Annotated in this window: 42 protein-coding genes and 2 pseudogenes (2 of these 44 cut by a window edge); 24 read left to right on the top strand and 20 right to left on the bottom strand. The window is 73.6% G+C overall.

Annotation, left to right across the window (positions count from 1 at the left end; genetic code table 11):
• Positions 1 to 1,495, bottom strand: the beginning of a protein-coding gene (locus ACGF13_RS36025) for a polymorphic toxin-type HINT domain-containing protein (protein ID WP_392883465.1). It extends 6,251 nt beyond the left edge of the window; the window shows 1,495 of its 7,746 coding nt (coding positions 1-1,495); its start codon is at positions 1,493 to 1,495; the stop codon falls past the left edge of the window.
• A gap of 448 nt (positions 1,496 to 1,943) precedes the next feature.
• Here ACGF13_RS36025 and ACGF13_RS36030 point away from each other — a divergent pair, with 448 nt between their 5' ends.
• Together ACGF13_RS36030 and ACGF13_RS36035 are read left to right on the top strand one after the other, a co-directional pair.
• Positions 1,944 to 6,284, top strand: coding sequence for a hypothetical protein (locus ACGF13_RS36030; protein WP_392883466.1), 4,341 nt, complete (start codon positions 1,944 to 1,946; stop codon positions 6,282 to 6,284).
• 424 nt (positions 6,285 to 6,708) lie between these two features.
• Positions 6,709 to 7,083 (top strand): hypothetical protein, encoded by a 375-nt coding sequence (locus ACGF13_RS36035; RefSeq protein WP_392883467.1) that lies wholly within the window; start codon positions 6,709 to 6,711, stop codon positions 7,081 to 7,083.
• Positions 7,084 to 7,344: 261 nt separating this feature from the next.
• Here the strand turns inward: ACGF13_RS36035 and ACGF13_RS36040 are convergent, their stop codons facing one another.
• Both ACGF13_RS36040 and ACGF13_RS36045 read right to left on the bottom strand, forming a co-directional pair.
• A complete protein-coding gene (locus ACGF13_RS36040) occupies positions 7,345 to 8,736 on the bottom strand; it encodes a hypothetical protein (RefSeq protein WP_392883468.1) in 1,392 nt (463 codons plus the stop codon).
• 565 nt (positions 8,737 to 9,301) lie between these two features.
• Positions 9,302 to 9,421 (bottom strand): annotated as a pseudogene (locus ACGF13_RS36045) (AAA family ATPase); the annotation flags it as partial.
• 357 nt (positions 9,422 to 9,778) lie between these two features.
• Between ACGF13_RS36045 and ACGF13_RS36050 the strand changes: the two are divergent.
• On the top strand, positions 9,779 to 10,045 hold the full coding sequence (locus ACGF13_RS36050) for a hypothetical protein (protein WP_392883470.1): 267 nt from the start codon (positions 9,779 to 9,781) through the stop codon (positions 10,043 to 10,045).
• 18 nt (positions 10,046 to 10,063) lie between these two features.
• Here the strand turns inward: ACGF13_RS36050 and ACGF13_RS36055 are convergent, their stop codons facing one another.
• Positions 10,064 to 11,662 carry an ISL3 family transposase gene (locus ACGF13_RS36055; RefSeq protein WP_392883471.1) on the bottom strand — a complete coding sequence of 533 codons (1,599 nt, stop codon included), beginning with the start codon at positions 11,660 to 11,662 and terminating at the stop codon, positions 10,064 to 10,066.
• A 261-nt stretch (positions 11,663 to 11,923) separates the two neighbouring features.
• Here ACGF13_RS36055 and ACGF13_RS36060 point away from each other — a divergent pair, with 261 nt between their 5' ends.
• Positions 11,924 to 12,355: a DUF6228 family protein gene (locus tag ACGF13_RS36060; RefSeq protein ID WP_392883472.1), complete on the top strand. Its 432-nt coding sequence runs from the start codon at positions 11,924 to 11,926 to the stop codon at positions 12,353 to 12,355.
• A gap of 33 nt (positions 12,356 to 12,388) precedes the next feature.
• On the opposite strand, the pseudogene ACGF13_RS36065 reads toward ACGF13_RS36060, so the two are convergent.
• The 4 genes and pseudogenes from ACGF13_RS36065 to ACGF13_RS36080 all read right to left on the bottom strand — a co-directional run.
• Positions 12,389 to 12,469, bottom strand: a pseudogene (locus ACGF13_RS36065) (ATPase); the annotation flags it as partial.
• Between the two features lie 394 nt (positions 12,470 to 12,863).
• Complete coding sequence (locus ACGF13_RS36070) at positions 12,864 to 14,099, bottom strand: styrene monooxygenase/indole monooxygenase family protein (RefSeq protein WP_392883473.1); 1,236 nt, start codon at positions 14,097 to 14,099, stop codon at positions 12,864 to 12,866.
• Between the two features lie 213 nt (positions 14,100 to 14,312).
• A complete protein-coding gene (locus ACGF13_RS36075) occupies positions 14,313 to 15,065 on the bottom strand; it encodes a thioesterase II family protein (RefSeq protein ID WP_392883474.1) in 753 nt (250 codons plus the stop codon).
• Positions 15,066 to 15,204: 139 nt separating this feature from the next.
• A complete protein-coding gene (locus tag ACGF13_RS36080) occupies positions 15,205 to 15,825 on the bottom strand; it encodes an AAA family ATPase (protein ID WP_392883475.1) in 621 nt (206 codons plus the stop codon).
• Between the two features lie 182 nt (positions 15,826 to 16,007).
• On the opposite strand from ACGF13_RS36080, the gene ACGF13_RS36085 reads away from it, so the two are divergent.
• Together ACGF13_RS36085 and ACGF13_RS36090 are read left to right on the top strand one after the other, a co-directional pair.
• The gene (locus tag ACGF13_RS36085; protein WP_392883476.1) at positions 16,008 to 17,558 is read left to right on the top strand and encodes an AMP-binding protein; all 1,551 of its coding nucleotides are present in this window, start codon (positions 16,008 to 16,010) and stop codon (positions 17,556 to 17,558) included.
• 166 nt (positions 17,559 to 17,724) lie between these two features.
• Entirely contained in the window at positions 17,725 to 17,907 is a 183-nt protein-coding gene (locus ACGF13_RS36090) for a hypothetical protein (protein ID WP_392883477.1), read from the top strand.
• A gap of 96 nt (positions 17,908 to 18,003) precedes the next feature.
• On the opposite strand, the gene ACGF13_RS36095 is transcribed toward ACGF13_RS36090, so the two are convergent.
• From ACGF13_RS36095 to ACGF13_RS36105, 3 genes are all read right to left on the bottom strand, one after another.
• Positions 18,004 to 18,990 (bottom strand): ABC transporter ATP-binding protein, encoded by a 987-nt coding sequence (locus ACGF13_RS36095; protein WP_392883479.1) that lies wholly within the window; start codon positions 18,988 to 18,990, stop codon positions 18,004 to 18,006.
• A gap of 184 nt (positions 18,991 to 19,174) precedes the next feature.
• Complete coding sequence (locus ACGF13_RS36100) at positions 19,175 to 22,015, bottom strand: hypothetical protein (protein WP_392883480.1); 2,841 nt, start codon at positions 22,013 to 22,015, stop codon at positions 19,175 to 19,177.
• On the bottom strand, positions 22,012 to 25,320 hold the full coding sequence (locus ACGF13_RS36105) for an FtsX-like permease family protein (protein ID WP_392883482.1): 3,309 nt from the start codon (positions 25,318 to 25,320) through the stop codon (positions 22,012 to 22,014). Before ACGF13_RS36105 ends, ACGF13_RS36100 begins: the two co-directional genes overlap by 4 nt.
• Positions 25,321 to 25,736: 416 nt before the next feature.
• Between ACGF13_RS36105 and ACGF13_RS36110 the strand changes: the two genes are divergently transcribed.
• Positions 25,737 to 26,468, top strand: coding sequence for an ABC transporter ATP-binding protein (locus ACGF13_RS36110; RefSeq protein ID WP_392883484.1), 732 nt, complete (start codon positions 25,737 to 25,739; stop codon positions 26,466 to 26,468).
• A 366-nt stretch (positions 26,469 to 26,834) separates the two neighbouring features.
• Here ACGF13_RS36110 and ACGF13_RS36115 read toward each other — a convergent pair whose 3' ends face one another.
• Positions 26,835 to 28,454, bottom strand: a complete 1,620-nt coding sequence (locus tag ACGF13_RS36115; RefSeq protein WP_392883485.1) for an alpha/beta hydrolase — start codon at positions 28,452 to 28,454, stop codon at positions 26,835 to 26,837.
• 320 nt (positions 28,455 to 28,774) lie between these two features.
• Positions 28,775 to 29,380, bottom strand: coding sequence for a TetR/AcrR family transcriptional regulator (locus ACGF13_RS36120; protein WP_392883486.1), 606 nt, complete (start codon positions 29,378 to 29,380; stop codon positions 28,775 to 28,777).
• Positions 29,381 to 29,562: 182 nt separating this feature from the next.
• On the opposite strand from ACGF13_RS36120, the gene ACGF13_RS36125 reads away from it, so the two are divergent.
• From ACGF13_RS36125 to ACGF13_RS36165, 9 genes are all read left to right on the top strand, one after another.
• On the top strand, positions 29,563 to 30,798 hold the full coding sequence (locus tag ACGF13_RS36125) for an FAD-dependent monooxygenase (protein ID WP_392883487.1): 1,236 nt from the start codon (positions 29,563 to 29,565) through the stop codon (positions 30,796 to 30,798).
• A gap of 57 nt (positions 30,799 to 30,855) precedes the next feature.
• Positions 30,856 to 31,377: a MarR family winged helix-turn-helix transcriptional regulator gene (locus ACGF13_RS36130; protein WP_392883489.1), complete on the top strand. Its 522-nt coding sequence runs from the start codon at positions 30,856 to 30,858 to the stop codon at positions 31,375 to 31,377.
• Between the two features lie 160 nt (positions 31,378 to 31,537).
• Positions 31,538 to 32,026 carry a hypothetical protein gene (locus ACGF13_RS36135; RefSeq protein WP_392883490.1) on the top strand — a complete coding sequence of 163 codons (489 nt, stop codon included), beginning with the start codon at positions 31,538 to 31,540 and terminating at the stop codon, positions 32,024 to 32,026.
• Positions 32,023 to 32,889, top strand: a complete 867-nt coding sequence (locus ACGF13_RS36140; RefSeq protein ID WP_392883492.1) for an NmrA family NAD(P)-binding protein — start codon at positions 32,023 to 32,025, stop codon at positions 32,887 to 32,889. The genes ACGF13_RS36135 and ACGF13_RS36140 overlap by 4 nt, the downstream gene beginning before the upstream one ends.
• Before the next feature lie 391 nt (positions 32,890 to 33,280).
• Positions 33,281 to 37,345 carry a Pls/PosA family non-ribosomal peptide synthetase gene (locus ACGF13_RS36145; protein ID WP_392883494.1) on the top strand — a complete coding sequence of 1,355 codons (4,065 nt, stop codon included), beginning with the start codon at positions 33,281 to 33,283 and terminating at the stop codon, positions 37,343 to 37,345.
• Between the two features lie 47 nt (positions 37,346 to 37,392).
• Positions 37,393 to 38,718 (top strand): M1 family metallopeptidase, encoded by a 1,326-nt coding sequence (locus tag ACGF13_RS36150; protein WP_392883495.1) that lies wholly within the window; start codon positions 37,393 to 37,395, stop codon positions 38,716 to 38,718.
• 171 nt (positions 38,719 to 38,889) lie between these two features.
• Positions 38,890 to 40,269 (top strand): serine hydrolase domain-containing protein, encoded by a 1,380-nt coding sequence (locus ACGF13_RS36155; protein ID WP_392883496.1) that lies wholly within the window; start codon positions 38,890 to 38,892, stop codon positions 40,267 to 40,269.
• 371 nt (positions 40,270 to 40,640) lie between these two features.
• Positions 40,641 to 41,474, top strand: coding sequence for a GNAT family N-acetyltransferase (locus ACGF13_RS36160; RefSeq protein ID WP_392883497.1), 834 nt, complete (start codon positions 40,641 to 40,643; stop codon positions 41,472 to 41,474).
• Positions 41,471 to 42,367 (top strand): lysophospholipid acyltransferase family protein, encoded by an 897-nt coding sequence (locus tag ACGF13_RS36165; RefSeq protein ID WP_392883499.1) that lies wholly within the window; start codon positions 41,471 to 41,473, stop codon positions 42,365 to 42,367. Before ACGF13_RS36160 ends, ACGF13_RS36165 begins: the two co-directional genes overlap by 4 nt.
• A gap of 130 nt (positions 42,368 to 42,497) precedes the next feature.
• On the opposite strand, the gene ACGF13_RS36170 is transcribed toward ACGF13_RS36165, so the two are convergent.
• Entirely contained in the window at positions 42,498 to 44,060 is a 1,563-nt protein-coding gene (locus ACGF13_RS36170) for an MFS transporter (protein ID WP_392883500.1), read from the bottom strand.
• Between the two features lie 137 nt (positions 44,061 to 44,197).
• Between ACGF13_RS36170 and ACGF13_RS36175 the strand changes: the two genes are divergently transcribed.
• The 3 genes from ACGF13_RS36175 (at position 44,198) to ACGF13_RS36185 (ending at position 47,032) form a co-directional block, all read left to right on the top strand.
• Positions 44,198 to 44,896, top strand: coding sequence for a TetR/AcrR family transcriptional regulator (locus tag ACGF13_RS36175; protein ID WP_392883502.1), 699 nt, complete (start codon positions 44,198 to 44,200; stop codon positions 44,894 to 44,896).
• Between the two features lie 56 nt (positions 44,897 to 44,952).
• Positions 44,953 to 45,915 carry a prolyl aminopeptidase gene (gene pip, locus ACGF13_RS36180; RefSeq protein WP_392883503.1) on the top strand — a complete coding sequence of 321 codons (963 nt, stop codon included), beginning with the start codon at positions 44,953 to 44,955 and terminating at the stop codon, positions 45,913 to 45,915.
• A 118-nt stretch (positions 45,916 to 46,033) separates the two neighbouring features.
• A complete protein-coding gene (locus ACGF13_RS36185) occupies positions 46,034 to 47,032 on the top strand; it encodes a YdcF family protein (protein ID WP_392883504.1) in 999 nt (332 codons plus the stop codon).
• A gap of 157 nt (positions 47,033 to 47,189) precedes the next feature.
• Here ACGF13_RS36185 and ACGF13_RS36190 read toward each other — a convergent pair whose 3' ends face one another.
• Positions 47,190 to 47,558, bottom strand: a complete 369-nt coding sequence (locus ACGF13_RS36190) for a PaaI family thioesterase (protein ID WP_392883505.1) — start codon at positions 47,556 to 47,558, stop codon at positions 47,190 to 47,192.
• A 191-nt stretch (positions 47,559 to 47,749) separates the two neighbouring features.
• Here ACGF13_RS36190 and ACGF13_RS36195 point away from each other — a divergent pair, with 191 nt between their 5' ends.
• A complete protein-coding gene (locus tag ACGF13_RS36195; RefSeq protein ID WP_392883506.1) occupies positions 47,750 to 49,240 on the top strand; it encodes a PHB depolymerase family esterase in 1,491 nt (496 codons plus the stop codon).
• A 68-nt stretch (positions 49,241 to 49,308) separates the two neighbouring features.
• On the opposite strand, the gene mca is transcribed toward ACGF13_RS36195, so the two are convergent.
• Both mca and ACGF13_RS36205 read right to left on the bottom strand, forming a co-directional pair.
• On the bottom strand, positions 49,309 to 50,229 hold the full coding sequence (gene mca, locus ACGF13_RS36200) for a mycothiol conjugate amidase Mca (protein WP_392883507.1): 921 nt from the start codon (positions 50,227 to 50,229) through the stop codon (positions 49,309 to 49,311).
• 59 nt (positions 50,230 to 50,288) lie between these two features.
• The gene (locus ACGF13_RS36205) at positions 50,289 to 51,734 is read right to left on the bottom strand and encodes an MDR family MFS transporter (RefSeq protein WP_392883509.1); all 1,446 of its coding nucleotides are present in this window, start codon (positions 51,732 to 51,734) and stop codon (positions 50,289 to 50,291) included.
• A gap of 159 nt (positions 51,735 to 51,893) precedes the next feature.
• Here ACGF13_RS36205 and ACGF13_RS36210 point away from each other — a divergent pair, with 159 nt between their 5' ends.
• Positions 51,894 to 52,541, top strand: a complete 648-nt coding sequence (locus ACGF13_RS36210; protein WP_392883511.1) for a TetR/AcrR family transcriptional regulator — start codon at positions 51,894 to 51,896, stop codon at positions 52,539 to 52,541.
• A 154-nt stretch (positions 52,542 to 52,695) separates the two neighbouring features.
• Complete coding sequence (locus ACGF13_RS36215; RefSeq protein ID WP_392883513.1) at positions 52,696 to 53,376, top strand: DUF6445 family protein; 681 nt, start codon at positions 52,696 to 52,698, stop codon at positions 53,374 to 53,376.
• A gap of 54 nt (positions 53,377 to 53,430) precedes the next feature.
• On the opposite strand, the gene ACGF13_RS36220 is transcribed toward ACGF13_RS36215, so the two are convergent.
• The gene (locus ACGF13_RS36220) at positions 53,431 to 54,048 is read right to left on the bottom strand and encodes an endonuclease (RefSeq protein ID WP_392883515.1); all 618 of its coding nucleotides are present in this window, start codon (positions 54,046 to 54,048) and stop codon (positions 53,431 to 53,433) included.
• A gap of 93 nt (positions 54,049 to 54,141) precedes the next feature.
• On the opposite strand from ACGF13_RS36220, the gene murQ reads away from it, so the two are divergent.
• Complete coding sequence (gene murQ, locus ACGF13_RS36225) at positions 54,142 to 55,062, top strand: N-acetylmuramic acid 6-phosphate etherase (protein WP_392883516.1); 921 nt, start codon at positions 54,142 to 54,144, stop codon at positions 55,060 to 55,062.
• A 116-nt stretch (positions 55,063 to 55,178) separates the two neighbouring features.
• Here murQ and ACGF13_RS36230 read toward each other — a convergent pair whose 3' ends face one another.
• The gene (locus tag ACGF13_RS36230) at positions 55,179 to 55,691 is read right to left on the bottom strand and encodes an isochorismatase family protein (protein WP_392883517.1); all 513 of its coding nucleotides are present in this window, start codon (positions 55,689 to 55,691) and stop codon (positions 55,179 to 55,181) included.
• Positions 55,692 to 55,716: 25 nt separating this feature from the next.
• On the bottom strand, positions 55,717 to 56,349 hold the full coding sequence (locus ACGF13_RS36235) for a TetR/AcrR family transcriptional regulator C-terminal domain-containing protein (protein ID WP_392883518.1): 633 nt from the start codon (positions 56,347 to 56,349) through the stop codon (positions 55,717 to 55,719).
• A gap of 125 nt (positions 56,350 to 56,474) precedes the next feature.
• Here ACGF13_RS36235 and ACGF13_RS36240 point away from each other — a divergent pair, with 125 nt between their 5' ends.
• Positions 56,475 to 57,671, top strand: partial view of an MFS transporter gene (locus tag ACGF13_RS36240; RefSeq protein ID WP_392883520.1) — the 5' portion only. The gene runs 135 nt beyond the window's last position; 1,197 of the gene's 1,332 nt are visible here — the first part of the coding sequence; the start codon lies at positions 56,475 to 56,477; its stop codon lies off the right edge, out of view.

The raw sequence follows: 57,671 nt of genomic DNA on the forward strand, positions 1-57,671 counted from the left end.
CGGCCTTGGGAGTTCCCGTGGCGGCACTGATGTTCTTGGCGTAGGCGTTCTTCTCCTGGTCGTAGAAGTACGCGATCGCGTTGCCGTGCGGGTCGACGGTGTAGTCCAGCTGCCAACGCCACGCGCGGTCACGCGAGGAGTCCTTGAACGCAGGGGCATAGCCGGGTTCGCCGGGCTGGTTGCCGAACACGGGCACGGTCAGGGCCGAACCGGTCTCGGGCTTGCCGGTACTCCAGCCGGGCAGGCGGTTCTTACCGAAGAAGTACTGGGTGCCGTCGGTCGTGGTGACCTTCCAGTACTCGTTGTCGGTGTCGCCGTTGGCGGTGTCCGACGCCGTGCCGTTGAGCTTCTCCACGCGCGAGCCGTCGTCGTTGGACAGCTTCCACGTGCCCGTGGCGTCGTCACGCACCAGCGCGGAGCTACTGCCGTTGAGCGAGACCGTCGCGTTGTCGGACTTCCAGCACAGGTCACCACCCGTGGCCGGAGCGTTGCTGCCCGAACCCTTGTCACCCGCGCAAGCGGTGTAGCTGCGCTCGATGAAGCCGGGGTTGTAGTCCCAGCCGTCACCGATCCAGGAGGACTGGTTGTTGGTGGACGCGGTGCGCCCGTCGATGGCCGACGACGAGTAGCCGAGGGCGACCTTGGGGGCCAGGTCGCCGGGAACCGGAGGAACCTGGATCGGGTAGGACCAGTTGAAGGAACCGGTGTTGCCGCTCACCGACCACGTACCGGACGCGGCCAGCGAGGTCGCCTTGTAGTTGCCCTCCGGCCCCGACGCCCCGGCCGTGGCGGCCAGCACCGTGGCACCGGCGAGCGACGTGCTCGCCGCCTGGGCGAACGACGTCTTGACGGCGCCGTCGGAGGAAGCCTGGCCGGCAGGTGCGGTCACCGCGACGTCCGCCGTCAGTGTCCCGGCCTTGGTGTCGTTCGAAGCGACCAGTGGCGTGGCCGTGCGGCACTGCGGCTGGTCCGGCGTGGTCAGCGCGCACGCGGGCAGCTGGACGAAGGTCAGCCGGGAGCCCCAGTCGGCCCCGAACGACTCACGGAAGGCCTTGTAGTCCAGCTGGACCCGGGCCTTGTCCGGCGTGGCGCTGCCCGCCACCGGCTCGAGGTTGACCAGGACGCCGTCGAGACCCACGGTGGCCGCGGCCGCCCGGTCCGACAGGCCTACCCGGACCTTCGACTGCCCGCCCGTCGCCGGATCCTTCCCGACGGAGGTGACGGTCACCGGCAAGCCGGGCGCCTTCGCCTGCGGGGCCGACTTCTGCGTCGAGGCCGCCGGAAGGTCGAGCTCGGCCTTCCCCGGCTTGGGCCAGGCCGCGGCCGGCGGCGCGGTCGGGGGCTGGGCCGCCTTCGGGTCACGGCGTTCCGGCTCCACCTTGGAGAGCGGGACGGACTCGGTGTGCTGGACGGGCGGCAGTTTGAACTCGTCGCCGGCCGCTACCGCGACGGCCGGAATCTGTAGGGCGGCGGCTATCAGAGCCGTCACGGCCATGGGCGCGACTTTACGGAGCACAGGGCGTGTCATTGCCTCGGACCGGCGCGTTCGCGGTCCAGGCGAGGCGCCCGTGTCGGATGGATACATCCGTTTCTTTCCTCTTGGTCGTGTTGTGCGGGTGCGATCACACCCGGCGGGACGCTACCAAGAGCCGCCGACGGGACATCCCTGATTGTTCGCCAACCACCCTGCCTACAGGGCCATTTATCTCTCTTTTATAACTCCTTCACATCGAGGATGGCAGCCCTCTGGGCCGACACCACCTCACAAAGAGGTGATTTTTCCGCTTTTCTCCCACCATCAGGCCGAGCCTTCGCGCGCTGTGATCACAATGTGGCATCCGATTCCTCCTCCCATCCGGAACAAAGGCCTCCGCATCCGACCGGACCGTCACTGGCGGCTTGCATGATGGGGACGCCTGCGAACCGCACAGAAAGTGAAGGGGATGCACCGTCACAACGCCTACCGAATAGGGCGAACCACCCGGAGAACGACAACGGCGCTGCTCGCGGCCGCCGCCGTGAGCATCGCCGTACTGGGCCACGTCCCCGTCTATGCCGACACGGGAAGTCCCTCCGCTCCTCCTCAGTCCGACACCCCCGAACGGTCCGCTGTTCTGAAGGCCCGCCAAAGCGGCAAGCCCGTCGAGATCACCGAACGACAGGACGAGACGACCGACCTCGTCGCCAACCCCGACGGCAGCTTCACCCAGCGCCGACACGCGCGGCCGGTCCGTGCCAAGGTCGGCGGGCAGTGGCAGCCGGCCGATGCCACTCTGGAACGCCGTAGCGACGGGACGATCGCTCCGAAGGCCTCCGTCTTCCCGATGACGTTCTCCGCCGGCGGCGGCACTGCGCTGGCCACCATGCAGAAGGACGGCAAGTCCCTCGCTCTCACCTGGCCGACTTCGCTGCCGCAACCCGAGTTGAGCGGCAGCACGGCCCTGTACCGCGACGTACTGCCCGGGGTGGACCTGAAGATCCTCGCCGAGGCCGACGGGTTCTCCCACCAGCTGATCGTCAGGACCCGCCAGGCCGCCGAGGATCCACGCCTGGCCCAGGTCACCTACGGCCTCAAGACCGCGGGCATCACCCTCAGCACGGGTCAGAACGGCCGGATCGCCGCGACCGACGGCTCCGGCGGCACGGTCTTCACGGCGCAGGCCCCGCGGATGTGGGACTCCCACGCCCCAGCCACCACTGCCCAGCAGCCCGCTGCGACCGCTCCCTCACCGTTGGCCAAGAACGCGCCGGCGGCCGCCGCGCAGTCCGCCGACAGCACCCCGCCACCGACCCCAGCCGCGCCCGGTCCCACCGAGCACGCGCCGAAGACGATGGCCACCGAGATCACCTCGGACACGCTGCGGCTGACCCCGGACGCTGACCTGCTGCACGGCGCGGACACCGTCTTCCCGGTCGTCATCGACCCGACGTTCACCGACGGCTGGCGCAACCGCTGGGCGGTCGTCTACTCCGCCACGCCCAACGCCGCCTACCCGGACGGGAACGGCTGGAACTCCGACAATCCCGCGGACGAGCCCCGCGTCGGCTACAACGGCAGCGGCAACACCCGCTCCTACTTCGAGATGAACACCCGCGGCCTGGCCGGCGCCACCATCATGTCGGCGACCTTCCACGTCGAGGAGACCCACTCATGGGGCTGTGACCCGGCCGCGGCGGGCAACACCGAACTCTGGGCGACCGGCCCCATCAACAGCACCACGCCGACCTGGAACAGCCAGGCCTCCTGGATCTGGCAACTGGACGCCAAGTCCTTCGCCCACGGCAACCCCACCTACTGCCCCGGGGTCCAGGGCGTGGACTTCAGCACCGAGAACCTGCGCGCCGTCGTCCAGGGCGCCGCCGACCGGGGCGACGACAGCGTCGCCCTCGGCCTGCGCACCCCGGACAACTACCTCGGCAACAAGAACAGCTACAAGCGGTTCAAGAACAACCCCTGGCTCGAAGTCACCTACAACCGGCCCCCGGTCCTGCACGACTACGCGGCCTGGGAGAGCCAGTGGACGCCGGGCAGCAGCAGCAACGTCAACGTGCCCTGCATCAGCGATCCTGCGGCCTGGCCCACCGTCGGGCGCAACGACGTCGTCCTGACCGCCAGGATCTCCGACCCGGACAGCGACGTCGCCCTGAGCGCCAAGTTCGAGGCCTGGGACCACGACACCGGGCAGTTCTTCCCGCCGGTCTGGGCTGGCGCCCCCAACGGTTCCTGGGCCGTCACGAGACTCACCGCCGACAGCCTGCGTGACGGCGGCCACTACAAGTGGCACGTCCAGGCCGAGGACGGCATCGCCGGCTCGGGCTTCGGCCGTGACTGCGGCTTCAACGTCGACCGCACGCCTCCCTCCAAGCCGACCGTCACCTCCGCCGACGGCCACAGCATCGACACCGAGGACGTACCCGCCCGCACCCCGCGCACGGTCAAGTTCGCCTCCAGCGACCAGTTCGGCCTGAAGGGGTTCTGCTACTCCCTCAACAAGCCCCTGCCCGTGGTCAACCAGGGCTGCGGCGGCACCTGGGTGGACGCCGGCCCGGACGGGACCGCGACCGTCACGATCACGCCCACCATGTGGCCGACCAACCGGCTCACCGTCCAGGCCATGGACAAGGCCGGCAACCTCTCCCCCTACGACGGTTCGGACGGCGGCCCCAACTCCAGCACCAGACTGATCACGACCGCATTCCCCAACTTCGTCCACGACACCACCGATCCGGCACTCGTCCGCGACCGTCCCGGCGACCTGACCGGTGACGGCCACGCCGACCTGGTGGCGGCCACCAGCACGGGCGAACTCGTCCTCTACGCGGGCCACGGCGACGGCACCTTCGACCAGCCCCGGACCACTGCCACCCCGGGCTGGTCCGGCGCCCTGATCACCCACCGGGGCAACTTCACCAACCAGAACCCCGGCCAGACCGAGGACGGCTACGAGGACTTCCTCGTCAAGCAGGGCACCAGGCTCTACCTCTACCCCGGCAACGGCTTGGGCGCCCCCGACGAGTTCCGGCGCACCGAACTGGCCCACCCCAGCGGCGGCGACTGGTCCGCCACCAACCAGATCCTCGCGGTCGGCGACCTCGACAACCGTCCCGGAAACGACCTGGTCACCAAGGACGGCGACGCCCTCGTCCTCTACAGCGGTACAGCCACAGGGCCCCTCGCCGGCGAACCCGACAGCAACAGGCTGAAGCCCGGTACAGTCGTCTCCGCCTCCGGCTGGAGCGACTACGACGTCCTCGCCCCCGGCGACGTCAACGGCGACGGAATCCCCGACCTGCTAGCCCGACGCAACACCACCGACCCGAACGACGCCGAGTACGGGCGCGTCCGCCTCGTCCTCGGCGCCCGCAACGCCGACGGTCGTGGCTACCAGGCCGCCGCCCCCGCCACCGGCACCGTCTACGCCACCGGCCTCGACCCCCAGCACCGGCCCCTGATCACCACGCCCGGCAACCTGCACGGCAGCGTCGCCGACAGCGGCAGGGGCTACCCCTTGTTCACCCCGACTCCGGGCCAGACCATCGGCGACGTCCTCGCCACCACGCCCGCCGACTCCGCCACCCCGGTGACGTACTACACCGCCGACGGAGCCGCCCAGACCATCACCTGCCCCACCGGCTGCCTGCTGATGTACCCCGGCACGCCCACCGGGCTCGGACAACCGCGCCTGGCCGCCCAGGGCAACCTGCACACCGTCACCGCACTCGACGGCGGACAGAGCCTGCGCAGCCCCGCCACCACCATGACGCGCGCCGCCAACGGCACGCTCGTCGCGGTCAAGGTCACCGCCGACGGCAACCTGTGGGCGACCAACCAGACCGGCACCACGGGCGGCTTCCGCAGCTGGTACCAGCTCAGCGGCCAGGGCGTCCACACCGGCGACCCGGCACCGATCCTGTCGCCGGCCGCCGGCGGCACCGTCCACGTCTTCGCCCGCACCCGCGCCGGCGGGATCGTCGACTACGCCCAGGCCGGCCCCGACGCGTCCTTCAGCCCCGCTGCGGCGGTCGGCGGCTCCGCGCCGGTCTTCGCCCGGGACCCCGCCGTCACCCTCAGCGCCAACGGCGGCATGATCGTCACCGCCGTCGACACCGGCGGCGACCTGTGGGCGACCAACCAGACCGCGCCCGGCTCCGCCTTCGGCGCCTGGTTCAAGGTCAGCGCCAGCGGCGGCCTCACCGGCCGCGCCGCAGCCGTGACGTCCCCCGCGGGAGGCGGGACCGTCAACCTGTTCGCCCGCACCACCAACGGCCACATCGGCTTCTTCGGCCAGGGCGGCCCCGCCAGCGGATTCAGCCCGGGCGCCTACCTCGGCGCCACCTCGCCCGCCTTCGCCGGGGACCCGAGCGTCACCACCGCGTCCAACGGCACCATGGTCGTGGCCGCCATCGACGTCAACGGCGACGTCTGGGCCATCGACCAGGCCGCACCCGGAACACCGTTCCGCGAGTGGTACAAGATCAGCCTCACCGGCGGTACCGGCGGTGCCACCAGCATCGTCCTGTCCCCCGGAGCGGGCGGCACCGTCAACATCGTCGCCCGCACCACCAACGGCCACATCGCCCTGTTCGGCCAGGGTAATCCGACCAGCGGATTCAGCACCGGCGCCTACCTCGGCAACCCGAACATGATCTTCGCCGGAGACCCGCGCGTCACACTCCTCGACAACGGCGCCATGATCGTCACCACCACCGACACCGCAGGCACCACCTGGGCCATCGACCAGGGCTCACCGGGAGAATCCTTCCGCTCCTGGTACCAGGTGTAATCACAAGGACAGGAAGATCAACAGGTCGGCCGGTCTGGCGGAACACGCCAGGCCGGCCGACCTGTCAATTGTCGATGCCACCGGGGACATCGAAGCAGGCATGACACATCGGCACCGCACGCGCCCGCTGTCCGCGAGGCGGACCTCCGCTTCACAGCAGCACTTGGACGGCTGCTGCCGACCGCACACTCTGCTCAGTGCATGCAACGGCACTCCCGAACCGACGTGGTGGGGAACGAATATGAATAGAGAGTATGAGGGCCCGGCCCGAGCTGACGGCGTCGGCCGGCCGGCACCGCAACCAGGCGGCAGCATGCGCCAGCCGGCTCGCCGGCGCGGCGGGTCCTTCGGGCGGCTGGCAGTGGTCCTCGGGTGTCTTGCCCTCGCGTGTACGTCCTGCGCCGGTGCCGGCGGCGATGCAGCCGTGATCAAGCAGGCCGAGCTGGTCGGGGACTGGAGCAACACGGCCGGCGCCACGATGCACGTCTCGGATGACCACAGCCTGACCGCGAGTGGGATCGATCACGCGGTGCCCGACTACAAGTGCTCGACAAGCATGACGGCCGGTAAGTGGCAGTTCTGGGTGCAGGATGGTTCGCCACACAGCTTCACGGCTTCGGCGTCGGCGACCGAGGGCGAGTCGTTCGACGTGGCGGCGAACACCGGCGAGAGGCGATGCGACCTCAAGGCCCGGGTCCAGCATGACGATCGGGGCTTCAACGTCTGTCTCGTCCTGGACCTCGATCAGACCTGCACCGCTGAGGAACTCCTCCGCAAGGAGTCCACGAAGACCCAGTGAGCGGTGCCTGGAGGTATCAGACTGGAAGGCCTCGCCGCGGTGGCCGCTCGCGTCAGCAGGCATGGCCACGCGATGTCGGCGAAGACCGCCGCTGAGGCCTTCGCAGCGCCCAACGGGTCGTGTGGCACCGTCAGCCGAATCCTCGGAGGCGTTCCCACAGGGGGCGGTCAGCGACAGTGCAGGCGCCGTCCTCGCCGAGCTCGGTTTGAGCCGGGCGAGGACGGCGGGTCCGCATGGAGGTGGTCGTCGGGGCCGGTTGGCCTACCAGTGTTCGTGGCGGTCGCAGCGCATGTCGTGTTTGTCGTGCTTGTGGTGCTTGATCGCGGTGGGATCGGTGGCGGTGTGGATGGTGGTGTCGCCGCCCCCGGTGACGGTCGCGGTGTTGGTGACCTCGTCGTCGGCCTTGCAGGAGACATCGACCTGCAGCGTGATGGGCGGGTAGCTGCTCCCGGCGGGCAGGGCGTCACTGCGGGTGCAGGTGAGGGTGTCGCGGTCGCAGGTCCAGCCCGGGCCGCTGATGCTGTCGGCCCTGAGCCCTGCGGGGAGGGTGTCGGTGACGGTGACGGTGGTGCCGTCGGTTGCCCCGGGTCCGGCGTTGCCGACGGTGATGGTGTACTCGCCGTCCCGGCCTTGGACGAACTTCCCGGTGTGGGTCTTGGTGATGGTCAAGGACGGGGCCACCGTGCAGGAGATGATCACCTGACCGTTCTGGTTCGCCGTCCCGATCGTCGAGGCCGCATAGGCCGTCCCGGCGCCCGTCGGAGTGGCGAAGCTGCTGCCTCCGCCACCACCGCCACCACCCGCTCGGCCGAGACCGCTGCTGCCGGGGGTGGCGGAGCCGCCTCCGCCGCCGCCGAAGTATCCTCCGCCTCCACCTCCCCCGGCTCCGGCGGCTACGCAGTTGCCGCCGGTGTTGTTGCCGCCGGCGCCGCCGGTGCCGACCGTGGTGCCGGTGAAGCCGCTTCCTGGGCTGCCTGCGGCGGGCGTGCAGCCTCCGGTCGGGGTGGCCGCCGCTCCGCCGGCGCCGCCCGTCGTGGTGCTGGTGCTGCCGCCTCCCCCGCCGGATCCCGGCGAACCACCGCTGTCGGACGCTCCGGTCGTGCCGGCGGTGGCGTCCGGTGTGCCGCCGGTGCCCCCGTCTCCCCCCGCGACCGTGCCGGCGAAGGGGGCCCCGCCGTCGGCACCGCCGCCGCCGGCGACGACGAGGAGGTCGGTGCCGGTGCTGACGCTGGACGCCCCGCCTCCTCCGGAACCTCTCCGGAACTGACCCGTGGGTTGGCTTGAGGTGCCGCCCGCGCCGCCGCCGTTGTATCCGCCGGTGCCGGTTCCGTTGCAGCCGGCGGTGCCGGTGCCGCCGACATTGATGGTGTAGATCGTCGAGGCGCCGGTCGCCGGCAGTGTGGTGACGACGCGTGCCCCCGTCCCCCCGCTCCCGGTGAAGCCGCAGGCGGTGCCGGTGTTGTCGGCACCGCCTGCTCCGTACGCGGTGATGGTGACGACCGCGTTCGCGGGGACGGTGAGGGTCTGCGGGGTCCCGGTGAAGCCGAAGGTGAACGACGGGTCAGCCCCTCGTGCCTGCACCGGGACGGTGGCCGGAGTGGCCCCCACCTGTGCGGCGATCGCGGGGGTTGGTCCGGCGCCGGACAGAGCCATGCACAGTCCCGCTACCACCCCCGCCCGCCGTCACTGCTCACGAGCGCCGACGCCCCTGCGGGCTTGGCCTCGTCTCACCTCCACTTCAGAGGGCGGTTGTTGTGGGGCGTGATGTCTGATCACGACGTGTCCTGACTTCCTGGCTTGGATGAAGCCCGTTTCCGCCGTGCGGCAGCGCGGCAGGTCATAGCCGATCAATCACTTATTGTCATTTCATTTGTGCGATAAGTGATGAAGTGTGGGGCCGTATGGCTGCAGGGTCCGACCTGGTGGCGCGTCATCCAGGCCTCGGCCTGAGCTGGGCTCGGGCTCCCTCGAATGGCGGACGCCGGTCAGGGTGGCAGCTTGATGCTGGGCCTTGGTGGGAGCCGGCCAAGGAACGTGCAAAAGGGGCCATGACGCCCCCGGAGCTGAAGAGCGGTTACGTCGGGGCCGGGTCTGCTCGGGTTCGGCGTGCGCATCCACGGCCGGCGCAGCCTACTGGAGCATCTTGGGCCGACGGCCCGTCGCCTGGGCGGGGGCTGGCGGGTCGTCGACCCGGAGTCCGTGGCGGTCGGCCGGCCTTGGCGGGCGCTTCGGTCCGCGCTCTGCTGCCGGCGAGGCGGTAGGAGCCGGTGCCGGTCTCGATGACGGCGCCATTGAAGGTCGGGCGGTCGACGACGGCCGCACGAAGCCGGGGGTCGGTGCGGTCCTCCTGGACATGCCTCACCCACCACCAGGCAGTAGCCGGGAAGCGGCGAGTGGAACGGCCGCACAGCGCTCCGCGTGGGGCCCTACGGTCCCGGCCATGACGACTGACGCCACCGCGTCGTGGCGCGGAAATGCTCCCCGCGGCACCCGCAGGGTCAGCGGACTGCGCCGCCTCGACCGCTCCTCGACTTCGGGCGCCTGCGCCCGCAGGAGCGCACCGATGTTGGACCAGAACCTGAGAACGAACGGGTTCTGGTCCAACTTCTGTGGCGCGGTAACGGTGAGTATTGTCGGCCGTATGTGATTGGGTTCGCGGAGAGTTCTGAAGCCATCACCTTCGGGGGGATCGTCCATGTCGCAGTACCCGTCGCTGACCCGTGCCCTGGCGGAGGCGCTCGTGGACCTCGCCTGGTTCGTCGAGAGCGCGGACGATGAGCACATGGATCAGGACGATGCAGTGAAGGCACTGGAGGGTGTCGCCGCGATGGTGGATCGCCTGTCGAACTCCCAGCGTGCAGAGTTCCAGCAGGTGATCGAGGCAATGACCGAGGCCGAGATCGATCCCAGGCGCCGTGAGTTCCTGGAAGCGTTCCCGGACGGCTTCGGACTCGTGGAGTAGTTGCCAACCGGCTCAGGCTCAGAACGCGAGGAGAACTCGCTTCCTCAAGAGCGCAAAGCCGGCGCGTCCATACATCTGTCGCTTCAGCATCTTGATCCGGTTGACGTGGCCCTCGACGACGCCCGAACTCCAGGGCAGGGTCAGCCCGGCGGTGACCGCGGCAAGGTCTCGTTCCAGGCCGTTGACGAAGGCGTGGAGACTCGGCAGGTCGTCGGCGCGGACCGCTTCGATCCACTGCGGGAGCCGGTCGCCTTGGAGCTCGGTGATCATCCTCCCAAACGCGCGGACGTGACTGGTGAGCGCGTCCAGTTCAGGGCAGTGCGCGAGCACTGACTTCAGCTTGAGTCGATCGTTCTCCGGCAGGGTGTCGGGGTGGGTCAGTATCCACCCGGCAACGGTCCGCGGCGACGGTGGCCGGGCTGCTGGTGCGGTCGGGGTCGTGCGGAACGGACGGAGGTAGGCGCGCACGGCTCCGTAGCCGCCGCGGTAGCCGTGCGTCTTGATCTCTTCCCAGAGGGTCCAGGCGTTCGTGCAGCCATCGGCCCACCGCTCGTTCAGGTACGGCTTGAAGTCGTCGAGCTTGGTCCTGCGGTTCTGCCACTGCCCCTGGAACAGGTCTTCCGGCCTCGCAGCGTCCGCCAGCCGCTGGACGGTGCGGTAGGTCATACCGAGCTGGCGCTGGATCGATCGCCGGCTGTGGCCGGCGGCCAGCAGCGCGTGGACGGTGGCGTGCTTGGCGCGGGTGCGGTCGGCAAACCGGTGCCCGGTGGGCCATGGCGAGCCGCTGTCCGCCGGTGCCTGAGTCTCTGCCTTCTCCGGGGCAGAATCAGCGGTGGTCGCGCGCAGGCAGGAACGATGGAGGGAGATGCACCGCTCCGCGGCTTCGCCGAGGTTGCGCCAGAGGTGGAAACGGTCGGCAACCTGGACGGCGGTGGGTGCCCCAATGCTGGCGCCCTCTGCGAAGAACGGAGCACGGTCACGGCAGACGACCTCGATCCCCGGGCGTTCGGCCAGCCAGGCCGCGACCGTGCCCGCCTCGCGATCCGGCAGCAGGTCAACCGGTCGGCGGGTCTCGACGTCGACCAGGACGGTCCCGTAGACACGTCCCTTGCGCATCGCGTACTCGTCGACGCCGACCACCCGCGGGGTCCGCGGCTGAGGCTCCGGGAGCGCGTCGACCAGTCGCAGGACCGTGTTCCGGCTGGCCCTCGCCCCGAAGACGTCGGCCAGCCGGGCGCCGGCTCGGCCGGCCATCGCCAGGCCGACCTCGGCAAGCGCCGACCGCATTCGTTCGGTCCGCTGGCTGTGTCGGCGGGTCAGGCCCGTGACCTGCTCGACGAACGTCCGCCGCTCGCATGAAGCGTCCTTGCACGTGAACCGCCGGACCCGCAGCCGCAGCACCATCCGCCGTCCTGCCACGGGAAGATCGGAGGGAAACCGCAGGTAGGAGCCGTGCACCCGCCCCGACCAGCTCCCGCAGCCCGGGCAGCGAGCCTTGGCCGTCCGAGATCTGACACCGACCCGGATCACGTCGCCGTCGTCCTGCACCGACACCACCCTGATCTCCGGAGCCGACAGGAAGAGCAGCTCTTCCAGCCGGAGCAGTACCTCTCGCACAGCTCAGAACCATCACCCCGAACGCCGCCGTCACTGGCCGTTTCCAGACGATCTCGGGAGACGCTCCGGCGAGATCAGCGGTCACAGGGAGTAGGCACACCACAGAAGTTGGACCAGAACCAACGAACGAAGAGCGTTTGTTGATGAGAGCCGGCAGCCCCAGGCGGCTGATGGCCCCCGACTGTTGATGAGAAGTAGGAACGGTTCGGGTGCCTGGGAATGGTGGTGACGCCGACCTGGGGCATCCGTATCCTTCGCTGGGTGAGTCTGATCGAGATGGTTCCGGGACAGGTCGAGCTCGTCGTTCAGGGGCCAGGTGCTCCGGCGGCCTCTATCCGGTTGTTCGACTGGTCCCGGGCGGAGTACGAGGTCTCCTTCGCTGTCGAGGCCATCGATGACGGTGTGCGGGCGCGGCTTGAGACCGTGACCGTGACCGTCTGGGACAGCATGAGCGAGTTCTTCGACAGCCTCGCGCGCGACTTCCGTGGTTGGGAGGGCGAGCGGGTCTGGGTCAACAATCACCTGGTCGTGACGGCGACGTTCGGCTCGGGCGGTCATGTGTATCTGTGCTGGACCCTGCGGTCCGGATTCTTCCCTGGCGACTGGAGCTGCACCGTGACGACCGTGATCGAGGCCGGTGAAGGGATGACGGCGGTCGCCGCGGACCTGCGAGAATTCCTGCGCGAGGAGTAGGCCGTCGATGGCCGGCACGTCCCGGGCACCTACTCAGCCGACGGCTTGCCGTTCAGCTCGGGCACGGGTGGTGGCGAGTCGGTAAGAGTCGGTGCCGGTCTCGGTGATGGTGCCGGGACGCCGGGACCGCCCAGTTGCCGCCGTACCTGCTCAAGGGCCGCACACGGGGCCGGCGGTCGTCACCCGCCGCCGCCCCGGCCACGGCAAGGTGCTCTCGGCCCGGGACGTCTGCCCGGACGCCGGACTGGCCCGGCTCTCCTACCTGACGGGACGGCCCCTGGACGCCGAGGACCTGGAGTTGACACCGCCGACCGGCCGCAGCTGCGTGGGGTTGGCGGCGGAGTGGCAGGCGTCCTCTTCTCACACCGCCAGGGCGGGGCCCGGCCTGGCGGTGCCTCGAGGCAACCGCGTGTCCCCGTCCGATGCGGAAGGCGTTCGCCTGTTGCCTCGTGCGCGCGGCGCGCCGGCGGAGCCGGGCGCTGCGCGGAGTAGGCGGGGATCCGCGGTGCTAGCCGAGCGTGGCGAGGTAGGCGGCGGCCAGGTCGGGGGTGGCCAGCCAGGCGGCGTGGTCGCTGGGTTCGGCGTAGGTGTTGGCGAGCCGGCGGCCGACTTTCGGGTGTTCGGCGGCGGCCGCGAACACGTCCTGGAGGTGGTCCGGCACGGTCAGCATCGCGGCTGTGAACTCCACGCTGTGGCGGGCCTGTTGCTGCCAGAACCGTTCGGCGGTGCGGCACATCCAGTCGGCGGTGTACGGGGCGTCGCCGTGCTCGACGACGGCCTGGCGGTAGGCCTCGGCCGCGCGGGCGGCGTTGTTGGCGCCCTGTCCGGTGATCGGGTCGGTGACCACCACCGCGTCGCCGAGGCCGAGCACGTGGACGGCGTCGACGCCCGAGCCGAGTTCGGCGACCGGGTGGCGGACCACCGGGGTGACCGCACCGAACAGTCCGGCCCCCGCGTCGGTCGGCTCGGCCTCCGTCCAGAGTTCCGCCTCCCAGGGCAGGTACTCGCTCAACAGCTCGCGGATCCGGGCCAGTTGGACGTCCGGCGGCGGGGCGTCGCCGAAGGCGTCCAGCGGGCTGCCGGGCAGCGCCTCCCAGAGCAGGATGTCGCAGGGGCCGGAGAGGGTCAGCGCCGGCTGCAGGTACAGCTCCCCGAGGCCGGGCAGGGCGTTCATCCGGGCCCTCGGTCCGGCGGCCGGGTCCGGCGAGCCGACGCCGTGGGCGTACAGGCAGGACAGTGCCCGCTGCGGCCGGTCGAAGGGCGAGCGGGCGGCGTCGCGCTCGAAGATCCCGGACAGGGCGCCGCGCCCGGCCGCGACCACGGTCAGCTCGTGCCGCAGGGCCAGTTCCTGCAGTCCGGCGCGGTCCAGCGTGCGGTACTCGATCTCGCCGCCGCGTTCGGCCAGCAGTTCCAGCCAGGCGGCCAGCTTGAGCCGCTGGTCCACCGACTGGGCGGGTTCGTCCAGCGTCATGGTGTACTCCAGCGCCCGCACGCCGGGGGGCGCCGCCAGCACGGCCTGCACCGAGGAGACGGCCGGCGCCTGCTCGGCCCAGAGGTCCAGCCCGGCCGCCGCCTCGATCCGCAGCGCCGGGCCGAACATCGCCTGGGTGGACAGCACCCGGCCGCCGCGCAGCTGATCCGGGGTGCGCTCGGCGACCAGCGTCACCCGGTACCCGTCCGCCACCAGCCCGAGCGCGAGCTGGAGGCCTGCCTGGCCCGCTCCGACAACGGCGATCCGGCGCACGGTTTCCTCCCGGTGATCCACTGATGGCCCGTCAAGCAGGCACAGTAGTCGAGCGGGCACGCTCCGGTCACCGGTACGGGCACACCGGTTCGAAAGTCGGAGCGATGTCCGGAGCAATGTCCGGCGCGGGAGCCGGAGCGATGTCCGATCCGCACCGCCGGCTGCCGCTGCCACCGCCGCCCGAGCGCCCCGGGTGTGCCCGCCCGGACCGGCTCAGCCGCGCAGGTGCGCGGTGAGCACCTCCACCACGTCCGCGGTCCGGTCGGCCAGGTAGAAGTGCCCGCCGGGAAAGACCCGCAGGTCGAAGGCGCCGGTGGTGTGCCGCTCCCACTCGCCGACCTGGTCGACGTCGGCGTTCGGGTCGGAATCCCCGGCCAGGGCGGTGATCGGCAGCGACACGGTCGCCTCCGGGGAGCTGTGGTAGGTCTCGATCGCCGTGTAGTCGGCCCGCAGGCTCGGCAGGATCAGCTCCCGCAGGGCGGGGATGGCGAGGACCCGCTCGTCCGTGCCGCCGAGCGCGGAGATCTCGGCGAGCAGTTCGTCGTCCGGGAGCTGGTGGATCCTGCTCGTCCGGGCCAGCAGGGGCGCGCGGCAGGCCGAGACGAACAGCCGGTCGGGGCCCTTCACACCGTCACGCTCGAAGCAGCGGGCGGTCTCGAAGGCCACGGCCGCGCCCATGCTGTGCCCGAAGAAGGCGAGCGGCCGGTCCGCCCACTCCCGCAGTTCCCGGGCGAGTTCCTCGGCGAGCCCGGCCACCGAGCGGATCGTCGGCTCGGAGATGCGGTTCTGCCGGCCCGGGTACTGGACCGCGAGCACGTCGGCGTGCGGCGCCAACGCGTTGGCGTACTCCAGGTAGTAGCTGGCCGAGCCGCCCGCGTGCGGGAAGATCACGATCCGGGCGGGCGCGGAGTCGGACGGGTTGAACCTGCGGAACCACGGATTCTCGACGACGGCGCTGCTGGACATGCGGGGTGTGGCCTCTCTCGGTGTCGAACTCTGCCGGCCCCAGTCTGGCAGTGCCGGGCGCCGCCGCGGGACCAACCGGCGATCATGGACCCCGGGTAGGCCGGTTCTCGCCCGTGGCGGCCCCGCCCGTGGCCGGTGGTCAGCCGGTGGGCCCGAAGCGCACCGCCTCGGCGCGGGAGCGGGAGACGGCGTCCAGCAGCAGCACGGACGAGGCCTCGGGCGTCGGCATCGGGCCGCCGGAGCGCACGTGACGGGTGAAGGCGGCCAGCAGCCGCTCCAGGCCCCGGCGGTGGCGGGCGAAGACCCGGGTGGAGGCGTGCCGGCCGCGGGCCTGCTGGCCGTCCAGCGCGGTGGCGGCGCCGACGTCGAGCAGCACCAGGTGCAGTTCGCGGCCCCGTCGGCTCGCCTCCCGGGCGAGCCAGCGCCGCATCCAGGCGCGACTGCCGCAGTCGTGCACCAGCAGCGGACCGCCGCCGCGCACCGAGGAGCGCAGCAGCCGGAAGTGCTCCAGCCGGGCCCAGGGCCGGTACACCGCGTACGGCAGGGCGGCGGGCATCACGGCCTCGCAGGCCTCGTGCACCGTCCGCGGGTCCACGGCCCGGACGGCCGCCCCGGACCAGCGCCGCAGCAGCGTGCTCTTCCCGGCCCCGGGCAGCCCGGACACCACCACGACGGCGTCGGCCGGGTAGACGGTGACGAACCCCGCCCCGTCCTCGCCCCGCAGATCGACCACGCCGCGCGGCACCACGACCGCATCCACCCCGCCGCCCACCAGCCCGAGCCCCTTTTCACGTCCGACCGGGAACCCTAACAACAACCGCCGACACCGCTGACCCCCGCCCGCGCGCGCCCGCCGGTGCCGGTGGGGCCCCGGTCGCCGCAGTGCATCCGTGGGACCGGCCATCCACTAGGCTGACGCCCCGTCATACAGGAGGAGGGGCCATGGCCGAGGCGGCTCCGACGTACACCGCACTGGTGCTGGACGGGCTCGCGGGCGATCCCGGCCGGGTGGCGATCCGGTACGGGGACGAGGCGTGGAGCGCGCAGCGCTGCCTGGACCTGGTGCACCGCGCCGCCCGGGCCCTGGAGCGGGCCGGGCTCGGGCGCGGGGACGGCGTGACGGTGCTGGCCGGGAACCGGCCGGAGGCGCTGCTGGTGCGGCTGGCCGCGAACCTGCTGGGTTGCCGGGTCGCGATGCCGTTCCCGGACTGGCCGGTCGCGGAGCAGGTGGCGCAGGCGGAGTTCGTCGGAACCTCCGCACTGGTCTTCGACCCGGTCCGGTGCGCGGCGGCGGCCGACGGGATCGCGCGGGCCGTGCCCTCGGCCGCCCTGCTCGCCCTGGGGCCCTCGCCGCTCGGGCTCGGCACGGACCTGCTGGACCTCGCCGCGGCCTGCTCCCCCGCCCCGCTGGAACCCCGTTACCGGCCCGAGGACGTGATGGCGGTGAAGTTCACCGGCGGCACCACCGGGCGCCCGAAGGGGGTGCTGCGCCGCTTCGCGCGCCCGCCGCGCCCGCGGCTGCTGTCCGGCTCGGTGTTCCTGCTGTGCACCCCGCTCTGCCACGGCGGCGGCACCACCGCGGACCTGGCGCTGGCCTCGGGCGGCACCGTGGTGATGCAGGACGGGTTCGACGCCGGGGCCGTGCTGGCCGCGGTGGAGCGGCACCGGGTGTCCCGGATGTTCCTGCCGCCGCACCTGCTGTACCGGCTGCTGGACCACCCGCTGCTGCCCACGACCGACACGGGGAGCCTGCGCCGGGTCGGCTACACCGGCTGCGCGCCCGCGCCGCGGCGCCTGGCCGAGGCGACCCGGCGGCTGGGCCGGGTGCTGCACCAGACCTACAGCCTGACGGAGTGCGGGCCGGTCACCCGGCTGAGCCCGGACGAGCACCTGGCACCGCGTCTGCTGACCACCGCCGGCCGCCCGTACCCGGACACCGGGCTGCGCATCCTGGACGAGGACGGCGTCGAGCTGCCGCCGGACCGCACCGGGGAGATCTGCGTGCGGACGCCGACCGCGATGGCCGGCTACTGGCGCGACCCGGAGCTGACCGAGCGGGTGCTCAGGGACGGCTGGCTGCACACCGGCGACCTGGGCAGCCTGGACGCGGCCGGCTATCTGACGGTGGCCGGGCGGCGCGACCCGATGGCGATCGTCGAGGGGCGCCACGTCTTCCCCCGCGAGATCGAGGAGCCGCTGCGCGCCCACCCCGAGGTCCGGGAGGCGGTGATGTTCACGACCACCGACCCGGACCGCCTGGAGCGGGTGCACGCCGCCGTCGCGCTCGCGCCCGGCTCGCGGCTGACGGCCGAGCAGCTGCACCGGTGGGGGCGGGCGCACGGCTTCGGCCGGAGCACCCCGGACACGCTCCTGCTGCTGCCCGCGATCCCGCTGAACGGCCTCGGGAAGCCGGACCTCGGCGCCCTGCGGGCGCAGGTGGACGGCGGGACGGGACGGGCGGCCGCCACCACTGGGGCGCGCGACATGGCGTGACGCGCCCTGCGAGTGCATCGAGCGCCCACGTGTGCGGCCTCTCGTGCGCCACCCGGCGGGAAGAACCGTCCGTGGGCACTCGACCGTGCGGCCCGACCTGCCGATACCTCCCCGGCGAGCGTCGCGCACGTCGGTGTGGGCCGCACCATCCCCCGGGAGGCACTCCTTGACCTGGCTCCGCGTCCTGACCGCACTGGGCATCCTCGCCGTGGCGGCCAGTGCCCTGATCGTCTTCGCGCTCTGCACCGCCACCTCCCGCGGCGAGCGCGCCGCGCAGGAGGCACCGCCCGACCTCCGTACGGACGCCGAGGGCAGCGGCCTCTTCCAACGGATGGGCGGCGACGGCTGACCGCCCCGGGAGGCGGCGGCCACCGCCTCCCGGACACCGCACCTCCCGGGCAGCGCGTCTCCCGGAGACCCGTCCCCGGGCACCCCGCCGTACGGCTCAGTGTCCGGCGAGGTCGTCCGGCCGGACCTCGATGTGGTCGGCCGCGAGGTCCACGGCCACCCGGTGCTCCATGCCGAGCGACTCCAGGAACTTGACCGGCAGCTGCACCCGGCCGCTGCGGTCCAGCATCACGTACTCGCGCTCGTTCACCGACTCCTCGCCGTGCTCGTCCGTCACCGTGCGGCGCAGCACCTCGCTGGCGGTCCGCCCGTCCCGGATCGCGACCGTGCGGCGGACCTCGCCCGCGACCATCGGGTCGTGGGTGACGATCACGACGGTGGCGCCGAGTTCCCGGTTGACGGTGCGGAAGGACTCGAAGATCACCCCCGCGGTCTCCGAGTCCAGCTCGCCGGTGGGCTCGTCGGCGAGCAGCACCGGCGGGTTGTTGGCCATCGCCACCGCGATCGCGACCCGCTGCTGCTGGCCGCCGGAGAGTTCGTTGGGCCTGCGGTGGGCGAGGTCCCCGATCTCCAGCGCCTCCAGCAGCTCCGCGACCCGGGCCGCCTGCTGCCTGGCCCCGCCGGCGCCAGACCGGCGGCCGCGCAGCTGCATCGGCAGGGCGATGTTCTCGGCGGCGGTGAGGAAGGGCAGCAGGTTGCGGGCGGTCTGCTGCCAGATGAAGCCGACCACCTCTCGCCGGTAGCGCAGCCGCTCCTTGACGGACATCTCCAGCAGGTCGCAGCCGGCCACCGTGGCGGTGCCGGCGGTCGGCACGTCCAAGCCGGCGAGGATGGTCAGCAGGGTGGACTTGCCGCTGCCCGAGGCGCCGACCAGGGCGACCAGGTCGCCCTGCCGGATGGTCAGTTCCAGGCCCTGGAGCGCCTGGACCTCGACCCCCTCCGCGCTGAAGATCCGCACCAGCCGGTCGCAGACGATGGCCGCGCCCTCGCCGTGCGCCTTGGGCGCGGCGGCGGCCAGGGCCCGCTGCTGGAGCTCCTGGAGGCTGGGGGTCTCGGCGACCGTCCGCTCCTGGGGAGTGCTCATCACCGCTCGTCTCCTGTCTCGACTGTCCGCTTCATCGCACCGTTCTCCACTACCCGGGCGGCCGGCGCCGCCGTCACGGCCCGTGCACCGCTCCCGGCCACCGGTCGCGGCCTTCCCGCCACGCCGCCGGCCACGGCCGCTCCCGACCGCGCCGCCGTTCCCGGCCTCACCGCCGCTCCCGGCCTCACTGCCGCTCCCCCGCCCGCAGTTCGGAGGCGATCTGGCGCCGGCCGGCGACCAGCGTCTCCAGCACCACCCCGAGGCAGACCACCAGGGTCAGTCCGGCGGTGGGCAGCAGCACCGGCAGCAGCGCCGGAGTCAGGGTCTCGCCGACCGTGGCGCCGACCAGCGCCGAGAGGTCGAAGGCGCCCCCGAGCAGGGCGACCGCCGCGACGGCGATCAGGCCGCCGCCGACGGCCGCCGCCAGGGTCTGCGGCAGCGCCTCGGCGATGATCAGCGCCAGGCCCTGCCGGGGTCGCAGGCCCATGGTGCGCAGCCGGGCGAGCACCGCCGTACGGTCCGGTGCGGCCCGCAGCAGCGTCAGCAGCACGGCCAGCAGGGCGAACCCGGCGGCGGCGAGGCCCGCGTACCAGAACAGCCGTCCGGCGGCGAGCTGCACCGGGTCGTCGGCCAGCGCGGCGGTCTTCTCCCGGCTGCTGTGCACCACGTAGCCGGGGGGCAGGCCGGAGCTGGTCCTTCCCGCCGCCGTGGCCTCGTCGTTGATCAGCTTGGCGATGCCCGACACCTGGGTGCTGCTGCCGATGCCGCGCTCCCGCAGCAGGGCGCGCACCCGGTCCGGGTCGACGTCGCCGACGGCGAACCACTTGTTCACCCTGGTCGCCCGCTTGAGCTCCGGCAGGTGCTCGGTGGCGGGGCCGGCCGGCACCACGACGAAGGGCTTGCCGGGGTCCGGCAGGGCGGGGGTGGCGGTGACGATCCCGGCGACGGAGGTGGTCATCTGGCTGCCGCTGGGCGTGCGCACCTGCGGCGCGCCCCCCGTCAGGCGTTTGGCCAGGTCCTGGCTGAACAGCGCGGGTACCGGGGAGTCCTTGCCGCCCGGGGCGGCGGCCAGCTTGGCCGGGTCGTACCCGCCGACCCCGACGGTGCGGGAGATCTCCGCGTAGGCGCCGGGCTCGACCACCACCAGGATGGCGTCGGTGGTGTCCCGGTCGCCGCCGATGAAGGTGGCCCGCTCCTCGATCCAGGCGCCGGTGGCGGCGCGGACGCCGGGCAGTTCGCCGGCCTCCTTGGTGAAGGCCTCCGGCAGGTTGGCGTAGACCGGGATGCCGACGGACACGTCGCCGCCGGTGGCGATCCGCCCGGCACGCGTCCGGGAGTGGTCCACCGTGTCGAGCACGGTGGCGCCGAACCCGGTGGCGGTGACGGCGATCAGCAGGGCGAGCAGGGGCAGTACGGAGGGCCGGCGCCGGCCCGAGTCGTCGCGGGCGGCCCGGACCAGGCCGAGGAATCCGACCAGTCCGCGGCCGCGGGCGGCGAGTGCGGCCAGCCAGCCGACCACGACCGGCTCGATCCGGGCCAGCAGCAGGCCGCCGGAGACGGCGAGCAGCAGCGGGGCGGCCACCAGCAGCGGGTCCACCCCGCCGCCCGGGTGACCGACACCGCGACGGCGGACCTCGGCCACGGCCGCGGCGGTGACGGCGAGCACGGCGAGCTCGCCGACAACTCGGCGCCGGCCGCCGGCCGCCCGCGGGCGGCGCCAGAGCAGCGCGGCCCGGGCCGGGAAGGCCAGGATCGCGAGCAGGGTCACGGCGAGCGCCACCAGCACCGGGTCGACCCACCGCGGGGTCGGCAGCAGCACCAGCGCGAGGACGGTCCCGAGCACGGCGGCGGGCAGGACGGTCACCGTGCCCTCGCCGAGCAGCCGCAGCAGCACTCCGCTGCGCGAGCCGCCGCGGGCCTGGAGCAGCCGGAGCTCGGCGGTGCGCCGGTCGGTGCTGAGCGCCGCGGCCAGACAGAGCACCACGACCGCGACGCCGGCGACGCCGGCCGGCCCGATGGCGCCCAGCGGGGCCGCGGCCTGGTAGCGGTCGGTGGCCCGGGAGAGGACGTCCGGCATCAGCGAGGTGGCGTGCAGGTCGGCCCGGAGGGTGGTGTCGATCAGGCTGGTCATGCCGGGGCCGGCCGTGTACGAGCCGATGGCCTGACGGGTCCGGTCGAGCTGGTCGGCGCGCAGCGAGCCGGCGTCGACGGGCAGCCGCCAGAAGTTCTGGCCGACCGAACCCCAGCGGCTCAGCGCGGTCAGGCTGCCGCCGTCGACGAAGCCGCTGGTCCAGTACCACGCTTCGTCGCCCTTGAGGCCCAGGCAGGCCCTGGCCGGGCAGCCGAGCCCCTCCCAGAACGGGTCCTGGGGGTCGTTGACCCGGTAGAGGCCGGTCACGGTGCTGCGCAGCGGGACGGGTCCGTCGGTGCCGCTCTCGATGACGTCGCCGATCTTGATGCCGATGGCCTCGGCGGCCTGCTGGCTCAGCACGATCGGCAGCGGGCCGTCGGCCGGGGCGGGGCCCGGCCAGGTGCCCGCGGTCAGGGTCACCCGGTCGGTGAGGCCGTGCAGGTAGAACAGGCCGAGCATCGGGCTGGCGTTCGGGGAGAACCGGGTGTACCCGGGGTTGAAGATCGAGCGTTCGTTCTTCACCCGGGTGCCGAAGACCCGGCCGACCGGGCTCAGCGGCAACCGCTGTCCGATCTGGGCGTCGAGCTTCTGCTGCAGGGTCTCCAGCTCGGTGGCGGTGTCGCCGGGGGCCGTGCCCGAGGTGACTTCCAGGTTGGTCACGTTGGCGCCCAGGCTGCGCGTGAACTGCTGGAGCGCGGTGTCCGCGCCCCGGTCCGCGAGGCGCGGGAACGCGGCCGCCAGGAAGACGGTGACGAAGGCGAGGGCCGCGGTGAGCAGCGCGGCCAGCGGCATCGCGCGCAGCCGGGTGCGGACCCAGGGCGCGGGCCGGGGAGCCCGCGCGGGCGCGGGCTCCGGCGCGGGGGTGGGCACGGTGGTGCCGGCCTTGGGGGTCACATCTCCTCCACGTGGCGCAGCCGGGCGGCCACGTCTCGACGCCGGCGCCCGATCAGGAAGGCCGACAGCAGCGGGACGACGGCGATCGCGGCCGCGAACAGCAGCGCCTGACCGTACGGCAGCTCGACCACGGCCTCGGGCACCGGGCGGCGGGCGGCCGGGGTCAGCACCACGAAGGGCACGATCAGCCGGACGAGCAGGGCGCCCAGGGCGAGTCCGACGATGCCGCCGAGGCCGACCAGCACCGCGTTCTCGATGGCGGCGGTGCGGGCGACCTGCTTGCGCGGGGCCCCCAGGGCGAGCAGCAGCGCGGAGTCGCGGGAGCGCTCGTGGGCGGAGCCGGCCACGGCGGCGGCGAAGCCGATCGCGGCGAGCACGGCGGTGGCGATCGCGATGGCCATCAGCGCGCTCTGCGGCGCGGCGCCGACCGGGTCGCCGAGGAGACCCTCGGAGACCTCGTCGTAGAGCGCGAGGTCCTGGCTGCCGGGGGCGCCGCGCAGGGCGGCGGCGGCCTCGGCCGGGGCGCGGTCGCCCGGCCCGGCGGCGGGCAGCCACCACTCGGTGCGGGTCGGCAGGTTGCGGTCCTGGGCGGACAGCGTCCGGGCGACCGAGTCGAGGTCCAGCACCAGCGCCCGGCGGCCGGCCACCGGCACGGCCTCGACGGCGCCGGTCACCTTGACCGGGACGACGACCCCGCTGAACGGGACCTGGAGGGTGTCGCCGACCGAGGCCCCGAGGGCCTTCAGGTAGTCACGGGTGGCGACGCCGTTGAGGGCGGCGGGCAGGGCGGCCCCGGCCGGGCTCAGCACGGCGCGCACGGAGTCGCCGATGCCGCGGCCGGACTGGTAGCGGACCGTGAACAGGCTGTCGGCGGTGGCCGCTTCGGAGGCGAGCTCGGCCTTCGGGGAGCTGTTGACGCCGGGGCGGGGCGCCGGGGGCTTGAGATTCCACCCGGTACCGGCCGGCACCGGGACGGCGGTCGACGGTCCGTCGGTCGTCTCCGAGACGGCCAGGTTCCGTACGGCGACCTCGCCCGTGCTGCGGTCGCCGAAGCCGACGGTCGCGCCGACCACGGTCAGCGGGGCGGCGACCGAGCCCACCGGGGCGTCGACCAGCGCGCCGAGCGGGATCGAGGCGCGGACCTGGCCGTTCAGCGGGAGCTCGCCGAACGGGACCTTGTGGACCAGGCCGAAACGGTCGCGCAGCAGCAGCCGGACCTCAGGGTGGACCGGGCTGCCGGACCAGGAGGGCCCCAGGTCCGGCTGGTTCACCGCGATGTCGGCGTCGATCCGCAGCGGGTGGCCGGGCAGCGGGATGGCGGAGGCGGGGGTGGGAGTGGCGAGCGCGCCGAAGACCTCCGTGCCGCTGTGGCCGTCGAGCAGGTCGGAGCGGAGCGGGACGCGTGCGGCGAAGGCCGCGGAGTCCACGGCCAGCAGCTCGCCGGCGCCGCCCTGCATCGGCTGCTCGTCGCGCACCACCGGGACCAGCCGGTCGCCGCCGGGCAGGCTGCCGTAGCGGCCGCCCTGGCCCATCTGGGCGTTGTGCGAGCCGGAGATGCGCAGTCCGCCCGACGTGGCGAAGACCGCCTGGTCGCGCTGGGAGGCGGTCCAGGTGGCGTGCTGACCGAGCGCCAGCACGCCGGTGGCCACGGCCATCACGAGCAGCAGGACGGGGCCGGTGGCGCGGCCGGGCCGGCGGGCCAGCTGCCAGCCGACCATGGCGGGGCCGAGGCCCTTGCCCCGGGCCGCCGCGCGGGCGCCGAACCGGGCGACGAACGGGAGCAGCCGCAGCACCACGAGGGTGCCGGCGCACAGGGCGAGCGTCGGGGTGGCGACCAGCAGCAGGTCCACGTCGAGCCGGCCGCTGGAGTCGGCGGACAGCCCGCCGCCGTACTGGTCGAGCTGCTGGTAGGCGAGCACGGCCAGGGCCAGCACGGCGAGGTCGCCGCCGTTGCGGGCGACGCCGGAGACCACGGCCTGACGGCGGCCGGCCCGGCGGCGCAGGGCGGCACCGACGCCACGCACCACGCTGGGCACGGTGGCCAGCAGGATGCAGGCGAACGCGCAGGCCGCGGCCACCGGCCAGAGCGACCAGCTGATGCCGGTGTCCAGGGCGACCTGGTGGGAGCTGCCGAGGCCGCCCAGCGCGCGGACCAGGGCCGGGGTGAGCAGCGGCGCGAACGCGGCCGCGGGCAGGGCCAGCAGCAGCGACTCCAGGGCGGTGAAGGAGCCGAGCCTCAGGGCCGAGGCGCCGCGCGCGGCGAGCACCTCGTTCTCGGACTCCTGCCGCGCGGAGATCAGGTGGACGACCAGCAGCAGGGCCGCCGCGGCCAGCACCGCCAGTTGGAGGGCGCCGATCAGCAGGGTGGACCGGGCGACCACCATGCTGTCGGACAACTCGTGCATGATGTCGGGAAGTTCGGTCTTCGCGCCGAGGGAGGCGGTGGTCCGCAGCTCCCCGCCGAGGCTCTGGGCGCGGTCGCCGAGGGCCTGCGCGGCGGCCCGGTCGATGCCGGAGAAGTCGGCGTCCAGCGACCAGCTGCGGCCGCTCTGGACCAAGCCGGCCGTGGTGAAGGCGCTCTGATCGACCATCATCGGACCGTAGGTGGTGAAGCCGCCGACCTCGATCTCGTGGCCGCCGACCGGGTCGATCCGCCAGTACGGGGCGGTCGGGTCGGTGGCCCGGTAGACGCCGGTGACCCGGACGGTCAGCGGCGTGCTGTCGGCCCGGTCGACGAGCCGGACCTCGGCGGGCAGGGCCTGCTCGGCCAGGCCGAACCGGTGCAGCAGGCTCTGTGGGACGGCGACCTCCGGCGCGGCGGACCGGACCGGGCCGGTGGCGGCGCCCGGCCAGGTGCCGGCCAGCAGTTGGACCCGGCCGCGGTCGAGGTCGGCGAGGACCGTGAGGTCGAGCTGGGCGCCGGGGGCGCCGGACGCGGGGCTGCCGGACGCGGTGCCGTTCGCCGGGTTGCTGTTCGCCGCGGTGCCGGAGCCCGGCAGGCCGTAGGACCGGCTGCGCGTCACGCTGTCGGTGTGCACGGGCAGGTCACCGAAGAGCTTCTGCCGGTAGGCGGCGAGCGCCGCCTCGTCCTTCGCCCGCTGGTCCAGGCCGTGCTCACCGGTGACCGCCACGGTCGTCCGGGCGTGACCGGACCCCTGGAGCGCCTGCCGCAGGCCTGCCTCACCGACGCTGCTGTTGAAGGCCACCAAGGCGGTCAGCACGGACGTGGTGATCAGCACCGCCAGCAGGACGGCGGCAGCCAACGGCAGTCGCCCGCGCAGTCGGCGCACGACGAAGCCGAGCATCAAGTTCCTCCCCCGGATTCACATCCCCGGTTGCACCTCCGGGCTCCGCCCATCGATCCGGTCCGAGTACAAATCGGCCACAGATGGACACTTCACGAGCACACCGGCGCATTGACCACCGGCAATGGGTCGCCGGATAGCGGACGATGCTGTCAGATTCGATCCAGGAACGGAAGGACTTGCGCGAATCAAGTTTGAAGTGAGCAAATTCCGTTCATTGGTAGCATCCCGGCCGGGGATACCCCCGGTTGAATGCCATGCACACTTCACAAATCCGGCCTCGGCGCGCTCTTCGGCCCGGGACACCGGCTTCCCGGATTCGCCGCCCGGAACGTGAACGCCGGAAACAGCCATATCCGTAGAACCGGACGGGACCCGGACGCGACCGGGCCGCCACGCCCACAGGGGGACGCCGCATGACGCACCATCAGGCCGCCACCGCCGACACCGCCACCCAGCCGATGGTGGCCGTGACCGACCTCCGCCGGAGCTTCGGCACCGGCGAGCGGGCCGTGCACGCCCTGCGGGGCGTCTCGTTCACCGTCGGCCGCGGCGAACTCACCGCGCTCAAGGGCCGGTCGGGCTCCGGCAAGACCACCCTGCTCAACCTGGTCGGCGGCCTGGACACACCGACCGGCGGCAGCATCGCGCTGGACGGCATCGACCTCGCCGGGCTGGACGAGGACGGCCGGCTCGCCCTGCGGCGGGAGCGGATCGGCTTCATCTTCCAGTCCTTCGGGCTGATACCGATGCTCACCGCCGCCGAGAACGTCGGTGTGCCCATGCGGCTGCGCAAGACCCCCGCCGCCGAGCGCGAGGAGCGTGCGCACACCCTGCTCGCCCTGGTCGGCCTGGCCGACCACGCCAACCAGCGCCCCGGCGAACTCTCCGGCGGCCAGCAGCAGCGCGTCGCCATCGCCCGCGCACTGGCCAACGAGCCCAGCCTCATCATCGCCGACGAGCCGACCGGGCAGCTGGACTCGGAGACCGGTCGCGCGATCATGGAGCTGCTGCGCGCGGTGGTGCGCAGCGAGGGCGTCACGGTGCTGGTCGCCACCCACGACCCGACGCTGATGGGGCTCGCCGACCGGGTGATCGAGGTCCGGGACGGACGGGTCGTCGAGGAGGGGGCGGAGCAGGCCGCCTAGCGGAGCGGGCAGTTCGGCCCCGGCGGGTCACGGGGCCACAGGCACAGGTGTGGGGATGCGGGGTGCGTCCCCACACCCGGCCGGATCGATGGAAATTCGGTGCGACTGAACGTCATTCCTACTGGTCAATCGCGGTCTTGACCTTCGACACCACAGCGGAACGCCATTGTCAGTGGCATGGGCTACGGTCATCGACGACTCACGGGAATCCGCTCCGCCGGAGGTTCGATGACGATTCACCACCGCATTCTGCGGGCCTTCCAAGCGTTCCGGGAAATCGCCGGAAAAGCAAGGTCGTGGTGGCCGGCAGCACCGCCGACCACCACGACCGTCAAGCCGCCCCCACGGTCACCGGGGGCCGTTCCGTCAGACCGCCGGGAAGATCTCCGCGTCCGGCTTCAGCAGCTGGCCGGCGGCCGGCGCGGTGCCGTCCACCAGGTAGCGGGTGACGAGCTGGTTCAGCGCCTTGCTGCGGCCCACGGCGCAGTGCTCGATCGAGTCGACACTGACCAGCACGGCGTTGCCCAGCTCCTGCTGCATCCGCTGGGCGAACTTGTACTGGGTGGCCGGGTCGTAGAGGTTGCCGATCACCATCACGGTGTTGGAGGTCTTCTTGTTCCACGGGCCGGAGAAGCGCTCGGCGTCCCGGGCCGGGGCCGGCCAACTCGCGCACGCCGGCGCGTCGAAGGCCTGGTAGCGGCCGAAGGTCGGCATGTCCTTCTCCCACACCTTGGCCGCGGTCGCGAACACCCGGTCGTTGGAGGGGTACGGCTTGTCCTGGCAGTTGACGGCCAGGTAGGAGTCGTCCGCGGTGTACTCGGAGTCCACCGGGGCCTCCCGCAGCGCCGTCCGCGGGACCTCCACCGAGAGCAGCTTGGCGTCCTCGTCCGAGACGTTCGCCTGCGGGGCCAGCAGCGCGGCCGCGGCCGGCTTCTGGAACTGCTGGTAGGTCGCCTGGAGCGACTTGGCCAGCGGGGCCAGCTTGGCCTGCGAGTACAGGGCGCTGGCCACCTCGCCGGTGAAGCTGCTCAGCGTCACCTTGGAGCCGCCCGGCAGCGTGATCGGGCTGGTCCGCAGGTGGTCGCGGAGCTGGTCGAACTTGGCCCGGGTGTCGCCGTCGCCGAAGGCGCAGCGCGGGGCGCCGGCGGCCTGGCAGCGCTTGAGGAACTCGTCCAGGGCGATCTCGAAGCCGTTCGCCCGCTGGCGGTCGTACTCCATGCCGTTGTGCAGGCGCAGGTCCGGGTCGACGTTGCCGTCGACGATGATCGCGCGGACCTTGTTCGGGTACATGTTGGCGTACGTCGACCCGATCAGGGTGCCGTAGGAGAACCCGGCGAAGGTGAGCTGGGAGTCACCGACGGCGCGGCGCATCCGGTCGAGGTCGCGCACCACGTTGATGGTCGACATGTGCTCGATCAGCGGGCCGGCGTTCTTGCTGCACGCGTCGCTGTAGTCCTGGTCCGCGTCCAGCGTCTCGTTGATCTCGGCCTTGGTGACGGGCACGCCGATCATGCGGTTGTTGACCGCGTCGGCGTCCTCCTGGGTCTTGAAGCACTTGAGCGGGTTGCTCCTGGCCACGCCGCGCGGGTCGAAGCCGACCAGGTCGAACTTGGACTGCACCTCGGCGCCGAAGCGGGTGGTCGTCGCCCACAGGTAGCCACTGCCGCCCGGGCCACCGGGGTTGAGGAACAGCGAACCGATCCGCTTCGACGGGTCGCTCGCCCGCCGCCGCATCATGGCGATGCCGACCTTCTCACCCGAGGGGTTGTCGTAGTCCAGCGGCACGGGGTAGACGGCGCAGTCGTAGATGCCGGGGTCCGGCTTGCTCGGGTCGGGGTTGCACGGCGTCCAGGCGACGGGGTCGACCTTCGCCTCGGCCAGGCCGGGGGCCTGGTCGATGGGCGCGGCCGACGCGGCGACGGCGGTGCCGGTGACAAGTGCGAGGGCGCAGGTGACTGCTCCGGCCAACGTGGATATGCGGGACAAGGAACCTCCTCGGTACTGAAAAGGGCGGCCCCAGCCTGTCAGCCGGAGATCTCCGTGGGAAGACCTGCGGGCGGCGTAATTCATCTAATCGAGAGGCAACACATCACGAAACATTCTGTGAATGAACCAACTTGACGGTTGATTGACCTGATGCCTGGTCATCCGGAGTCACCGATCGGCCGTCGACCGTCCGGGTTCGGCGAAGGCAGGCAGGCAGGGCCGCCCTGGGCGATTCCCCGCGCGCCCCGCCCCCCGGGAGCACCACTTTTGTGTGGCCGTCCGGGAGTTCGCGGTCGAGCCGCGCCGGTGCCGCCCGGCACTCAGCTCGCGGGCGCTCCCCGCAGGGCGGCCGCCACCAGCCCCTGGATCGCGTCGGCACCGGGCTCTCCGCCGCCCACCAGGTGCTCGAAGACCAGGCCGTCGACGCAGGCCAGCAGCGTGGCGGTCCGCCCGTCGGGGTCGACCACGCCCCGGGCGGCGAGGAAGGCGCGGACGGCGGCGCGCCCGGCGTTCTCGCGTGGGACGAGGATCTCGCGCAGTTCGGGGTCGCGCACGCTCTCCACCGCGCAGGCGTACCGGGCGAGCGAGCGCCGCCGACCGTCGCCGGACAACCTTTGCCGCATCAACTCGGCGATCCCGTCGGCCAGTTCCGCCTCCGACCGGACCGGCACCCGCTCCCCCATGGTGTGCAGCTCGCCCTGGTCCAGCTCCACCAGCCGCCGCACCAGCGCGGTGAGCAGCGCCTGCCTGGTCCGCAGGTAGGCCGAGGTGGTTCCGACCGGCAGCCCGGCCGCCGCGTCGACCGCCCGGTGGGTGAGTCCGCGCACGCCGAGGTCCGCCAGCACCCCGATCGCGGCGTCGGCCAACACCGTCCGCCGGTCCGGCCGCCCCGCATCGTCCCGCTTCTGGTCCTCGTTTCGCCGCATCCCCCCTTTCTACCGGGCCCGCCGCGCCCGTCGCGCACCCCCTCGGGCCGGACCGGCCCACGGCCCCCGGCCCCGGCCCCGGCCGCCGAGCCCGACGCACCCCCGCTCGCCCGCCGACGACCCCGTAGTACGCTCCTTCTACAGCTGTAGAAAGCAGCGAGGCGACACAGGAGGGACCGGGCATGAGCAACAACAGCGCGGTGGTGGTCGGGGGCGGAATCGGCGGACTGGCGGCCGCGATCGGACTCCGGCTGGCGGGGTGGGCGGTCACCGTGGTCGAGCGGGCGGCCGTCCTGGACGACGCCGGGGCCGGCATCTCCCTGGCCGCCAACGGGATGCGCGCGCTCGCCGCCCTCGGAGTCGGCGAGGCGGTCGAGGCGGCCGCCCGCCGCCAGTACACCGGCGGCACCCGGACCCCGGGCGGCCGCAGGCTCGCCGCCATGGACGGTGCGGCGCTGGAACGCGAGCTGGGCGCCCCGATCGTCGGGATCCCCCGCGCGGCCCTGCACCGCGTCCTGCGCGAGGCGCTGCCCGCCGAGTCCCTCGTCGTCGGCGCCGAGGTGGCCGGGGTGGACACCACCCAGCCGTTCCGGGTCCGGGTCGACCTCAGTGGCGCCACCCCGGAGGCGGGCCGCCCGAAGACGAACCGCCCACAGCCGGGCCACCTGGCGGCAGGCCACCTGGAGGCCGACCTCCTGGTGGCGGCCGACGGCATCAACAGCCGCCTCCGGCGCCACCTCTTCCCCGACCACCCCGGGCCGGCCTACAGCGGCTCGACGGTGCTGCGCGCGATCACCGAGCGCCCGATCGACGGCCTGAAGGCGGACTTCGAGTTGACCTGGGGCCACGGCGCGGAGTTCGGCCACATCGCCTTCCCGGACGGCACCGCCGAGTGGCACGCGGTCCTGAACGCCCCGGCCGGGGTCCGCTACCCGGACCCGTTGACCGAGGTCCGCCGCCGCTTCGCGCGCTGGCACGAGCCGATCCCCGCGCTGCTGGCCGCGACCCGGCCGGAGGCGGTCCTGCACCACGACGTCAACGAGCTGGCCACCCCGCTGCCGTCCTACGTCTCGGGCCGGATCGCCCTGCTCGGCGACGCGGCGCACGCCATGACGCCCCACCTCGGCCAGGGCGCCTGTCAGGCCCTGGAGGACGCGGTGACCCTGGCGGCGGCGCTCACCGAGACCCGGACGGTCGAGGGCGCGCTCGCCCGGTACGACGCGGTCCGCCGCCCGCGCAGCCAGACCGTGGCCCGCGACGCCCGCCGGGCCGGCCGGATGGGCCAGCAGCTCGCCCACCCCCTGGCGGTCGGCCTGCGCAACGCCGCGATCCGGCTCACCCCGCCCGGCGCGATGGTCCGGACCGTCCTGCGGCACGCCGACTGGACGCCGCCTCGGATCGCTCCCCGTGCCGCCTAGGCAAGAGCCCGCGCCCGCACTTGACCGGGAATCAGGTTAGGCGCCATATTACTTCTCGTGACCCAGCACCCCGAGAGCGGCTCGGCCGCCCCCAGCCTCGACCAGGCGCGCCGCCAGATCGCCCGCTACGGCCTCACGGCCGATCCGCAGGCGATCCTGGTCGCGACCCGGCTGATGGCGGCGGGCGCCCGGCTCGGCCAGGCCGGCGAGGTGCACTTCGGCCGCTTCGGCCTCTCCACCGGACGCTACCGACTGCTGGCGGACCTGGAGGACCACGGCGGAGAGAAGTCCCCCTCCCAGCTCGCGGCGAGCCTGGGCGTCTCCCGGGCGACCGTGACCGGCCTGGTCGACGGCCTGGAGCGGGAGGGCCTGGTGGCCCGGCGGCCGTCCACCGAGGACGGCCGCGGCAACGTGGTGATCCTCACCGCGCGCGGCGCCGACCGCCTGCGGGAGCTGGCACCCGAGCACTTCGCCCGGATGCAGGCACTGGTCGGAGGCCTGACCGTCGAGGAGCGCGGCACCTTCCTGGACCTACTGGCCCGGGTGGTCGCGGGCATGGACGCACTCACCGAGGACTGACCCACCCCGGGGCGGGCCGCAATCCGGCGGCCCGCCTCCCTTCAGCCCCAATAGTTAGGCACCTAAGTACAAGCACATGCTTAGGCACCTAACCATGACGCCTGGCGCAGCCGGCCTCAGCCGGGCCCGACTGCCCACGAGCGAAAGGAAGAACCGACCCATGAGCAAGAAAGCCCCCGGCGCTCCCCCGCCCTTCGTCCTGTGGCGCGAGGTCCTGGTCGCCTACGCCATGCCCGCCGTCACCGCCGGGGCCGGCGGAGCCGTCACCGGCCAGCCGCAGCTGGTGGCCGCCGCGCTCACCACCATCGGCGGCACCTCCGCACTGGTGGCCGCCACCCTCGGCGCCACGCTGCGCCGCCGCCCCGTCCGCACCCGGCCCGCCCGGACCCCGCGCGTGCTCGCGGCCGCCGCCCTCGGCCTGGCCACCGCCGCGCTCGGCCTGGCGGTCGGCCTCGCCGCCGCCCGCTGGCTGCCGCAGCTCCCGGCGCTCGCCGACAGCCCGTGGCCGAAGCGACTGCCGATCGACCTGCCGGTCTCCTCGGCGATCGCCGCCACCATCACCACCTGGCGCTGGCGCGGCAGCCGCCCGACCCGTGCCGCGCAGCACCGACTCCCCGCCACGCCCCAACCCGAAAGGCAGACGTCATGATCGTCATCATGGGCGCCGCCGGCGCCACCGGCGGCGCCACCCTGCGCAGCCTCGCCGCCCTCGGCGCACCGAGCCGCGCCCTCAGCCGCGACCCCGCCCGGCTGGCCGCCACCCTCGACGAGCGCACGCTCGCCCGGACCACCGTCCTCCCGGTCGACGCCGCCGACCCCCTCTCCCTGCGTACGGCCTTCCGCGGGGCGCACCACCTCTTCCTCACCATGGCCAACGGCCCCCAGCAGGTCCGGTACGAGCTGAACGCGATCGAGGCGGCGGTCGACTGCGGCGTGGAGCACGTCGTCAAGGTCTCCGCACCCGCCGCCGAGCCGGGCTCCCCCGTCGCCGTCTCCCGCGGCCACCATCTGATCGAGGAGCGACTGCGGTCCTCCGGCATCACCACCACCGTCCTGCGGCCGTACGCGTTCATGCAGAAGCTGCTGCTCCTGGCGCCCGGCATCGCCGCCGCCGGGCTGGTGCACGGCGCGATGGGGCAGGCACGGTGCAACTACGTGGACGTCCGGGACATCGGGGAGGCCGCCGCCGAGGTGCTCACCCGCCCCGAGCTGGCGGGCGGCACCTATCCGCTCACCGGCGGACGGGCCTACAGCCACCCCGAGCTCGCCGCGCTGCTGGGCGAGCTGCTCGGCCGGCCGGTCCGCTACCTCGACCTGAGCCCGTCCGAGCTGCACGCCCACCTGGTCGGCCGGGCCGGGATGCCGGACTGGCTGGCCACCCACGTGGTGGAGATCCAGCAGCTCGCGGTGGTCCGCAAGGAGACGCCGGACGACACCTTCCTCCGCCTCGCCGGACACGCTCCGCGTACCCTGGAAGCCTTCCTCGGCGAGAACCTGCACCGGTTCCGCTGACCGTCGGGCACGGTGGCGGGCCGGGCCCGAACCCGGGGTTTCCGGCCCGGAAGAGCCCGACCCGCCGCTTCCGCCACCCGAAGGGAGCAGCATTCGCTGTGGCGTGGATCACGGTCGAGAAATCGACCTGACGATCCGTCAATTCGACTGACATCCCGTCACATCAATGACAAGAAGGCTCAGTTATTGGCTGACGAACTGTCAGATTCGGCCGTTCCGGCGCCAGTTGGCCCGAGTTTCCGGTCCTGCCCGGTCGCCGTGCCGGGGCTACCATCAGTCGGGTTGTCCGCTCCGGCCCCGGAGTGGGATCACCCGGTCAGGCGGTGTTCCCACCGCCCCAGGGGCCGGGCATCGGTCGGAACGGGGCGAGGACGAGGAGCGAACGGCTGCCATGACAGCTGAACCGAGCCACCCGGAGCAGTACGCCACGCCACCGCAGGAGCCGACGGCGCAGGAATCGACGGCACAGGAACCGGCCCCGCAGGAGCCGACGGCACAGGAACCGGCCCCGCAGGAGCCGACGGCACAGGAACCGGCCCCGCAGGAGCCGACGGCGCAGGAGCAGGCCCCGCAGGCCCCGCAGGCCCCGCAGGCCCCGCAGGCCGCACCCGCCCAGCCCGAGCAGGCGCTCGCCCTGTTCCCCGGCCGCCCCGCCGCCACCCCGCGCACCCTGGTCGACGTGCTGGACGCCACCGTGCGCGCCCACCCCGACGAGCCCGCCCTGGACGACGGGCACACCGTGCTCAGCTACCGCGCGCTGGCCGCCGAGGTCGACCGGCTGCGCCGCCGGCTGGCCGCCGCCGGGATCGGCGCCGGCGACCGGGTCGGCGTGCGCGTCCCCTCCGGCACCAACGACCTCTACGTCTCGATCCTCGCGGTGCTCGCCGCCGGGGCCGCCTACGTCCCGGTGGACGCCGAGGACCCGGACGAGCGCGCCGAGCTGGTCTTCGGCGAGGCCGCCGTCGCCGCCGTGCTCGGCGCCGGGCACGGCCTGGCGACCACCGGTGAGCGCGCGCCCGCGCTGGAGCGCCGCCCCACCCCGGCCGACGACGCCTGGATCATCTTCACCTCCGGGTCGACCGGCAAGCCCAAGGGCGTGGCCGTCACCCACCACAACGCCGCCGCCTTCGTGGACGCCGAGGCCGCGCTCTTCCTCCAGGAGGAGCCGATCGGCCCCGGCGACCGGGTGATGGCCGGCCTCTCGGTGGCCTTCGACGCCTCCTGCGAGGAGATGTGGCTGGCCTGGCGGCACGGCGCCTGCCTGGTACCGGTCCCCCGCTCCCAGGTGCGCAGCGGCGCCGACCTCGGCCCCTGGCTGGCCGAGCAGGAGATCACCGTGGTCTCCACCGTCCCGACCCTGGCCGCGCTGTGGCCGGCCGAGGCGCTCAACGAGGTGCGGCTGCTGATCTTCGGCGGCGAGGCCTGCCCGCCCGAGCTGGTGCAGCGCCTGGTCACCGAGGGCCGCGAGGTGTGGAACACCTACGGCCCCACCGAGGCCACCGTGGTCGCCTGCGCCGCCCTGTTGACCGGCGACGGCCCGGTGCGGATCGGCCTGCCGCTGGACGGCTGGGACCTCGCCGTGGTGGACGAGGCCGGTGTGCCGGTCGCCCCCGGCGGCACCGGGCAGCTGGTGATCGGCGGAGTGGGCCTGGCCCGCTACCTCGACCCGGAGAAGGACGCCGAGAAGTACGCCCCGCTGCCCTCGCTGGGCTGGGAGCGCGCCTACCGCAGCGGCGACCTGGTCCAGGCCGACCCGGCCGGCCTGCTGTTCCTCGGCCGCACCGACGAGCAGATCAAGCTGGGCGGCCGCCGGATCGAGCTGGGCGAGGTCGACGCGGCCCTGCAGGCCCTGCCCGGCGTGGCGGGCGCGGCGGCCGCGGTGCGGACCGCGCGCGGCGGCAACCAGCTGCTGGTCGGCTACCTGGTGGTCCAGGACGGCTTCGACCGCGAGCTGGCCGTCGAGCGGCTGCGCGCCGAGCTGCCCGCCGCCCTCGTACCGCTGCTGGCGACCGTCGAGACCCTGCCCACCAGGACCTCCGGCAAGGTCGACCGCAACGCCCTGCCCTGGCCGCTGCCCGAGCTGGAGACCGCCGGCCCGAGCGAGGAGCTGTACGGCACCGAGGCCTGGCTGGCCGAACAGTGGGCGGAGATCCTGGGCATCAAGGTCGGCGGCCCGCGCGACGACTTCTTCGCGATCGGCGGCGGCAGCCTGGCCGCCGCCCGGCTGACCACCCTGCTGCGCACCCGCTACCCGAGCGCGGCCGTACTGGACATCTACCAGAACCCGACGCTGCGCAAGCTCGCCCGGCACCTGGAGCGCACCGCCGGCGACAGCACCGAGGCCAGGACGATCGCCCTGGTCCCGGCCAGGGCCAAGCTGCTCCAGCTGCTCCTGCTGATCCCACTGTTCACCGTGGTCGGCCTGCGCTGGACGGTCGCCCTGCTGGCCGCCGGGAACCTGCTCACCCACCTCGGCGACTACCCGTGGGCGCCCACCGCCTCCTGGTGGTGGGTCGGCGCGGGCGCGCTCGCGCTGTACACCCCGCCGGGGCGGCTGGCCATCGCGGCCGGCGGCGCCCGGCTGCTGCTGCGCGGCCTGCGCCCGGGCAGCCACCCGCGCGGCGGCTCCGTCCACCTGCGGCTGTGGACCGCCGAGCGGCTCGCCGAGCTGAGCGGCGCGGACTCGCTGTCCGGCGCCTGGCTGGTGCGCTACGCCCGGGCGCTGGGCGCCAAGGTCGCGCCCGAGGTGGACCTGCACTCGCTGCCGCCCGTCACCGGGATGCTGAAGCTGGGCCGCGGCTGCGCGGTCGAGGCCGAGGTCGACCTGTGCGGCTACTGGCTGGACGGCGACCGGCTGCTGATCGGCCAGGTCAAGATCGGTTCCGGTGCCGTGGTCGGCACCCGCTCGACGCTGCTGCCCGGTGCCCGGGTCGGCAAGCGCGCCCAGGTGGCGGCCGGCTCCAGCGTCACCGGCCACGTGCCGACCGGCCAGCGCTGGGGCGGCGCGCCCGCCGTCAAGCTGGGCCGCGCCGAGCGCGCCTGGCCCAAGGAGCGCCCGGTCCGCCGGGCCGGCTGGGCCTCGCTGTACGGCGCCAGCGGTGCCGTGCTCAGCCTGCTCCCGGTGCTACCCGCGCTCGCCGCGCTGGCCGTGCTGTCCCGGTTCGTCGACCAGGGCGCGGCCCTCGGCCCGGCGCTCGGCGGCGCGCTGCTCGGGCTGCTGCCCGCCACGCTGGCGTTCGGCGCGGTGTACGCGGCGCAGCTGGTGGTGCTGGTCCGGCTGCTGAGCACCGCCCTGGTCCCCGGGACACACCCGCTGCACGGCCGGGTCGGCTGGCAGGCGTGGACCGTCACCCAGCTGATGGACCGGGCCCGCGAGGTGCTGTTCCCGCTCTACGCCGGGCTGGTCACGCCGCTGTGGCTGCGCGCCCTCGGGATGCGGGTCGGCCGTGGCGCGGAGGTGTCCACGGTGCTGGCGCTGCCCAGTCTGACCACGGTCGGCGACGGCGCGTTCCTGGCCGACGACACCCTGATCGCCCCGTACGAGCTGGGCGGCGGCTGGGTGCGGCTCGGCGAGGCGAAGGTCGGCGAGCGGGCGTTCCTCGGGAACTCGGGGATGACCGCGCCGGGCCGCTCGGTGCCCAAGCGCGGCCTGGTGGGCGTGCTGTCCGCGACGCCGGCGAAGGCGAAGAAGGGCGGCTCGTACCTGGGCATGCCGCCGATGCGGCTGCCGCGCTCGGCGGACCAGGCCGACCAGAGCCTGACGTACGAGCCCCCGGCCCGGCTGCTGTGGGCGCGCGGGCTGGTCGAGGTGGGCCGGCTGGTGCCGGTGCTGGCTTCGGGGGCGCTGGGCATGCTGACCGTGGCGGCGCTGTGCTGGCTGGCGGCCGGCTCGCCGCTGACCGCCGCGCTGCTGTCGGGCCTGGTGCTGCCGGCGGCCGGTGTGCTGGCCTGCGTGGTCGCGGTGGCCGCCAAGTGGCTGCTGGTCGGGCGGTTCCGGGCGGTGGAGCACCCGCTGTGGAGCGGCTTCGTGTGGCGCAACGAGCTGGCGGACACCTTCGTGGAGATGCTGGCGGTGCCGTGGCTGGTCGGTGCGGTGCCCGGCACCCCGGTGCTGAACCTGTGGCTGCGCTCGCTCGGCGCGCACGTCGGGCACGGGGTCTGGTGCGAGAGCTACTGGCTGCCCGAGGCGGACCTGGTCACCCTGGGTGACGGGGTCACCATCAACCGGGGCTGCGTGGTGCAGACGCACCTCTTCCACGACCGGATCATGCGGATGGATACTGTGGTCCTCCGCGAGGGCGCCACCCTGGGCCCGGGCGGCATCGTGCTGCCCGGCAGCACGGTGGGCGCGCGCAGCACGCTGGGCCCGGCCTCGCTGGTGATGCGCGCCGAGTCCGTCCCCGCCGACACGCGGTGGCTGGGCAACCCGATCGAGGCGTGGCAGACCGCGCCGTGACCACCTCCCCGTCCCCCCGTCCCGGCCCGCAGGAAGCGCACGCCCCCGTGAAGCCCAAGCACGTCCCCGCGGCCGCCGGTGCCCCGGACCCGTACTTCCCGACCAGCGGCGACCACCGCTACCGGGTGCACCGCTACGAGCTGGCGCTGGACTACCAGCCCGGGCCCAACCGGCTGGCCGGCTCGGCCCGGCTGAGCGCGGTCGCGGACGCGGCGCTGGCGGAGTTCGCGCTCGACCTGGCCGAGTTCCGGATCAGCCGGGTACTGGTCGACGGCCGGGCCGCCCGCTACACCCACCGCGGCGGCAAGCTGCGGATCCGCCCCGCCAAGGCGCTCGCGCCGGGCGCGGCGTTCACCGTCGAGGTGCACTACACCGGCAACCCGCGCCCGGTGCGCAGCCCGTGGGGCGGCCTGGGCTGGGAGGAGCTGACGGAGGGCGCGCTGGTGGCGAGCCAGCCGGTCGGCGCGCCGTCCTGGTTCCCGTGCAACGACCGGCCCGCCGACAAGGCGACGTACCAGATCGCGATCACCACGGCGTCCCCGTTCACCGTGGTGGCGAGCGGCCGGCTGCTGACCCGCACCACCAAGGCGTCCAGCACCACCTGGGTGTACGAGCAGAGCGCGCCCACCCCGACGTACCTGGTGACGGTGTCGATCGGGCACTACCGGCCGGTGCCGCTGGCGGTGCGCCCGGCGGTGCCGCAGACCGGCTACGTGCCGGAGCGGCTGACCGCCGCCTTCGCCCGGGACTTCGCCCGGCAGCCGGAGATGGCGGCCTACTTCGGCGAGGTCTTCGGCCCGTACCCGTTCGGCGAGTACGCGGTGGTCGTCGCCGACGAGGAGCTGGACGTCCCGGTGGAGGCGCAGGGCGTCGCCACCTTCGGCACCAACCACCTCGGCGGCGGCTGGGAGCGCGAGCGGCTGATCGCCCACGAGCTGGCCCACCAGTGGTTCGGCAACAGCGTCACGATCGCCGACTGGCGGCACATATGGCTCAACGAGGGCTTCGCCAAGTACGCGGAGTGGCTCTGGTCCGAGCACGCCGGCGGCCCGGGCGCGGCCGTGCACGCCGCCGCCGCGCACCGGCTGCTGGCCGGGCTGCCGCAGGACCTGCGGCTCGGCGACCCGAGCCGGAAGCTGATGTTCGACGACCGGCTGTACCAGCGCGGCGGACTGGTGGTGCACGCGCTGCGGCGGGTGCTCGGCGACGACGCGTTCTTCGCGATGCTGCGGGACTGGACGAGCGCCAACCGGCACGGCGTGGTCTCCACCGACGACCTGCGCGCCCACGCCGCCCGGTACACCACCGCCCCGCTCGGCCCGCTCTTCGAGGCCTGGCTGGAGCGGCCGGAACTGCCGCCGCTGCCGGACTGACCGTCCCGGCCGATCGGGTTGGTGGGGCGGTCGATCGGGGCGGGGTGGCTCGGGAGGGGGCTCGGGGCGGGTGGAACGGGGCCGGAGCCGGGCATGCCGGGGTAATTCGGTCGGCCCCGCGTCCGGGCTGGACTACTGTCCGTTCACATGTCGATGAGTCCAGAAGCCCACATGACCGACCTGCCCGCCGAGCTGCTGCCCGCCACCCGCCGCGCGCTGCTTCACCGGCTCGCCGTCGCCCAGGCCGAGGGGCGCACGCCCTCGATGGTCGCCGGGGTGCTGCGCGACGGACGGCCGGTGTGGAGCGGCGCCCGCAGCATGATCGACGGACACGCGCCGACCCCCGACGTCCAGTACCGGATCGGTTCGCTCACCAAGACCTTCGTCGCCGTGCTGGTGCTCCGGCTGCGCGACGAGGGCCTGCTCGACCTCGCCGACCCGCTCTCCCGCCACCTGCCCGGCACCCCCGCCGACGACGCGACCATCGCCCAGCTGCTCTCGCACTCCTCGGGCCTGACCGCGGAGACCCCGGGCCCCTGGTGGGAACGGACCGACGGCGCGCTGCGGCCCGGCCTCGACGACATCCTGGAGGCCGAGCGGCCGCTGAAGCACCCGGCCGGGCGGGTGTACCACTACTCCAACCCCGGCTACGCGCTGCTCGGCGCGCTGGTGGCGAAGCTCCGCGGCGAGCCCTGGGGCGAGGTGCTGCGCCGCGAGGTGCTCGCCCCGCTCGGGATGGAGCGCACCACGCTGCTGCCCGAGCACCCGCACGCCGGGGGCTTCGCCGTCCACCCGTGGGCCGACGTCCTGCTGCCCGAGCCGCTCACCGACACCGGACTGATGGGCCCGGCCGGCCAGCTCTGGTCCACCATCGCCGACCTGGCCCGCTGGGCGGCCTTCCTGTCGGCCGGTGACGACAAGGTGCTGTCCGCCGACACCGTCGCCGAGATGCGCCGACCGGCCGTCGCCCCGGACGACGCCGAGTGGATCGGCGGCTACGGCCTCGGTCTGCAACTGCGCCGCCACGAGGGCCGGTTGCTGTACGGGCACACCGGCTCGATGCCCGGCTTCACGGCGGGCCTGTGGATCAGCGAGTCCGACGGCCTGGCCGCGTACGCCCTCTCCAACGTGACCAGCGGCGCCAGCGCCGCCGCGCTGGCCGCCCAGCTGCTCGCGCTCACCGCCGAACTCGAGCCCCGGCTGCCCCAGCCGTGGCGCCCGCTGGCCGAGGTGGACGCGGAGCTGCTGGAGCTCACCGGCCCCTGGTACTGGGGCGCCATGCCGGCCGCCCTGCGACTGCGGCCCGGTCGGGTCCTGGAGCTCACCCCGTTCACCGGCGCCGGCCGGGGCTCGCGCTTCCGGCCCGAGGCGGACGGCACCTGGACGGGTGTCGAGAACTACTACGCGGGCGAGACCCTGCGGGTGGTCCGCCACCCCGACGGCGCCGTCAGCCACCTCGACGTCGGCTCCTTCGTCTACACCCGCGAGCCGTACGGCCCGGCCGGCGCCGTCCCGGGCGGGGTCGACCCGGAGGGCTGGCGGGTGTTCTGAGCCGCGCGTCGCGACCGTGACGGCCACGGCGTGCCGACGACGTGAGGCTGGGCGTGACGGCCGGGCGTGACAGCCGGGCGTGACGGCGGAGACGTGACAGCGGGGGCGTACGGTGCGGCCGTACGCCCCCGCGGCAGGTGTTGTCCACCCCCGGCAGGCGAGCGCCCGATGCCGGTCAAGTGACCACCGGGCCACGGGTGTTCCCATTCAACAGGTGCACATCTGCGCTCCTCCGGGCCGCAACATAAATGCCAACCGATTCGGAGAGACATACGGGGACCGGTTCGCGTCCATGCCCAACCGCCTGCGGACCGGGACGGTGCCCTGGCGATCCACGGCACCGCCGATCGTGCTGCCCTGGAGGGTCCGCCATGACCACCGTCCCCACGTACGCTCCGTCCGCAGTCACCACCACCCACGACGCCCCGGCGGTCCCCGCGCCTCGCCCCCAGCCCGCCGCCCCGGCCGCGTACACCGTCTCCCTCGCCCGCGACGAGGACGACGTGCGCGCCGCCCAGCGGCTGCGCCACCAGGTCTTCGGCGCCGAGCTCGGCGCCGTGCTGCACAGCCCGGTCGCGGGCCTGGACGTCGACCCGTTCGACGAGTACTGCGACCACCTGCTGGTCCGCGAGGGCGAGCAGGGCGCCGTCATCGGCACCTACCGGCTGCTGCGGCCCGAGGCCGCTCGCCGGGCCGGCCGGCTGTACTCCGACGGCGAGTTCGACCTCTCCGCGCTCGCGCCGGTCCGCCCGGGCCTGGTCGAGCTCGGGCGTTCCTGCATCCACCCGGACCACCGGGGCAACGGCGCCGTCATCAACCTGATGTGGGGCGGCATCGCGCGCTACCTGGCCGACACCGGCAACACCTGGGTCGGCGGCTGCTGCTCGATCGAACTGGCGGACGGCGGCGCCACCGCGGCCCGCGTCTGGGACACCGTCAGCGCCAAGTACCTGGCGCCCGAGGAGTACCGGGTCACCCCGCACCGGCGCTGGGACGCCACCGGGGTGGCGCGCGCCGAGCGGGGCGCGCTGCCGGCCCTGCTCCGCGGCTACCTGCGGCTGGGCGCCTGGGTCTGCGGCGAGCCCGCGTACGACCCGGACTTCGACTGCGCCGACCTGTACGTGCTGCTGTCGCTGGAGCGCACCGACCCGCGCTACCTGCGGCACTTCCTGTCCGGCGTACCCGCCTCGGGCGCCTCGTCATGAGCGTCTGGCTGCCCACCGCGACCTGCCGGCCCGAGACCTGCCTGGCCGACGCCTCGCCGGAGGTGTCCCACCCCCGGCGGGCGCTGCGGCTGACGGCCTGTCTGGCGGCGCTGCTGGCGGGGATCGTGCTCATCCCGCCGGCCCGGCTGGTCCCGTACGGCGCCCGGATCCGGCTGGTCCGGTTCTGGGCGCGGGTCGTGCTGCGCAGCCTCGGGGTGACCGTCCACCTCGCCGGGCCCGGCGGACCGGGTTCCGGCGGGCCCGGCTCCGGTCGGCCCGGTCTCGGCGGGTCTGGCTCCGGCGGGCCTGGCTCCGGTGGGTCGGCTGCCGGCTCGGGCGGCGGGGTGCTCGTGGTGGCCAACCACGTGTCCTGGCTGGACATACCGTTGCTCGCCGCCGGGCGGCCGGGCCGGTCGCTGGCCAAGACCGAGGTCCGGCAGTGGCCGGTGCTCGGCCCGCTGATCGCCCACTGCGGCACCGTCTTCCTGGACCGCGACCGGCTGCGGACGCTGCCGGACACCGTGGCGGCGGTGGCCGGGGTGCTGCGCTCCGGGCAGCCGGTGATCGTCTTCCCGGAGGGGTCGACCTGGTGCGGGCGGGAGAGCGGCCGGTTCCGGCCCGCGCTGTTCCAGGCGGCGGTGGAGGCGGGGGCCGACGTCCAGCCGGTGACGATCCGCTACCGGCTGGCGGACGGGCGGCCGACCAGCGTGCCCGCGTTCATCGGGGACGACGGGCTGCTCACCTCGCTCGCCCGGGTGGTCGCGGCCCGCGGGCTGGTCGCCGACGTGACCTTCCTGCCGCCGATACCGCCGCCCGGCCCGCAGCCCAGCCGGGCGGGCGCCCGGCGCGAGCTGGCCCGCAGGGCACAGGCGGCGATCGAAGGCATCCGCTGACGGGACACCGGTGAGACCGCCGGTCGTGGTCGGCCGGTTCCGGTCGCCGGTCGCGGCGACAGGTCGCGGCGGCAAGGTGTGGCGGCGGCAAGGTGTGGCGGCGGGTCACGGCGGCAGTGTGCGCGGCAGGTCAGGTGGAGCGGGCCCCGGCCGGCTCCGCCGGTCGCGGACGGACGGGGTCCGACGGCGCGATCGGACGGGACCGGCCGAGCAGGACGGCGACCAGGACGGCCGTGGCCAGGAGCGCGAGCGCCCCGCAGCGCGCGGCGAGGTGGATGCCGTCGACGAAGGCGCCGTCCACCGCCTCCTCGAGCGGCCCTGGCAGGGCCGCCGCACCGCCACCGCCGTGCACCGCACCGGTGGGGGCGTCCGCGACCGCGCCGACGGCCTCCGGCGGGAGGCCGAGCCGGTGCAGCGCGGCCGTCAGGGAGTCGGTCAGCCGGTTGGTCAGGACGGCGCCCAGCACCGCGATCCCCAGCACGCCGCCGAGTTCGCGCAGGGTGTTGATGGCCGCCGAGGCCATCCCGGTCTGCGCCGGGGCGACCCGCTGCATCACCCCGATCGACACCGGGGTGAAGGTGAGCCCCATCCCGAGGCCCATCGCGAACAGCGTCCACAGGTACTCCGGGTAGCGGGCGTGGTCCCCGTAGAGCGACAGTCCGCCGAGGCCGGCCGCGCAGAGGACGAGGCCGAGCACCAGCGGCGGCCGCGGCCCGTGGCGGGCGGTCAGCCGGCCGGACAGAGGTGCGGCGACCACCAGCATCGCGGTCATCGGCAGCCCGGCGTAGCCCGCGGCGGCCGGGGACCAGCCGAGGGTGCCCTGCATCATCAGCGGCAGGAAGGGCAGCGCGCCGAACATCCCGAAGCTGACCATGAACCCGCTGAGCAGCGCGCCGCCCAGCATCCCGTCACGGAACAGCCGCAGCTCCAGCATCGGTTCGGCGAGGCGCAGTTCGAGCAGCAGGAAGGCGAGCAGCAGGGCGACGGCGGCCACGCCGCAGCCGAGCACCCGGGGATCGGTCCAGCCCCGGTTCGGGCCCTCGATCAGCGCGTAGACCAGCAGGCCCAGTCCGGCGGCGGACAGGGCGAGACCGCCGAGGTCGATCCGGCGGGCGCGCGGCGGGATGTCGGGGAGCACCCGGACGGCGAGCAGCAGTCCGGCGACGCCGATCGGTACGTTGATCCAGAACACGCTGGCCCAGCCGAGGTGTTCGACCATCGGGCCGCCGACCACCGGGCCGACCGAGAGGCCGAGCGCGGAGACCCCGGACCAGGTGGCGATGGCTTTGGCCCGCTCCTGTTCGTCGGTGAAGACGTGCCGCAGCAGGGCGAGGCTGCCGGGGGTGAGCAGCGCGGCGCCGACGCCCTGGATCATCCGGGCGCCGACCAGTACGCCGATCGTCCCGGCGAGCGCGGCCCCGGCCGAACCGAGGGTGAAGAGGGCGAGGCCGAGCCGGAACACGCGGGTGCGGCCGTACCGGTCGCCGAGCGCGCCGCCGGTCAGCACGAAGGCCGCGTAGACCAGGCTGTAGCCCTCCGCGACCCACTGCAGGCCGCTGATTCCGGCGTCCAGGTCCCGGCCGACGCGGGGCAGGGCGTTGTTGACGATGACGTTGTCCAGCATGGACATGAACATGGTGACGCAGAGCGTGAGCAGCGCGAGCCGTCGGCGGCGGGCGCTCGACTCGTCCATGGATTCCCTCCCGGTCATGATTCCCTAACAGTGTTAGGGGTCGATATGGCAGCCACAGCGTGCACCTAACGGTGTTAGATTGCAAACGGGAATCCACCGCGGGAATCCACCACGCAGCCGGAGGCGTCCGCACAGCCATGCCGCAGAACCACACCGACACGCCCGGAACCGACGGCACGACACCCGCCGTGACCAGGGAGGCCCTCGCCCAGGCCGCACTGCGGGTGCTGGAACGGGACGGCCTGACCGGACTGTCCATGCGCAAGGTCGCCGCCGAGGTCGGCGTCAAGGCCGCCTCGCTGTACTGGCACGTCCGCAACAAGCAGGAGCTGCTCGACCTGCTCACCGACGCGGTGATGGGATCCGCCGAGCCCCCGCCGCGCGAGGGCGGCTGGCGCGAACAGTTCCACGAGTACTGCCGGCGCTACCGCCGACTGCTGCTCGACACCCGGGACGCGGCCAAGGTCGTCGCCGGCCGGCTCGCCCCCGGGCCCAACCTGCTCGGGCTGATGGAGGACCAGCTGGACCGGCTCCGCGCGGCCGGCTTCTCCGACGCCGACGCCGCCATGGCCAACTACCTGCTGGGCGCCTTCGTCCAGGGCTTCGTGCTCCAGGAGCAGTCCCCGATCTCGGCCTCCGAGGTCCTCGGCACCAGCCGCCGGGACATCGCCGACGCCGCCGGAGACCTGTTCCGTGCCCTGCCCGCCGAGACCTTCCCCAACCTGGTCGACCTCGCCGACGACCTCACCGCCCCGAACATGGACGCCCGCTTCGAGTTCGGCGTCCAGCGGATCCTCGACGGCCTCGCGGCCCTGCTGCCACCGGAGCGGCGCTGACCCGACGCCGGGGTAGGCTCGCCGGGCCCGCCCGTACGACGACGGAGGAGTCACCCATGGCCGAGCCCTACCCCCTCTACGAGCCGTACGCGCAAGGCCTGTTGGACGTCGGCGACGGGCAGCGGATCCACTGGAACACCTCCGGGAACCCGGCGGGCAGGCCGGCCGTGGTGGTGCACGGCGGGCCCGGCTCCGGCCACAGCCCGGGCTCCCGGCGGTACTTCGACCCGGAGCGCTACCGCCTGGTCCAGTTCGACCAGCGCGGCTGCGGGCTCAGCCTCCCGTCCGCCGCCGACCCCTCGACCAGCCTGGAGCACAACACCACCGCGCACCTGATCGCCGACATGGAGCGGCTGCGCGAGCACCTCGGCATCGACAAGTGGCTGCTGTACGGCGGCTCGTGGGGCTCCACGCTGATCCTCGCGTACGCCCAGGCCCACCCGGAACGGGTCTCCGCGATCGTGATCTGCGGGGTCACCATGACCCGCCCCGAGGAGACCGACTGGCTCTACCGGGGCGTGGGCCGCTTCCTGCCCGGCCCCTGGGAGGCGTTCCGGGACTTCCTTCCGCCCGCCGACCGCGACGGGGACACCGCCGAACTGCTCGCGGCCTACAGCCGGCTGCTCGACAGCACCGACGAGTCGGTCCGGCGGGCCGCCGCCAACGCCTGGGCCACCTGGGAGGACGCGGTCATCTCGCACGAGACGCTGGGCAAGCCGAACGCGTACACCGACCGCCCCTCCGACGCGCTGATGGCCTTCACCCGGATCACCGCGCACTACTTCTCGCACCAGGCCTTCCTCGAGGACGGCCGGCTGCTGCGCGACGCCGGGCGGCTGGCCGGAATCCCCGGCGAACTGATCCACGGCAGGCTGGACCTCGGCGGGCCGCTCGACACCGCCTGGCAGCTGGCCAAGGCCTGGCCGGACGCCCGACTGACGGTCATCGACGAAGCCGGGCACACCGGAAGCCCGCGGATGGGGGAGGCGGTCCTGGCGGCGGTCGAGCGCTTCGCCTGAGCGGCCACGCGCCTCGGCTGAGCCGCCGGGAGCTTCGGCCGAGCCGCCGTGCGCCACCCCGGACGGTTGGGCCGTTCGTGCGAATGGTCCAGACCGAGTAAGCCCTACCATACGACGCATGATCGCCTATGCCCCAGCCGCCCTGTTCTTCCTGTTGTTCGGAATCGGGGTACTACGCGACCGCCGCCGCTTCAGCAACGCCGTCCTGCTCGGCATCGCCGTCTCCCTGCTCTCCCTCGCCCTGCTCGCCGAACTCCGCAAGGCGCCCAGCATGGTGATCACGCTCGCGGCGGCGGTCATCGTCCTCCTCCCCGCCCTCGGCACGGCGGCCCTGGTCTGGTTCCTGCTCGCCAACGGCCTGACCATGATCCGCAAGGAGGGCAGGCGGCCGGCCAACCTGCTGTCGCTGCTCGCCGGGCTGGGCATCCTCGCGGTCATCGGGCTGCTGGTCGCGGCCCTCGTCTTCCACTCCCGGCAGCTGGCCGCCCTGGCCGGCGCCGCCGTCCTGGTCGTCGGCTACGTCTCCTTCCTGTTCACCTGCTTCGTCGGCTACGCGTTCCTGTACAGCCGCCACCGACCGCGCCGGGACGTGGACTTCGTGGTCGTGCTCGGCTCCGGGCTGATCGGCGGCGAGCGCGTCCCGCCGCTGCTGGCCAGCCGGCTGAACCGGGGCCGCGAGGTGTACGAGAAGCAGGCAGCCCGCGGCAACCCCCCGGTGCTGATCACCTCGGGCGGCCAGGGGCCGGACGAGAAGCTCCCGGAGTCCCACGCGATGGCCGACTACCTGGTCGAACGCGGCTTCCCCGAGGAGCACATCGAGCGGGAGGACCGCTCGCGCACCACCGAGGAGAACCTGCTGTTCAGCAAGGCCATCATGGAGCAGGCCAAGCCCGGCTACCACTGCGTCGTCGTCACCAACAACTTCCACGCCTTCCGGGCCGCGCTGCTCGCCCGTCAGACCGGCGTCAACGGCCATGTCTTCGGCTCACCCACCGCCCGGTACTACTGGCCGAGCGCGACCATCCGCGAGTTCGCCGCGATCTTCCTCTCGCACAAGCTGGTCAACTTCGGGATCTGCGGCTTCATCGCCCTCTGCGGGGTGCTCCCAGCCATCTGAACCACCACGGGACCCTGGCTTCGCGCGCCTGCGGAGTCCCGTCGGGCGGGCCCCGGTCGCCGCGGCGACCGGGGCCCGCCCGTTCCGGGGACGAGGCCGTTCCGGAGATGAGGCCCGTTCCGGTGACGAGGCCTGACCCGGAGACGACGAGGCCCGGTCAGGCGGTCGGACGGGGAGTCAGGATCGCGCAGGTGGTGGTGGCGTGGGCGTAGAGCCTGCCGTTCTCCGCGCCCACCACCCTGGCCTCGGCCGTGGTCATCGTCCGGCCCAGGTGCAGCACCACTCCCTCGCAGCGCAGCGGCCCCGAGTCGGCGAACAGCGGGCGCAGCATGTGGACGTTGAGCTGGGTGGTGGTGTAGCCCACCCCGGCCAGCAGCCTGCTCATCACCGCGCAGCCGAGCGCCGAGTCGAGCAGGGTGGCGAGGTAGCCGCCGTGCACGGTGTTCATCGGGTTGTGGAGGTGGTCTCCGGGCTCGCCCTGGAACACCGCCGCCCCGGGCTTCACCTCGGTCAGGTGGAAGTCCATGGTGCTGCAGATCGAGGGCTCCGGGATCCGTCCGGCGATCCACTCCAGCAGGACGGCGGGACGGCACGACCATGGCGGTCCGCGCCATGCCCGGGCGGCGGACCCCGGATGACCGTCACATGGCACCGGGGCACCGGGCGCGCCACCCTGCACGGGACCGCCCCCCACTCCTCCCCCACCAAGGAGCCCCCATGCCACTGCGCCCCACCGCCGCGGCACTGCTCACCGCCGCCACCCTCGCGCTCGGTGCCGCCGCCCCCGGCACGGCCGAGGCCTCCCCCGCCATGGCCCCCGTGACGGCCTCCGCCGCGTCTCCCTCGCCCAGCGCCGCGGGCGGCAGCTTCCAGCAGGTCACCGGGTTCGGCACCAACCCGGGAAACCTCGCGATGTACACCTACACGCCCGCCGGACTGCCCAGTGGCGCGCCCCTGGTGGTCGCGCTGCACGGCTGCGTCCAGAGCGCCACCGACTACTACCGCAACTCCGGCTGGACCAAGTTCGCCGACCAGTACGGCTTCGCGGTGGTGTTCCCGCAGACCGGCAGTGCCAACAACAGCCTCTCCTGCTTCAGTTGGTTCGACGCGAGCAAGGCCGCCCGGGGCGTCGGCGAGGCCAGGTCGGTGGTCGAGATGGTCACCAAGGCCGAGTCCCTGTACGGCTCGGACGCCCACCGGGTGTTCGTCACCGGGCTCTCGGCCGGCGGCGGGATGGCCGCCGACCTGTTGGCCGACTACCCCGACGTGTTCGCCGGCGGGGCGATCGATTCCGGACTGCCCGCCCACTGCGCCACCAGCCAGGCCGCCGCCTCCGGCTGCCAGAACTCCGACCAGGGGCTCACCCCGGCCCAGTGGGGCGACAGAGTCCGGTCCGCGTACCCGGGTTACACCGGGCCGTGGCCCCGGGTGGCGATCTGGCAGGGCACCGCCGACACCGTGGTCAGGCCGGTGAACGCGACCGAGCTGCGGGACCAGTGGACGAACGTCCAGGGCATCGGCCGTCAGCCGAGCAGCACCCGGAACCTCCCCGGCGGCACCACCCAGGAGCTCTACGCCGACGCGAGCGGAAAGCCCGCCGTGGCCCTGTTCACGATCAGCGGGATGGGCCACGGCCTGGCCGTCCACCCCGGGGCCGGGGCCGACCAGTGCGGGGCGACCGGCGCCTACTTCCTCGACACGATCTGCTCCGCCTACCACACCGCGCAGTTCTGGGGGCTGGACGGCGGCTCCGGCCCCACCGACCCGGGGCTGCCGGCCCCGACCGGCCTGACCGCGACCGCGGCCGCCGGGTCGGTCGCCCTCGGCTGGCAGGCCGTCAGCGGCGCGGCCTCGTACCAGGTCTTCCGCAACGGCACCCAGGTCGGCAGCGCGAGCGGCACGGCCTTCACCGACACCGGGCTCACGGCCGGCACCACGTACAGCTACACCGTGGCGGCGGTCGACGCGTCCGGCACGGCGGGTGCCCGGTCGGCGGCGGTGACGGCAACCACCCCGGGCGGGGGCACGCCCCAGTGCTTCACCGCCAGCAACTACGACCAGGTCCTGGCCGGCCGCGCCACCCAGAGCGGTGGGCTGACCTACGCGCTCGGCTCGGGCCAGAGCATGGGGCTCTGGAACACCTTCGTCACCCACACCCTGAAGCAGACCGGCCCGGGCTACTACGTGCTCGCCGACGGCCAGTGCTGAACGGGCGGCAGCCGGCGCGCCACCGAGCAACGCCGCGACGGCCCGCCTCGCCACGCCCGCCATGAGGCTCATCCCGCCCCCGCTTCCGCCCCCGCCCGGAGCCCGGCGAACAGGTCGGTCTCGATCCCGCCTGCCCGGGCCTCCCCGGCCGCCGCGCCGGCCTCCGGCACCAGGCTCCGGGCCAGGTGGTAGTCCTCGGTCGGCCAGACCTCGCGCTCGATGTCCCGCGGGTGTGCCATGAAGGCCACGCCCGGCTGGACCTGGGTGGCGTGCGCCAGCATCGCCGCGTCTCGTACGGCGAACTGCTCGGCGCACGCGATCCGGGTGGTGGTGGCCAGGGCCGGCGGAATGTCGGGCCAGCCGGCGAGCAGCTCCCCCATCTCCGAGGGCACGCCCCGTTCCGTCATGCCCTCGTGCAGGGCCTGGAACCAGGCCCGGGAGAGCGCCAGGTGGTAGTAGAGCTTGGACACCTGCCAGGGCTCGCCCAGCTCGGGGTGGAGCTCCGGGCCGGCGGCGGCCTCGACGGCCGCCACGGTGACCCGGTGGGTCATCACGTGGTCCGGGTGCGGGTAGCCGCCGGTCTCGTCGTAGGTGATCACCACCTGTGGGCGGAACTCCCGGATCAGTGCGACCAGCGGCGCCGCCGCGAGCTCCACCGGCTCGGCCGCGAAGCAGCCCTCCGGGAGCGGTTCGTCCGGGCCGGGCATCCCGGAGTCGACGAACCCGAGGAACCGCTGGCGCACACCGAGGATCTCCCGGGCGGCCGCCATCTCCTCGCGCCGGACGCGGGCGAGGTCGGCCCGGACCTCCGGCCGGTCCATGGCCGGGTTGAGGACCGAGCCGCGCTCGCCGCCGGTGCAGGTGGCGACCAGGACGTCCACCCCCTCGGCCGCGTACCGGGCCAGCGTGGCCGCGCCCTTGCTGGACTCGTCGTCGGGGTGCGCGTGCACGCTCAGCAGGCGCAGGCCGTCGGTGTGACGGGTGAACACGGGTACCTCCAGGGTCCGGGTGGCCGGGAACCGGCCGGTGATCGGGACGCGGCCGACGGTCAGTCGGCTCGGCGGGTGTTCGGATAGAGCAGCGCCGGGGCGATGGCGAGCGCGGACAGGGCCAGCACCCACCAGAAGGTCTCGCCGAAGGCCGCACCCGGTTGGCCCGGATGCCCGCCCTGCGCCTGCTGGAGCGCCAGCGTCAGCACGGCAGTGCCGAGCGCCCCGCCCACCCGGTTCAGCACGTTGACCGCACCCGCCGCCGCGGGCACCTGGTCCTTCTCGACGCTCCCGTACACCACCGCCAGGCCCGGGATCGCGATGATCCCCATGCCCGCGCCGCGCAGTGCCAGCGAGCCGGCGATCAGCCAGTCGGCCGGTTCGGAGCCGCTGCCCAGCTGGGTGAACGCGACCGTGCCGACCAGGGAGCAGGCGATGCCGATCATGATCAGCGGACGCGGCGCGAAGCGGTCGGTGATCCGGGCGGCGAGCATCGCGGTGACCGCCGTACCGAGGGCCTGCGGCGCCAGCAGCAGGCCGGCCTCCACCGCACCGGCGTGCTTCACCTGCTGGTAGTAGAGCGGCACCAGGAACATCGAGCTGTAGAGCGCGGCGCCCTGGAGGAAGCTGTTGGCCGTCGCCACGGAGAAGCCGCGCCGGGCGAACAGCCGCAGGTCGATCAGCGGCGTCCGGACACCGCCGCGCCCCACCCGCAGCGCGTGCCAGCCGTAGAGCGCCACCAGCACCACGCCCGCCGCCAGGGCGACCCTGCCGGCCGTCGCACCGTCACCGATCGTCGCAAGCCCGTAGACCAACCCGGTCAGACCGGGCGAGAGCAGCACCAGACCGGTCACGTCCAGCCGGGGCTTCGGAGCGTCCGACACCTCGTCAGCCGGCAGCCAGCGGGCGGCGAGCAGCAGGATCACCAGCCCGACCGGCACGTTCAGCAGGAACATCCACCGCCAGTCGAAGTGCTCCAGCACCAGCCCGCCGAGGATCGGCCCCAGGACCGGGGCCAGGCTGATCGGCAGCATCAGCGTGCCCATCACCCGCCCGACCCTGGACGGCCCAGCCGCTTGTATGATGATCGCCTGGCCGAGCGGTTGAATCATCCCGCCGCCGATCCCCTGCAGCACCCGGAAGGCGATCAGACTGCCCGTCGACCAGGCCAGGCCGCACAGCGCCGATCCGAGCACGAACAGGACGACCGAGGCGAGCCACGCCCGCCGGCCACCGAAGCGACCGGCGGCCCAGCCCGAGAGCGGCATGGTCAGCGAGATCGCCAGCAGGTACCCCGTGGCCACCCACTGCACCGCCGCGATCGAGCTGTGCAGATCGCGGCCGACGGAGTCGATGCCGACGTTGACGATCGTGCTGTCCAACAGCGCGAGCACCGGCCCCAGCGCGAGCACCCCGCCCATCTTCCACAGGCCCGGCGGAATCGGCTCCGGCGCCTCCCCCCGGACTCCTCCCGACCGGCCCTTCGCGGTGACGGATGTGCTCATGCGCCCTCCCCTGGTCGCCCTCGAGCGAGCCGCCCCCGAACGCGGACGCCCACTCGGGCAGCCCCTCCGGCTGCCTTGAGGAGAACTTAGGACGGACCCATCGACTGGGTCAAATCAAATTTCTGTGCTCGACCCAGTGAACTGCGCTACGCTCCCCCCATGACCGAATCCGGGACCACGCCGAACCTGCGCGAGCTCAACAAACGCCGCACCCGCGAGGCGATCTCGCACGCCGCGACCAGACTCTTCGTCGAGCGGGGCTTCGACCGCACGACCATCGCCGAGGTCGCGGCCGCCGCGGGCGTCGCCAAGATGACCGTCACCAACCACTTCCCGCGCAAGGAGGACCTCTTCTTCGACCTGCACGAGGAGCTCGTCGCCCGGCTCGCCGGAACCGTCGCCGGGCGCGCGCCGGGCGAGTCCGCGCTCGCCGCGCTGCGCCGCGACTGCCTCGCCGGCCTCGACCGGCACGACGCCCGGCTCGGCTTCTCCGGCCCCGACTTCGCCCGCACCGTCTTCGACAGCCCGGCACTGGCCGCCCGACTGCGCGAGCTGCACGAGCAGGGCGAGACGGCGCTCGCCGAGGCACTGGGCGAGGCGGTGCACGAGAGACCCGTCGGCTTCGAGTGCCGGGTCGCCGCCGCGCTGCTCGCCGCCGTCGACCGGGCGGTGTTCGCCGAGGTGTTCCGCCGCACCCTGGCAGGCGAGGAGCAGTCGGCGATCGCCGCCGCGGTGCGCCCCTCCGCGGTCCAGGCCTACGACCGCTTGGAGGGCGCCCTCGGGACTTTCGCCGTACGGGAGGCCTGAAGCGACACCCGAACACCGCGCCGCGCCGGAACCCGGCACTCGAACCCTGCACCCACCAGGGCCCCGGCGATCCGCCCCAGGTCGAGGCACCCTTGACGAAAGGTTGACCTGCTCACGGCAGAAGGTTGACGATCGCCGCCTCTATCGTCGGCCCATGCCCTCACAGCCCATCAGGCCCACCGCCCTGCCGGTCCTGCCCTACCGCAAGCCCACCCGGGGCCGGGACTACTGGGTCCTGGACAACGTGCTGCCCGACCCGGACGCCGTCCGCGAGCGCTGTCTGGCCCGCGGGGACTGGACGGAGGGCTACCCCCACCGCCCCGAGACCTGGCCCGGACTGCGCACCATGCCGGGCCTGGAGCCCGAGGAGCTGGCCCGAGTCGAGTCGCTGGTCCGCAAGGCCACCGGCGCCTCCCGACTCTGGGTGCAGAGCACCCCGGGCGGCGGCACGCTCAACCACAACTGCGTCCAGGTCGTCGGCGCCGGCGAGTCGGAGTCCCGCCCGCACACCGACTCCCGCGCGCTCTGCCGCTACGCCGCCGTCCTCTACCTCAGCCCCGGCGCCCCCAAGGACGCCGGCACCAGCTTCTACCGCCAGCAGTTCCCCGGCGGCCGCCTCGGCGGCAACCTGGTCGACGCCCCGCACAACAACCTGGTCGAGGCGCTCGGCACCCGCCGGGTGCCGGCCGACCACTTCACCGAGGACGTCCGCGTCCCCAACCGCTACAACCAACTGCTCCTCTACCACGCCAACCTGATCCACAGCGCCACCGGCTACTACGGCACCGAGCTGGCCGAGCGGCGGATGACGGCGGTCTTCTTCTGGATGGCCTGACCCCGCACGCCGCCCCCGGATGAGCCACTCACTCCGGCACGACCCGCCCGGCCCTCACCCGGCCCCGACGTGCGCCAGGCTCGCCCTGGTCAGCGCCGCCGCCAGCCGGGCCGGCTCCCCCGGCCCGACCAGCGCCGCCAGCCCCTCCGGCTCACCGGGCAGCCCGAGCGTCCTCGCCTCCGCCAGCACCCGCTCGTCGAAGTACGGCCGCAGCGAGGGCCAGACCGCCTGCGCCTCGCGCCGGAAGATCCCGGCGCCGACCGGCCCGATCCGGGGGAACTCCCGGAGCAGCTCGCCGATCCGCTCCGACTCGCCGCCGGCCTCCTCCCGCAGCCGCCGCAGGTCACCGTGCCAGCGGTCGAGCAGCAGCTCGGCCCCCTGGCCGAGCGCGGTGGCGGTGCTCTCGTCGTAGCGCACGTAGTGGGCCCGGCCCAGGGCCGCGATGAGCGTCCCGCGCCTGGCGTCGGCCATCGCGCGCGGGGTCCGCAGCCCGGCGGCCGACAGCTCCCGGGCCGCGGCCGTGGCGGTGCCGGCGTTGATCCGCACCGAGCACAGCACGGTCAGGACGAGCAGACGGTAGAGCGGCGAGGGCTTGTCGCGCAGCGCGATCCCGGCCTCCTCCGCGTAGGTGCGGCCGAACCGGTCCAGCAGTTCGGCAACGGTCGGTTCCACGACCACCACCTCCCTCCCTCCACGCTTGCCCGGATTCGGGCACCCCGCACCCGGGGAGGCTCGCCGCATGAGTGAGCGAAACGAGGCGGGCGCATGAGTGAGCGAAACGGGCGATTCATCGCCGTACCCGCGACCGAGACCATCCGCCCCGACTGGGCCGTGATCGACGAGCTGCCCACGGTCGAGCTGCTCCGCCTGATGAACGCCGAGGACCGCACGGTGCCCGTCGCCGTCGCCGGGCAGCTGGAGCGGATCGCCGCCGTGGTCGACGCCGTGGCCGCCCGGATGGCTCGTGGCGGTCGGCTGGTCTACGCCGGCGCGGGGACGGCCGGGCGGCTCGGCGTGTTGGACGCCGTCGAGTGTCCGCCGACCTTCGGCACCGATCCGGCACTGGTCGTCGGTCTGATCGCGGGCGGGAGTCCGGCGGTCACAGCGGCCGCCGAGGGCGCCGAGGACCGCACGGACCTCGCCGAGGCCGACGTGGCCGCGCTCGCCCTCACCCCCGCCGACACCCTGGTCGGCATCTCCGCCTCGGGCCGTACGCCCTACCCGCTGGCCGCCGTCCGGGCGGCGCGGGCGGCCGGGGCGCTGACCGTCGGTCTGGCGTGCAACCGAGGGTCGGCGCTCGCGGCGGCGGCCGAGTTGGGCGTCGAAGTGGAGGTCGGCCCCGAGGTGTTGGCCGGATCGACCCGGCTCAAGGCGGGCACGGCGCAGAAGCTGGTGCTCAACCTGCTGTCCACGGCCGTGATGGTCCGCCTAGGCCGGACGTACGGAAATCTGATGGTCGACCTCCGCGCCACCAACGACAAGCTGCGCGACCGCGCCCGACGGATCGTCGCCGAGGCGACCGGTGCCGACGAGGCCGCGATCGACCGCGCCCTGACCGCGACCGGTGGCCGGGCCAAGGACGCGATCCTGTCCCTGCTCGCGGACGTGGACGCCCCCACCGCCGCCCGCCTGCTCAAGTCCTCGGACGGACGGCTGCGCGAAGCCCTCCGCCACGCCCGGCCGTAGCAGCGCCCCTCCCGCCACACCCGGGCGTAGCAGCGTCCCTCCTGCCACGCCCGGCCGCGGCAGTGCCCTCCGCAAACGCCCGGCCGCTACCTCACGCCGACCACACGTCCACCGACTCACCCCACCCGCACGTCCGCCGCCGCGACGACCTCGCCGAGGCGCGGAAAGTCCAGCTCCACCGACGCCCGGTGTTCCTCCGCCGTGAGCGCGGCCATCGCGTCCTCGACGAACACCAGCCGGTACCCGTGGTCGCCGGCCGCGCGGGCGCTCGACTCCACGCCGAGGTTGGTGGCGATCCCGGTGAACACCAGGGTCTCCACACCCCTCCCCCGGAGCAGCTCGTCCAGGCCGGTGCCCTGGAAGGCCCCGATGGTGCGCTTCACCACGACCTCGTCGGCCGCCGCCGCGACCTCCGCGACCAGCCCGCTCCCGGGCGGTTGCTCGGTGACGTTCGGCCGCTCGACCCGCACCGCGACCACGAGCGCGCCGACCGCCCGGAACCGCCGGGCCAGTTCCAGTGAGGCCTCCACCACCTCCGAACCGGTGCGCGGCGCGAGCGGGTTGGCGACGATCCGGTCCATCAGGTCGATCAGGACCAGGGCCGTGCCGCGAGGGTCAAAGGTCGTCATGGGCGTCACGCTAGCCCATCGGACGTCAGGCTCCCGCCTCCCGCGCGATCTCCGCTCGGAACCCCTCGATCAGCACCCGCAGCCCGTACTCGAAGTCGGCGTCGTGGTCGGTCATCCGCAGCACGTCGACCGCCTCACGCAGCAACGGGAGTTCGCGCAGCGCCTCGTCGGGGAACGGCGGCCGCTCACGGTCCGCGGCGTCCTGCCGCCAGGCCTGCTCCTCGGTGACCCAGCCCATGATGTACCGGTCGACGGTCAGCAGCAGCCGCAGTGCCGTGCGCGGGCGCAGCCCGGATCCGCACAGGGCGCCCAACTGGGCCTCGACCGCCGGGAGTTCGTCCTCGGTGGGCAGGGTGCCGGCGTGCACCCGGGCGCCGTCGCGGTAGGCGAGCAGGGCGTTCCGCTTGGCGCGGGCATCGGCGGCGATCCACTCGGGCCAGTGCGCCGGGTCGGGTTCGCGGTCGGGCGGGAGGGCCTCGGCGAGCATCGCCTCCGCCATCAGGTCGAGCAGTTCCCGCTTGCCCTTGAAGTGCCAGTACAACGCCGGTGACTGGACGCCGAGTTCGCGGGCGAGCCGGCGGGTGGTCAGCCCGTCGATGCCCTCCTCGTTCAGCAGGCGCAGCGCCGTGCGCACCACCTCGTCGCGTTGCAGCGCCATCCGATCGACCTCCCGGGTTATCCGCTTGCCAGACCACCTTATCGCCGATAAGTTCCCGAGCTGGAATTTATCAGCGATAAGGACGACCGCCGCGACGCCGACGGCCACGAAGGGACCCACCCCTCATGACCTCCGGACCGAACCCGACCTCCGGAACGGACCCGACTCCCGGAACGGACCCGACCCCAGGAACGGACCGCTTCTGGTCCCGACTGCTGCCGAACACCGCACCCTGGCGGTCCTCCAGGGACTTCCGGGTGACCTGGACCTCCGGCACGGTCACCCTGCTCGGCTCGATCTTCACCATGACGGCGATCCCGCTCCAGATCGCCGACCTCACCGGCTCACCACTGGCCGTGGGCGCGGTCGGCGCGGTCGAGCTCGTGCCCACCCTCCTGTTCGGCCTCTACGGCGGCGTCCTCGCCGACCGTGCTGACCGCCGCACCGTCGCACTGGTCACCGAGATCGCACTGGCCGCGCTCAGCGCCCTGCTGCTGGTCAACGCGCTGCTCGGCACCCCCGCCGTCTGGCCGCTCTACGTCGCCGCCGGACTGGCGGCGGCACTCCAGGGCATCCAGCAGCCCTCGGTCGAGGCGATGGTCCCCCGATTGGTGCCCCAGGACCAGCTGGTGGCGGCCGGGGCCCTGCTCTCGCTGCGCTGGAGCATCGGCGGCGTGGCCGCCCCGGCGGCGGCCGGCCTGCTGATCGCCACCGCCGGCGTCCCCGCGGCCTACCTGGTCGACCTCGGCACCTTCCTGCTCTCGATCGCGCTGCTGGCCCAGGTCCGGCCGGTCCCCTCGGCGCGGGACGCCGAGGCGCCGCGGCTCGCCGAGTTCCTCGACGGCGCCCGATACGCGGCCCGGCGGCCCGACCTGATCGGCACCTACCTGGCCGACCTCGCCGCCACCGTGTTCGCCCTGCCCACCGCTCTCTTCCCGTTCCTGGCCGCGGAGTTGGACGCCACCTGGGCGCTCGGGCTGCTCTACTCGGCCGGCGCGGTCGGCGCCCTGATCGCGGCCGCGACCGGCGGGTGGGCGGAGCGGGTGCACCGACACGGCCGGCTGGTACTGCTCTCCGCCGCCCTGGTCGGAGCGGCAACGGCCGCGGCAGCGTTCGCCCCGAGCCTGTGGGCCGTCCTGCTCTGCCTGACCGTCGCGGGCGGCGCGCACTGGATCGGCGACACCTTCCGCAGCGCCATCTGGAACCAGTCCATTCCGGACGAACTCCGGGGCCGTGCGGCCGGATCGGAGATACTGATCGGCTCCGCCGGGCCGGCCCTGGGCGACCTGCGGGCCGGCGGGCTCGCCGCCCGGCAGGGCATC

The organism is Kitasatospora sp. NPDC048286 (assembly GCF_043201735.1).
Classification (GTDB): Bacteria; Actinomycetota; Actinomycetes; order Streptomycetales; family Streptomycetaceae; genus Kitasatospora.

Bases quoted from the DNA above. Each gene is read 5' to 3' on its own strand.
- ACGF13_RS36050 (WP_392883470.1), top strand. From the start codon at position 9,779: ATGTCGCAGTACCCGTCGCTGACCCGTGCCCTGGCGGAGGCGCTCGTG.
- ACGF13_RS36155 (WP_392883496.1), top strand. From the start codon at position 38,890: ATGACCGACCTGCCCGCCGAGCTGCTGCCCGCCACCCGCCGCGCGCTG.
- ACGF13_RS36040 (WP_392883468.1), bottom strand. From the start codon at position 8,736: ATGGCTCTGTCCGGCGCCGGACCAACCCCCGCGATCGCCGCACAGGTG.
- ACGF13_RS36120 (WP_392883486.1), bottom strand. From the start codon at position 29,380: ATGCGGCGAAACGAGGACCAGAAGCGGGACGATGCGGGGCGGCCGGAC.
- ACGF13_RS36210 (WP_392883511.1), top strand. From the start codon at position 51,894: ATGACCGAATCCGGGACCACGCCGAACCTGCGCGAGCTCAACAAACGC.
- ACGF13_RS36140 (WP_392883492.1), top strand. From the start codon at position 32,023: ATGATCGTCATCATGGGCGCCGCCGGCGCCACCGGCGGCGCCACCCTG.
- pip (WP_392883503.1), top strand. From the start codon at position 44,953: ATGGCCGAGCCCTACCCCCTCTACGAGCCGTACGCGCAAGGCCTGTTG.
- ACGF13_RS36175 (WP_392883502.1), top strand. From the start codon at position 44,198: ATGCCGCAGAACCACACCGACACGCCCGGAACCGACGGCACGACACCC.
- ACGF13_RS36160 (WP_392883497.1), top strand. From the start codon at position 40,641: ATGACCACCGTCCCCACGTACGCTCCGTCCGCAGTCACCACCACCCAC.
- ACGF13_RS36085 (WP_392883476.1), top strand. From the start codon at position 16,008: ATGGCCGAGGCGGCTCCGACGTACACCGCACTGGTGCTGGACGGGCTC.
- ACGF13_RS36095 (WP_392883479.1), bottom strand. From the start codon at position 18,990: ATGAGCACTCCCCAGGAGCGGACGGTCGCCGAGACCCCCAGCCTCCAG.
- ACGF13_RS36165 (WP_392883499.1), top strand. From the start codon at position 41,471: ATGAGCGTCTGGCTGCCCACCGCGACCTGCCGGCCCGAGACCTGCCTG.
- ACGF13_RS36105 (WP_392883482.1), bottom strand. From the start codon at position 25,320: ATGCTCGGCTTCGTCGTGCGCCGACTGCGCGGGCGACTGCCGTTGGCT.
- ACGF13_RS36195 (WP_392883506.1), top strand. From the start codon at position 47,750: ATGCCACTGCGCCCCACCGCCGCGGCACTGCTCACCGCCGCCACCCTC.
- ACGF13_RS36185 (WP_392883504.1), top strand. From the start codon at position 46,034: ATGATCGCCTATGCCCCAGCCGCCCTGTTCTTCCTGTTGTTCGGAATC.
- ACGF13_RS36170 (WP_392883500.1), bottom strand. From the start codon at position 44,060: ATGGACGAGTCGAGCGCCCGCCGCCGACGGCTCGCGCTGCTCACGCTC.
- ACGF13_RS36215 (WP_392883513.1), top strand. From the start codon at position 52,696: ATGCCCTCACAGCCCATCAGGCCCACCGCCCTGCCGGTCCTGCCCTAC.
- ACGF13_RS36135 (WP_392883490.1), top strand. From the start codon at position 31,538: ATGAGCAAGAAAGCCCCCGGCGCTCCCCCGCCCTTCGTCCTGTGGCGC.
- ACGF13_RS36145 (WP_392883494.1), top strand. From the start codon at position 33,281: ATGACAGCTGAACCGAGCCACCCGGAGCAGTACGCCACGCCACCGCAG.
- ACGF13_RS36205 (WP_392883509.1), bottom strand. From the start codon at position 51,734: ATGAGCACATCCGTCACCGCGAAGGGCCGGTCGGGAGGAGTCCGGGGG.
- murQ (WP_392883516.1), top strand. From the start codon at position 54,142: ATGAGTGAGCGAAACGGGCGATTCATCGCCGTACCCGCGACCGAGACC.
- ACGF13_RS36075 (WP_392883474.1), bottom strand. From the start codon at position 15,065: ATGTCCAGCAGCGCCGTCGTCGAGAATCCGTGGTTCCGCAGGTTCAAC.
- ACGF13_RS36230 (WP_392883517.1), bottom strand. From the start codon at position 55,691: ATGACGACCTTTGACCCTCGCGGCACGGCCCTGGTCCTGATCGACCTG.
- ACGF13_RS36125 (WP_392883487.1), top strand. From the start codon at position 29,563: ATGAGCAACAACAGCGCGGTGGTGGTCGGGGGCGGAATCGGCGGACTG.
- ACGF13_RS36190 (WP_392883505.1), bottom strand. From the start codon at position 47,558: ATGGACTTCCACCTGACCGAGGTGAAGCCCGGGGCGGCGGTGTTCCAG.
- ACGF13_RS36235 (WP_392883518.1), bottom strand. From the start codon at position 56,349: ATGGCGCTGCAACGCGACGAGGTGGTGCGCACGGCGCTGCGCCTGCTG.
- ACGF13_RS36030 (WP_392883466.1), top strand. From the start codon at position 1,944: ATGCACCGTCACAACGCCTACCGAATAGGGCGAACCACCCGGAGAACG.
- ACGF13_RS36110 (WP_392883484.1), top strand. From the start codon at position 25,737: ATGACGCACCATCAGGCCGCCACCGCCGACACCGCCACCCAGCCGATG.